Origin of the sequence: Microbacterium awajiense (assembly GCF_039536545.1) — a bacterium.
Taxonomy (GTDB): Bacteria; Actinomycetota; Actinomycetes; order Actinomycetales; family Microbacteriaceae; genus Microbacterium; species Microbacterium awajiense.
Window position 1 is genome coordinate 1,832,835 of record NZ_BAAAYU010000005.1, and the last position, 55,456, is coordinate 1,888,290.

The 55,456-nt window shown below is 70.0% G+C and carries 56 protein-coding genes and 1 tRNA gene (1 of these 57 running past the window's edge); 30 read left to right on the top strand and 27 right to left on the bottom strand.

Going from position 1 to position 55,456, the window contains the following annotated elements:
• Positions 1-32: 32 nt before the first annotated feature.
• Positions 33-692 carry a fasciclin domain-containing protein gene (locus ABD663_RS15220; protein ID WP_344740024.1) on the bottom strand — a complete coding sequence of 220 codons (660 nt, stop codon included), beginning with the start codon at positions 690-692 and terminating at the stop codon, positions 33-35.
• A gap of 114 nt (positions 693-806) precedes the next feature.
• Here ABD663_RS15220 and sigK point away from each other — a divergent pair, with 114 nt between their 5' ends.
• Together sigK and ABD663_RS15230 are read left to right on the top strand one after the other, a co-directional pair.
• On the top strand, positions 807-1,397 hold the full coding sequence (gene sigK, locus ABD663_RS15225; protein WP_344740026.1) for an ECF RNA polymerase sigma factor SigK: 591 nt from the start codon (positions 807-809) through the stop codon (positions 1,395-1,397).
• Positions 1,394-2,176 carry an anti-sigma factor gene (locus ABD663_RS15230; RefSeq protein ID WP_344740028.1) on the top strand — a complete coding sequence of 261 codons (783 nt, stop codon included), beginning with the start codon at positions 1,394-1,396 and terminating at the stop codon, positions 2,174-2,176. The genes sigK and ABD663_RS15230 overlap by 4 nt, the downstream gene beginning before the upstream one ends.
• Before the next feature lie 5 nt (positions 2,177-2,181).
• Here the strand turns inward: ABD663_RS15230 and ABD663_RS15235 are convergent, their stop codons facing one another.
• The gene (locus ABD663_RS15235; RefSeq protein ID WP_344740030.1) at positions 2,182-3,576 is read right to left on the bottom strand and encodes a serine/threonine-protein kinase; all 1,395 of its coding nucleotides are present in this window, start codon (positions 3,574-3,576) and stop codon (positions 2,182-2,184) included.
• 139 nt (positions 3,577-3,715) lie between these two features.
• On the opposite strand from ABD663_RS15235, the gene ABD663_RS15240 reads away from it, so the two are divergent.
• The 4 genes from ABD663_RS15240 (at position 3,716) to ABD663_RS15255 (ending at position 6,288) form a co-directional block, all read left to right on the top strand.
• Positions 3,716-4,111, top strand: a complete 396-nt coding sequence (locus ABD663_RS15240; protein ID WP_344740272.1) for a helix-turn-helix transcriptional regulator — start codon at positions 3,716-3,718, stop codon at positions 4,109-4,111.
• 10 nt (positions 4,112-4,121) lie between these two features.
• Entirely contained in the window at positions 4,122-4,529 is a 408-nt protein-coding gene (locus ABD663_RS15245; protein ID WP_344740032.1) for a VOC family protein, read from the top strand.
• A 63-nt stretch (positions 4,530-4,592) separates the two neighbouring features.
• On the top strand, positions 4,593-5,231 hold the full coding sequence (locus ABD663_RS15250; RefSeq protein ID WP_344740034.1) for a DNA-directed RNA polymerase subunit beta: 639 nt from the start codon (positions 4,593-4,595) through the stop codon (positions 5,229-5,231).
• 169 nt (positions 5,232-5,400) lie between these two features.
• Complete coding sequence (locus ABD663_RS15255; RefSeq protein WP_344740036.1) at positions 5,401-6,288, top strand: aminotransferase class IV; 888 nt, start codon at positions 5,401-5,403, stop codon at positions 6,286-6,288.
• Positions 6,289-6,303: 15 nt separating this feature from the next.
• On the opposite strand, the gene pstB is transcribed toward ABD663_RS15255, so the two are convergent.
• From pstB to ABD663_RS15290, 7 genes are all read right to left on the bottom strand, one after another.
• On the bottom strand, positions 6,304-7,083 hold the full coding sequence (gene pstB / locus ABD663_RS15260) for a phosphate ABC transporter ATP-binding protein PstB (RefSeq protein ID WP_344740038.1): 780 nt from the start codon (positions 7,081-7,083) through the stop codon (positions 6,304-6,306).
• A gap of 25 nt (positions 7,084-7,108) precedes the next feature.
• Positions 7,109-8,197: a phosphate ABC transporter permease PstA gene (pstA, locus tag ABD663_RS15265; protein WP_344740040.1), complete on the bottom strand. Its 1,089-nt coding sequence runs from the start codon at positions 8,195-8,197 to the stop codon at positions 7,109-7,111.
• Position 8,198: 1 nt separating this feature from the next.
• Complete coding sequence (gene pstC / locus ABD663_RS15270) at positions 8,199-9,185, bottom strand: phosphate ABC transporter permease subunit PstC (protein WP_344740042.1); 987 nt, start codon at positions 9,183-9,185, stop codon at positions 8,199-8,201.
• Between the two features lie 126 nt (positions 9,186-9,311).
• Positions 9,312-10,412: a phosphate ABC transporter substrate-binding protein PstS gene (locus ABD663_RS15275; protein WP_344740044.1), complete on the bottom strand. Its 1,101-nt coding sequence runs from the start codon at positions 10,410-10,412 to the stop codon at positions 9,312-9,314.
• A gap of 134 nt (positions 10,413-10,546) precedes the next feature.
• Positions 10,547-11,485 carry an NUDIX hydrolase gene (locus tag ABD663_RS15280; RefSeq protein ID WP_344740046.1) on the bottom strand — a complete coding sequence of 313 codons (939 nt, stop codon included), beginning with the start codon at positions 11,483-11,485 and terminating at the stop codon, positions 10,547-10,549.
• A complete protein-coding gene (locus tag ABD663_RS15285) occupies positions 11,482-13,647 on the bottom strand; it encodes an RNA degradosome polyphosphate kinase (protein WP_344740048.1) in 2,166 nt (721 codons plus the stop codon). Before ABD663_RS15285 ends, ABD663_RS15280 begins: the two co-directional genes overlap by 4 nt.
• A gap of 47 nt (positions 13,648-13,694) precedes the next feature.
• Entirely contained in the window at positions 13,695-14,393 is a 699-nt protein-coding gene (locus tag ABD663_RS15290) for a response regulator transcription factor (protein ID WP_344740050.1), read from the bottom strand.
• A gap of 107 nt (positions 14,394-14,500) precedes the next feature.
• Here ABD663_RS15290 and ABD663_RS15295 point away from each other — a divergent pair, with 107 nt between their 5' ends.
• The 4 genes from ABD663_RS15295 to ABD663_RS15310 all read left to right on the top strand — a co-directional run bounded on the left by ABD663_RS15295 (position 14,501) and on the right by ABD663_RS15310 (position 17,720).
• Entirely contained in the window at positions 14,501-14,791 is a 291-nt protein-coding gene (locus ABD663_RS15295; RefSeq protein WP_344740052.1) for a hypothetical protein, read from the top strand.
• A 135-nt stretch (positions 14,792-14,926) separates the two neighbouring features.
• On the top strand, positions 14,927-15,529 hold the full coding sequence (locus ABD663_RS15300) for a nitrobindin family protein (RefSeq protein ID WP_344740054.1): 603 nt from the start codon (positions 14,927-14,929) through the stop codon (positions 15,527-15,529).
• Positions 15,526-16,614 (top strand): CAF17-like 4Fe-4S cluster assembly/insertion protein YgfZ, encoded by a 1,089-nt coding sequence (gene ygfZ / locus ABD663_RS15305; protein ID WP_344740056.1) that lies wholly within the window; start codon positions 15,526-15,528, stop codon positions 16,612-16,614. Before ABD663_RS15300 ends, ygfZ begins: the two co-directional genes overlap by 4 nt.
• Before the next feature lie 2 nt (positions 16,615-16,616).
• Complete coding sequence (locus ABD663_RS15310; RefSeq protein WP_344740058.1) at positions 16,617-17,720, top strand: FUSC family protein; 1,104 nt, start codon at positions 16,617-16,619, stop codon at positions 17,718-17,720.
• Here ABD663_RS15310 and ABD663_RS15315 read toward each other — a convergent pair whose 3' ends face one another.
• Positions 17,721-18,545 carry a class I SAM-dependent methyltransferase gene (locus ABD663_RS15315; RefSeq protein ID WP_344740060.1) on the bottom strand — a complete coding sequence of 275 codons (825 nt, stop codon included), beginning with the start codon at positions 18,543-18,545 and terminating at the stop codon, positions 17,721-17,723. It abuts the gene before it with no gap.
• Between the two features lie 39 nt (positions 18,546-18,584).
• On the opposite strand from ABD663_RS15315, the gene ABD663_RS15320 reads away from it, so the two are divergent.
• A complete protein-coding gene (locus tag ABD663_RS15320) occupies positions 18,585-19,334 on the top strand; it encodes a phosphoglyceromutase (RefSeq protein WP_344740063.1) in 750 nt (249 codons plus the stop codon).
• Between the two features lie 66 nt (positions 19,335-19,400).
• Here the strand turns inward: ABD663_RS15320 and phoU are convergent, their stop codons facing one another.
• On the bottom strand, positions 19,401-20,078 hold the full coding sequence (gene phoU, locus ABD663_RS15325; RefSeq protein WP_344740065.1) for a phosphate signaling complex protein PhoU: 678 nt from the start codon (positions 20,076-20,078) through the stop codon (positions 19,401-19,403).
• Positions 20,079-20,242: 164 nt separating this feature from the next.
• Between phoU and ABD663_RS15330 the strand changes: the two genes are divergently transcribed.
• Together ABD663_RS15330 and ABD663_RS15335 are read left to right on the top strand one after the other, a co-directional pair.
• Positions 20,243-21,472 carry a sensor histidine kinase gene (locus ABD663_RS15330; RefSeq protein ID WP_344740067.1) on the top strand — a complete coding sequence of 410 codons (1,230 nt, stop codon included), beginning with the start codon at positions 20,243-20,245 and terminating at the stop codon, positions 21,470-21,472.
• A complete protein-coding gene (locus ABD663_RS15335) occupies positions 21,469-22,152 on the top strand; it encodes a response regulator (RefSeq protein WP_344740069.1) in 684 nt (227 codons plus the stop codon). Before ABD663_RS15330 ends, ABD663_RS15335 begins: the two co-directional genes overlap by 4 nt.
• A gap of 23 nt (positions 22,153-22,175) precedes the next feature.
• Here the strand turns inward: ABD663_RS15335 and ABD663_RS15340 are convergent, their stop codons facing one another.
• Positions 22,176-22,676, bottom strand: coding sequence for a DNA modification methylase (locus tag ABD663_RS15340; protein WP_344740071.1), 501 nt, complete (start codon positions 22,674-22,676; stop codon positions 22,176-22,178).
• A gap of 138 nt (positions 22,677-22,814) precedes the next feature.
• On the opposite strand from ABD663_RS15340, the gene ABD663_RS15345 reads away from it, so the two are divergent.
• Positions 22,815-23,297, top strand: coding sequence for a CarD family transcriptional regulator (locus tag ABD663_RS15345; protein WP_344740073.1), 483 nt, complete (start codon positions 22,815-22,817; stop codon positions 23,295-23,297).
• Positions 23,298-23,400: 103 nt separating this feature from the next.
• Positions 23,401-24,603 carry a 2-C-methyl-D-erythritol 4-phosphate cytidylyltransferase gene (gene ispD, locus ABD663_RS15350; protein ID WP_344740075.1) on the top strand — a complete coding sequence of 401 codons (1,203 nt, stop codon included), beginning with the start codon at positions 23,401-23,403 and terminating at the stop codon, positions 24,601-24,603.
• 48 nt (positions 24,604-24,651) lie between these two features.
• Here ispD and ABD663_RS15355 read toward each other — a convergent pair whose 3' ends face one another.
• Positions 24,652-25,566, bottom strand: coding sequence for a DMT family transporter (locus ABD663_RS15355; RefSeq protein ID WP_344740077.1), 915 nt, complete (start codon positions 25,564-25,566; stop codon positions 24,652-24,654).
• A gap of 34 nt (positions 25,567-25,600) precedes the next feature.
• Between ABD663_RS15355 and cysS the strand changes: the two genes are divergently transcribed.
• From cysS to ABD663_RS15370, 3 genes are read left to right on the top strand one after another with little or no spacing between them, the layout of a single operon-like run.
• Positions 25,601-27,022: a cysteine--tRNA ligase gene (gene cysS / locus ABD663_RS15360; protein ID WP_344740079.1), complete on the top strand. Its 1,422-nt coding sequence runs from the start codon at positions 25,601-25,603 to the stop codon at positions 27,020-27,022.
• Positions 27,019-28,020 carry a 23S rRNA (guanosine(2251)-2'-O)-methyltransferase RlmB gene (gene rlmB / locus ABD663_RS15365; protein ID WP_344740081.1) on the top strand — a complete coding sequence of 334 codons (1,002 nt, stop codon included), beginning with the start codon at positions 27,019-27,021 and terminating at the stop codon, positions 28,018-28,020. The genes cysS and rlmB overlap by 4 nt, the downstream gene beginning before the upstream one ends.
• 6 nt (positions 28,021-28,026) lie before the next feature.
• Complete coding sequence (locus tag ABD663_RS15370; RefSeq protein ID WP_344740083.1) at positions 28,027-28,668, top strand: NAD(P)-dependent oxidoreductase; 642 nt, start codon at positions 28,027-28,029, stop codon at positions 28,666-28,668.
• A gap of 32 nt (positions 28,669-28,700) precedes the next feature.
• Here ABD663_RS15370 and ABD663_RS15375 read toward each other — a convergent pair whose 3' ends face one another.
• Together ABD663_RS15375 and ABD663_RS15380 are read right to left on the bottom strand one after the other, a co-directional pair.
• Positions 28,701-30,020, bottom strand: coding sequence for a DUF4032 domain-containing protein (locus tag ABD663_RS15375; protein WP_344740085.1), 1,320 nt, complete (start codon positions 30,018-30,020; stop codon positions 28,701-28,703).
• 92 nt (positions 30,021-30,112) lie between these two features.
• Positions 30,113-31,213, bottom strand: coding sequence for an ABC transporter ATP-binding protein (locus ABD663_RS15380; RefSeq protein WP_344740087.1), 1,101 nt, complete (start codon positions 31,211-31,213; stop codon positions 30,113-30,115).
• 237 nt (positions 31,214-31,450) lie between these two features.
• On the opposite strand from ABD663_RS15380, the gene ABD663_RS15385 reads away from it, so the two are divergent.
• From ABD663_RS15385 to ABD663_RS15395, 3 genes are all read left to right on the top strand, one after another.
• Positions 31,451-32,416: a DsbA family protein gene (locus ABD663_RS15385; protein WP_344740089.1), complete on the top strand. Its 966-nt coding sequence runs from the start codon at positions 31,451-31,453 to the stop codon at positions 32,414-32,416.
• Between the two features lie 32 nt (positions 32,417-32,448).
• A tRNA-Thr gene (locus ABD663_RS15390) sits at positions 32,449-32,521 on the top strand.
• 33 nt (positions 32,522-32,554) lie between these two features.
• Complete coding sequence (locus ABD663_RS15395; RefSeq protein WP_344740091.1) at positions 32,555-33,487, top strand: DMT family transporter; 933 nt, start codon at positions 32,555-32,557, stop codon at positions 33,485-33,487.
• Between the two features lie 6 nt (positions 33,488-33,493).
• Here ABD663_RS15395 and ABD663_RS15400 read toward each other — a convergent pair whose 3' ends face one another.
• Entirely contained in the window at positions 33,494-34,039 is a 546-nt protein-coding gene (locus ABD663_RS15400; RefSeq protein ID WP_344740093.1) for a nitroreductase family protein, read from the bottom strand.
• Positions 34,036-34,443 (bottom strand): peptide-methionine (R)-S-oxide reductase MsrB, encoded by a 408-nt coding sequence (gene msrB, locus ABD663_RS15405; protein ID WP_344740095.1) that lies wholly within the window; start codon positions 34,441-34,443, stop codon positions 34,036-34,038. The genes ABD663_RS15400 and msrB overlap by 4 nt, the downstream gene beginning before the upstream one ends.
• A gap of 85 nt (positions 34,444-34,528) precedes the next feature.
• Here msrB and ABD663_RS15410 point away from each other — a divergent pair, with 85 nt between their 5' ends.
• From ABD663_RS15410 to groL, 5 genes are all read left to right on the top strand, one after another.
• Positions 34,529-35,521: a DUF2332 family protein gene (locus ABD663_RS15410; RefSeq protein WP_344740097.1), complete on the top strand. Its 993-nt coding sequence runs from the start codon at positions 34,529-34,531 to the stop codon at positions 35,519-35,521.
• Between the two features lie 9 nt (positions 35,522-35,530).
• The gene (locus ABD663_RS15415; RefSeq protein ID WP_344740099.1) at positions 35,531-35,782 is read left to right on the top strand and encodes a DUF3263 domain-containing protein; all 252 of its coding nucleotides are present in this window, start codon (positions 35,531-35,533) and stop codon (positions 35,780-35,782) included.
• A gap of 146 nt (positions 35,783-35,928) precedes the next feature.
• A complete protein-coding gene (locus ABD663_RS15420) occupies positions 35,929-36,414 on the top strand; it encodes a LytR C-terminal domain-containing protein (protein ID WP_344740101.1) in 486 nt (161 codons plus the stop codon).
• A gap of 127 nt (positions 36,415-36,541) precedes the next feature.
• A complete protein-coding gene (locus tag ABD663_RS15425) occupies positions 36,542-36,745 on the top strand; it encodes a cold-shock protein (RefSeq protein ID WP_344740103.1) in 204 nt (67 codons plus the stop codon).
• Between the two features lie 167 nt (positions 36,746-36,912).
• Entirely contained in the window at positions 36,913-38,532 is a 1,620-nt protein-coding gene (gene groL, locus ABD663_RS15430) for a chaperonin GroEL (RefSeq protein ID WP_344740105.1), read from the top strand.
• A 79-nt stretch (positions 38,533-38,611) separates the two neighbouring features.
• Here the strand turns inward: groL and ABD663_RS15435 are convergent, their stop codons facing one another.
• From ABD663_RS15435 to ABD663_RS15445, 3 genes are all read right to left on the bottom strand, one after another.
• Positions 38,612-38,899, bottom strand: coding sequence for a WXG100 family type VII secretion target (locus tag ABD663_RS15435; protein ID WP_344740109.1), 288 nt, complete (start codon positions 38,897-38,899; stop codon positions 38,612-38,614).
• A gap of 121 nt (positions 38,900-39,020) precedes the next feature.
• Positions 39,021-40,754: a sensor histidine kinase gene (locus ABD663_RS15440; RefSeq protein ID WP_344740274.1), complete on the bottom strand. Its 1,734-nt coding sequence runs from the start codon at positions 40,752-40,754 to the stop codon at positions 39,021-39,023.
• A 27-nt stretch (positions 40,755-40,781) separates the two neighbouring features.
• A complete protein-coding gene (locus tag ABD663_RS15445; protein WP_344740111.1) occupies positions 40,782-41,474 on the bottom strand; it encodes a response regulator transcription factor in 693 nt (230 codons plus the stop codon).
• A gap of 186 nt (positions 41,475-41,660) precedes the next feature.
• Here ABD663_RS15445 and ABD663_RS15450 point away from each other — a divergent pair, with 186 nt between their 5' ends.
• A complete protein-coding gene (locus ABD663_RS15450; RefSeq protein ID WP_344740113.1) occupies positions 41,661-45,374 on the top strand; it encodes a DUF3376 domain-containing protein in 3,714 nt (1,237 codons plus the stop codon).
• A gap of 20 nt (positions 45,375-45,394) precedes the next feature.
• Here the strand turns inward: ABD663_RS15450 and ABD663_RS15455 are convergent, their stop codons facing one another.
• Entirely contained in the window at positions 45,395-47,038 is a 1,644-nt protein-coding gene (locus tag ABD663_RS15455; RefSeq protein WP_344740115.1) for a DNA repair helicase XPB, read from the bottom strand.
• A gap of 75 nt (positions 47,039-47,113) precedes the next feature.
• Between ABD663_RS15455 and ABD663_RS15460 the strand changes: the two genes are divergently transcribed.
• Positions 47,114-47,419 (top strand): DivIVA domain-containing protein, encoded by a 306-nt coding sequence (locus tag ABD663_RS15460; protein ID WP_344740117.1) that lies wholly within the window; start codon positions 47,114-47,116, stop codon positions 47,417-47,419.
• Here ABD663_RS15460 and ABD663_RS15465 read toward each other — a convergent pair.
• Together ABD663_RS15465 and ABD663_RS15470 are read right to left on the bottom strand one after the other, a co-directional pair.
• Positions 47,416-49,134 (bottom strand): helicase-associated domain-containing protein, encoded by a 1,719-nt coding sequence (locus ABD663_RS15465; RefSeq protein WP_344740119.1) that lies wholly within the window; start codon positions 49,132-49,134, stop codon positions 47,416-47,418. The genes ABD663_RS15460 and ABD663_RS15465 overlap by 4 nt on opposite strands.
• Positions 49,135-49,401, bottom strand: coding sequence for a multidrug ABC transporter ATPase (locus ABD663_RS15470; RefSeq protein WP_344740121.1), 267 nt, complete (start codon positions 49,399-49,401; stop codon positions 49,135-49,137). It abuts the gene before it with no gap.
• A 108-nt stretch (positions 49,402-49,509) separates the two neighbouring features.
• Between ABD663_RS15470 and ABD663_RS15475 the strand changes: the two genes are divergently transcribed.
• Complete coding sequence (locus tag ABD663_RS15475; RefSeq protein WP_344740123.1) at positions 49,510-49,893, top strand: cold-shock protein; 384 nt, start codon at positions 49,510-49,512, stop codon at positions 49,891-49,893.
• Positions 49,877-50,536 carry a DUF3027 domain-containing protein gene (locus ABD663_RS15480; RefSeq protein WP_344740126.1) on the top strand — a complete coding sequence of 220 codons (660 nt, stop codon included), beginning with the start codon at positions 49,877-49,879 and terminating at the stop codon, positions 50,534-50,536. The genes ABD663_RS15475 and ABD663_RS15480 overlap by 17 nt, the downstream gene beginning before the upstream one ends.
• A 2-nt stretch (positions 50,537-50,538) precedes the next feature.
• On the opposite strand, the gene ABD663_RS15485 is transcribed toward ABD663_RS15480, so the two are convergent.
• The 4 genes in view from ABD663_RS15485 to ABD663_RS15500 are tightly spaced (at most 10 nt apart) and all read right to left on the bottom strand, a layout consistent with a single transcriptional unit that may run on beyond the window.
• Positions 50,539-52,812 (bottom strand): exo-beta-d-1,3/1,6-glucosidase, encoded by a 2,274-nt coding sequence (locus ABD663_RS15485; protein ID WP_344740128.1) that lies wholly within the window; start codon positions 52,810-52,812, stop codon positions 50,539-50,541.
• Entirely contained in the window at positions 52,809-53,858 is a 1,050-nt protein-coding gene (locus tag ABD663_RS15490) for an ABC transporter permease (protein WP_344740130.1), read from the bottom strand. Before ABD663_RS15490 ends, ABD663_RS15485 begins: the two co-directional genes overlap by 4 nt.
• 10 nt (positions 53,859-53,868) lie before the next feature.
• Positions 53,869-54,948 (bottom strand): ABC transporter permease, encoded by a 1,080-nt coding sequence (locus tag ABD663_RS15495; protein ID WP_344740132.1) that lies wholly within the window; start codon positions 54,946-54,948, stop codon positions 53,869-53,871.
• Positions 54,945-55,456, bottom strand: the 3' portion of a protein-coding gene (locus tag ABD663_RS15500; RefSeq protein WP_344740134.1) for an ABC transporter ATP-binding protein. The gene runs 298 nt beyond the window's last position; only the last 512 of its 810 coding nucleotides appear in the window; the start codon falls outside the window, past its right edge; it ends in the stop codon at positions 54,945-54,947. Before ABD663_RS15500 ends, ABD663_RS15495 begins: the two co-directional genes overlap by 4 nt.

Consider the following 55,456-nt stretch of genomic DNA (forward strand, 5'->3'; position numbering starts at 1 on the left):
GGCCGAGACCCCCGTTCGGCCGGACCCGTCTGTCACTCCGCCGGAGGCAGCAGCACACCGTCGATGAGGTAGACCGTGGCGTTGGCGGTCTGGACGCCGCCGCAGACAATGCCGGCCTCGTTGACCATCCACATCTCGCCCGAACCCGTGACCTCGAGGTCGGCGCCCTGCACGGTGGTGTGGGTGCCCGCGATGTCGTCGGGCGAGATCTGACCCGGGATCACGTGGTACGTGAGGATCGCGGTCAGCGTCTCGCTGTCTGTCTTGAGTGAGTCGATGACGGCGGGATCGACCGCGGCGAACGCGTCGTCCGTCGGCGCGAACACGGTGAACTCGCCGCCGTTGAGCGTGTCGACGAGGTCGACGTCGGGATTGAGTTCGCCGCTCACGGCCGAGACGAGCGTGGTGAGCAGCGGGTTGTTGGATGCGGCGACTGCGACCGGGTCGGCGGACATGCCCTCGATCGAGCCGGCGCCGTCGGGGACCGCCGCGGCGTACTCCTCGCAGCCGGGGCCGACCAGGCCGGCCATCGGGTCCATCTCCATGGGCTCCTCGGTCTCGGCGGGGGCCATCGTCTCTTCGGGCTCGGCCTCGGCGGAGCCGGTGGCGCCCATCGAACAGGCCGAGAGCGTGAAGACCGCCGCCAGAGCCAGAGCGCCGACAGAGAGCCGCTTGCGTGTGATGCGTGACATGAGTCCTCCTCGTGTGGGTCCGCCGTGTGCGGAGTCATGGGGGATTCGGAGGTGCGGCGCGATCGGATTGGATCGCGCAGCGGATCGCGCGCGCGAGTAGGGAATGATGGGGGAATGGTCATCGACGGTGTGGACGTGCCCGATGACGGCGCGCCTTCCGTCGACCGCGTGGGTGAATTGCTGCGCCGCGTCGCCGACGGCGACCAGACGGCTTTCGCGCGCGTCTACGACATGCTGTCGGCACGCGTCTTCGGTCTGATCCTGCGGGTGCTCGTCGATCGGTCGCAGAGTGAAGAGGTGCTGCAGGAGGTCTTCCTCGAAGTGTGGCAATCCGCTTCGCGGTTCGCTCCGAACAGAGGGCAAGGCAGATCCTGGATCCTCACGATCGCGCATCGCCGGGCGGTCGACCGTGTGCGCGCCTCGCAAGCGAGCACCGATCGTGACGTGAGGGCCGGGGTCCGCGAGCTCGGCGCCGGCCCCGACGGCGTCGCCGAGCAGGTGGAGTTGCGCATCGAGGGTGAGCGGGTGGCGACGGCACTGGCGACCCTGCCCGACCCGCAGCGCGAAGCCCTCACGCTGGCCTACTACGGCGGTTACAGTCAGAGCGAGATCGCGGCGCTGGTGGGAGCGCCGCTGGGGACGATCAAGACGAGGATGCGGGATGGACTTTCCCGACTTCGCACGCAGATGGGGGTGACGGCATGAACGAAGAGCAGTTCGCAGAGCTCTCGGCAGGGTACGCGCTGCACGCGCTGTCGCCCGAGGACCTCGCCGCCTTCGAGGCGGCTCGCGCCGAGCATCCCGAGTGGGAGCACCACGTCACGAGGGATGCCGCCACGGCCGCGTCGCTGGCCGACGGCATCGCCGAGGTGCCCTCGCCGCTGACACTGCGGTCGACCCTGCTCGCGAAGATCGCCGCGGATGCCGCCGCCGACGCCGCTCCCGAGGAGCAGCCGCCTTCCCGGCCCGAGTACGTCGAGCCGGCCCCGACGACCAACACGATCCAGACGGTGGAGCGGCGGAACTGGACGCGCGGGCTGCTCGCGCTGGCGGCATCCCTCGTCCTGCTCGTCGCGCTCGGCTACGGCGCGGTGGCGATCAACGACTACGTGAACCGGCCCGCCGCGGTCGTCGCGCTCTCCGAGATCGAAGCCGCCCCCGATGCGCAGGAGTCGACCGGCGAACTCGCCGATGGCGGCACGGTCACCGCGTACTGGTCCGAGTCGCTCGGCAAAGCCGTGATCACCACCAGCGCGCTGCCCGCTGTGGACGAGGGCGAGACCTACGAGATCTGGTTCGTGCGAGCAGATGCTCCGGTGTCCGCCGGGCTCTTCGAAGCCGCGACCGGCGACTCCACGACCGCGCTGCTGGACGGGCCCGTCGAGCCCGGTGATGTGATCGCGGTCACCGTCGAGCCGGCGGGCGGCTCGCCGACGGGGGCCCCTACGAGCGATCCGATCGTTGTGATCCCCACGGCGGCGTGAGCGGCTCAGCCGTTCCCGTTCCCGCTCCCGCTCCCGTTCCCGTTCCCGTTCCCGTTCCCGTTGCCCTTGCCGTTCCCGTTCCCGCCGCTGTTGTTGTTGCCGGGGCCCGAGTTGTCGCTTCCGCCGCCGTTGCCGTTTCCCGGTTCCGAGTCGGCGGAGCCGCTGCCGCTGTTGCCGGCGCCGACGACCGCCGCGGGTTGAGGGCCGGGGTCCGAGTCGGCTGTCGTCGTCGAATTCGGCGACGGGGTGGGCTCCGCCGGGACGGTCGTCTGCTCGACGACCCGTTCGGTCGGTAGCGACGAGGGCGCATCGCCCGCCCCGATTCCGAGCGCGATGAGGATCGCGGCGCCCGAGGCCGCGACGGCCGCACCCGCGCCGGCCCACAGCGCGCGGCGGCGCCGCGGTGCGCGGCGGCGATGCCGCGGCGCGCCCGCGCTCGTACCAGGTGCGGGCAGCGGCGGCATCGGCGGCAGCACGGCCGTGGACTCGGTGGCGTTGTGCGCGGCAGCCGGCGCGATGGCCGTGATCGCCGTCGGAGCCGCCTCGGGCGCGGACGCGGAGGCCAGGCCCGCCGCCGCGACCGCCACCTCGAGTGCCGTGGGACGGGCCTCGGGTGCGATCGCGGTCATGCGGCGGAGCACGTCCTGCCAACGCGGATCGAGGGTGTCCGGGATCTCGGGCGGTCGCGACATACGGGCGATGACGGTGCCGATGCCCTCCGCCTCGGCGAACGGTCGTGTTCCCGACAGGGCCTCGATCAGCACGATGCCCAGCGCGTAGACATCCGCGGCCGGTGCGGGGGTCGCGCCCTGGGCCTGCTCGGGGGCGACGTAGGCCGCCGTGCCCAGGCCGATCCCCGGGCTGGTCGCGCGGGTGGAGTCGAGCAGATGCGCGATGCCGAAATCGGCCACCTTGGGTCGCCAACGTTCGTGGGGCAGCGGCGAGGGCGTCAGCAGGATATTGGCGGGCTTGATGTCGCGGTGCACGACCCCCGCAGTGTGGGCGACGTGGAGGGCTTCGGCGACGTCACGTGCGATGGCGGCGGCTTCGGCCGAGCCGAGCGGTCCGCGGTCCATCAGCACGCGCAGCGTGATGCCGTCGACGAACTCCATCACGAGATAGCTCGGCTCGTCGGCGGCGACGTACGCGTCGTGGAGTGTCACGAGGCCGTGGTGGTTCAGCGCGGCCAGCAGCGTCGTCTCGGAGCGTGCACGCTCGACCGTGCCGAGTCCGTCGACGGTGGCGCGCAGCACCTTGATCGCGACGGTGCGCTGCAGCGCCGCATCCTGCGCGCGGAACACCTCGGCCATTCCGCCCGCGCCGATGCGCTCGTCGAGGCGGTAGCGCCCCGCGAGCACCTGGCCGGTCGAGATCTCGCCGGACATGCACAGGTCGGTCACGTGGCCGACGATACCTCCGGCATCGACGTCGACCGCAGGGCTTGACATCTGCGACCTGATGCGCCGCTACCGTGTTCACGTGTCCCCATCGCCGCAGTCGCCCCAGACGCTCGCCCACCTGCGACGAGCGCGCGATCTGATGGACCGCGACTACGCCGAACCCCTCGACGTGCCCACGATGGCCGCTCGGGCCCTCATGTCGCCCGCGCACTTCTCGCGCGAGTTCAAGGTCGCGTACGGCGAGACCCCCTACGCGTACCTCGTGACCCGGCGCGTCGAGCGGGCCATGGCACTCCTGCGCGCCGGATCGACGGTGACGGATGCCTGCACTGCCGTCGGAGCGACGTCGCTCGGCTCGTTCAGTTCGGCCTTTCGCCGGCTCGTCGGCGAGAGCCCGAGCGCGTACCGCCTCCGCCCGCACTCGGCTGCGGAGGCGATGCCGCCGTGCATCGCGAAGGTGCTCACCCGGCCGACCCGCTACGCGCCTCCGGTTCCGAGCAGGATCGGAGAAGACGCGGTGTCCGCACGAGCGTAGCGTGTCGCACATGACGAAGATCGCCCTGCGCTACTGCCCCATCACGGTTGACGACGTCGACGCGGCCGTCGCCTTCTATCGCGACGGACTCGGACTGGAATCGCGCGGCGACGTCGCCAACGAGGGCTTCCGGTGGGTGACGCTCGGCTTCCCCGGTCAGCCGGACCTCGAGATCGTGCTGTCGGCACCGGGCGCCGGACGATCGCCCGAAGACAGCGAGACGCTGCACCGTCTGCTCGCCAAGGGTGTGCTCCCCGGTCCGTTCGTGTTCCGCAGCGACGATCTGGATGCCACCTTCGAGCGGCTGCGCGCATCGGGTGCGGAAGTGCTCCAGGAGCCCATCGATCAGCCCTGGGGAGCGCGCGACTGCGCGTTCCGCGACCCCGCCGGCAACATGGTGCGCATCGACCAGGCGTGAGGGCACGGCATGTGCGCACCGTGGACGGCCGCACGCCCCGATGGGCCGGGTAGCCTGGACCGGGTGAGCGACAGCCCCCGAGAGTTCCACAAGCCGGTGCGTCGGCCTGCCGAACTGTTCGACCGCCGGTTCGCGACCGAGGACCCCGCCGAAGTGTCGCGTGTCGCGCACTCGACGGCGCAGGCCCTGCTGTCGCGTGTGCGCGCCGATCCCGACGGCGCCGTCGTCGACCGCCTGGTCGCGTTCACCGACAGCCACGGCATCGACGACATCGCCGAGCTGTGGTCGCGGTCGCCGGCACGTTCGCTGCCCGGCGCGATGTGGCGCCTGTACCTCGTGCAGCTCATGATCCACGACGACCCTCGCACCGCGGCTCTGCTCTACGACCGCGGTCGCGTCGAGCTGGCCTCGTCGGACGATGTGGTGGCGGGCGCACCGAACCCTGCGGGTCCGGACGAGCTCGTGCAGCTCGTGGACACGATCCTGCGCGGTCTGTTCGAGGGCGACTTCGCCGTGGCGCTGGACCGAGCGGCGGCATTCTGCCGAGTGCAGGCGTCCGGCGCCACGCATCTTGCCGACGACTACGAACCGACCGAGCCGGAGCGCTCGTCCGCGCTCACCACGCGCGCGTTGCGGCTGTCGGACTACGCGGCCGATCTCGCGGCCTGCGCGGGCCTGTGGCGGCGAGAAGCGCTCACGTAACTCGCTGCGCGGCCGTGACCCGTGCCGTGTGAAGTGCCGGGCCGCAGAACGCCTCTCGGCGCGAGGCCGCTCGCAGCGGCAGAAGATGGAGCCCGGGGTTACTGCGGCCCGGCCGTTCCAGTGTAACGGCGGCGCGACGGTGCGCATTCCCACCGCCTAGGCTCAGACCATGACCTGGCGCTTCGCCCTCGTGATCGACCCCGTCGCCGCCGACGATGAGCGCGGCGGATATCGCGATACCTTCACACCGATCGACCCGTCCGAGCCGGCGCTGAGCGTCGGCGAGTTGAGCACGCAGCGCGGTGACGGGATCTTCGAATCCATCGGCGTGGTCGACCGTCACCCGCAGGAGGTCGGCGCGCACCTCGAGCGCCTCGCGCACTCGGCCGCGTTGTGCGATCTGCCCGTCCCGAACCTCCGCCAGTGGCGTGAGGCTGTCGACGAAGTCGCCCTGCGCTGCCCGCCCGCGGGGGAGGGGGTCGTCAAACTCATCCTCAGCCGAGGTGTCGAGCACGGGCCCGCGCCGACGGCATGGGCGACGGCGGCCGAAGCGCCCGACAACAGCAGGGCGCGACGCGACGGGGTGAGCCTGGCGACCCTCGATCGCGGCTATGCGATGGACGTGCCCTCGCGCGCGCCGTGGCTGCTGCTCGGCGCCAAGACGCTCTCGTACGCCGTCAACATGGCGGCGATCCGCGAGGCTCGGCGCAGGGGTGCCGATGACGCGCTGTTCGTATCGGCCGACGGCTTCGTGCTCGAGGCGCCGACGGCGTCGCTGGTGCTGCGCGTGGGCGGACGCTTCCTCACGCCGGCGCCGACCGGCGGCATCCTGCACGGCACGACCCAGCTCAGCCTCTTCGAGCGCCTCGAAGCTCTCGGGCACGAGACCGGCTACGAGACGATGCCCGTGTCGCGCCTCGCTGAGGCGGACGCCGGATGGCTGCTCTCCAGCATTCGACTGGCCGCGCCCATACGGGCGGTCGACGCGGTGACCTATGACATCGACGCGGAGCTGACGGCCTCGATCAACGAGTACCTCCTCAGCCCGCGCGACTGAACGGATCGACCCGGCTCAGCCGAATCGGCCCGAGACGTAGTCCTCGGTCGCCTGCACCGACGGCGTCGTGAAGATCGCGGTGGTGTCGTCGTACTCGATGAGCTTTCCGGGCTTGCCGGTGCCCGCGATGTTGAAGAACGCGGTCTTGTCGCTCACGCGCGAGGCCTGCTGCATGTTGTGCGTCACGATGACGACGGTGTAGTCGTTCTTCAGTTCGCCGATCAGTTCCTCGATCGCGTAGGTCGAGATCGGGTCGAGTGCCGAGCAGGGCTCGTCCATGAGGATGACGTCGGGCGAGACGGCGATCGCGCGGGCGATGCACAGACGCTGCTGCTGGCCGCCCGACAGGCCCGAGCCGGGCTTGTCGAGGCGGTCTTTGACCTCGTTCCACAGATTCGCACCCTTGAGCGAGTTCTCCACGAGCGCGTCGGCGTCGGACTTCGAGATGCGCTTGTTGTTGAGCTTGACCCCCGCCAGCACGTTGTCGCGAATCGACATCGTCGGGAACGGGTTGGGGCGCTGGAACACCATGCCGACCTGACGCCGCACCAGCACGGGGTCGACGCCGGCCCCGTAGAGGTCGTCGCCGTCGAGCAGCACTTCGCCCTCGACGCGGGCCCCGGGAATCACCTCGTGCATGCGGTTCAAGGTGCGAAGGAAGGTCGACTTGCCGCAGCCGGACGGACCGATGAACGCCGTCACCGACCGAGGTGCGATGTCGAGCGAGACCCCCTCCACGGCGAGGAAGTCGCCGTAGTAGACGTTGAGGTTGTTGACTTCGATGCTCTTGGACACGTTGTTCTTTCTTCTGGCTGTCGGGTCAGCGACCGGTCTTGGGGGCGAAGTACTTCGCGACGGCGCGCGCGCCGAGGTTCAGCACCATGACGATGAGGATGAGCACGAGGGCGCCGGCCCACGCGCGTGCGAGCGACTCTTCGGGGCTCGTGCCCTGGCTCGCGTACTGGTTGTAGACGAAGACCGGCAGGGTCATCATGTTGCCGTTGAACAGGTTCCAGTTCAGGCTGGCGGTGAAGCCCGCCGTCAGCAGCAGGGGTGCGGTCTCGCCGATGACACGGGCGACGGCCAGCATGACGCCGGTGGTGATCCCCGCGATGGCGGTGGGCAGCACGACCTTGACGATCGTGAGCCACTTCGGCACACCGAGTGCGTACGAAGCCTCGCGCAGCTCGTTCGGAACCAGGCGCAGCATCTCCTCCGACGAGCGGACGACGACCGGGATCATCAGCACGCTCAACGCCACGGCGCCCATGATTCCCATCGAGATGCCCGGCCCGAAGAAGACGACGAACAGCGCGTAGGCGAACAGACCCGCGACGATCGAGGGGATGCCGGTCATGACGTCGACGAAGAACGTGATCGAGCGCGCGAGAGCCTTGCCGGCGCCGTACTCGACGAGGTAGATCGAGGTCATGAGGCCGATCGGCACCGAGATGATCGTCGCGGCGAGCGTGATCATGAGCGTGCCGACGATGGCGTGATAGGCGCCGCCGCCCTCGCCGACGACGTTGCGCATCGTGTACGTGAAGAACTCGATGTCGAAGCGGGCGATGCCGTTGACCAGCACGGTCCACAGCAGCGAGATGAGTGGCAGCAGCGCCAGGACGAACGCCGCGGACACGATCGCGGTGACGAATCGGTCGGTGCCTTTGCGAGGGCCCTCGACGATGCGTGAGACGACGTAGATGATCGCGGCGTACGCGAGGGCGCCGAGGAACACGGTGGCGGCGATGTTGAAGTTCTCGAGCGGCTGCCCGAGGTTGAGCACGCCGAAGATGATCGCGACGACGACGAACGCGCCGATCAGGATCACCCACGGGGCCCACTTGGGCAGACGGCCTGCCGTCAGCGAGGCCGACGGCGGGGCGGCGGTGAGCGTTGAGGAGGACATGTCAGTTGGCTCCAGAGAACTCGGCGCGTCGCGAGACGATCCAGCGGGCGAGGGCATTCACCCCGAAGGTGAGGACGAACAGCACCAGACCGGTGGCGATCAGCACGCTGACGCCGTCGCCGTACGCCTCGGGGAAGCGCAGCGCGATGTTCGCGGGGATCGTGGTCGGGTTGGTCGCGGTGAGCAGCTCGAAGGTGACCGCTCCCGAGACCGACAGCACCATCGTCACGGCCATGGTCTCGCCGAGCGCGCGGCCCAGACCGAGCATCGCCGCCGACACCATGCCGCCTCGGGCGAAGGGGAACACGGCCATCTTGATCATCTCCCAGCGCGTCGCGCCGAGGGCGAGGGCTGCCTCCTCGTGCAGCACCGGCGTCTGCAGGAAGACCTCGCGAGAGATGGCGGTCATGATGGGCAGGATCATCACCGCGAGCACGATGGCGGCGGTGAGGATCGTGCGGCCGGTGGCCGACACCTGCCCGCCGAACAGCGGGATCCAGCCGAGGTTCTCATTGAGCCAGACGTAGAACGGCTGCACCATTCCCGCGAGCACGATGCCGCCCCACAGTCCGAAGACCACCGAGGGTACGGCCGCCAGCAGGTCGATGATGTAGCCGAGCACCGCGGCGGCGCGCCGCGGTGCATAGTGCGAGATGAAGATGGCGATGCCGACCGCCAGTGGCGTGGCCATGATGAGTGCGAGGATCGACGACCAGATCGTGCCGAAGATCAACGGCCACACGTACTCGACGAAGGACGTGCCGCCCAGAATCGGATTCTCGGCGGGATCGCCCGTGAACGCGGGGAGGCTCTCTGCGAAGAGGAACACCGAAACGGCGACGAGGATCACGAGGATGGTGATGCCGGCACCGAGCGCGGTGCCCGAGAACCCGACATCGCCTGCTCGGCGGTGCCCCTTCAGCTTCTTCGGCTTGTCTTCCCCGACCGGGAGGGTGCCCCGATCGGGTTCGGTGCTCGTGGTCGCCATCCGTATGCCCTTCGTGTGAGACCGTTCGGCTCAGCGAAGATTCCGGCGTGGCCGGCCTCTTCGCTGAACCCGCCCTGCCCGATGCGATGGAAGCGCCGGGCAGGGCGAGTCAGTCAGTGTTCAGTTTCAGCCGATGAGCGCGATCGCCTCGTCCACCTGGGTGCGCAGGCTGTCCGAGATCGGTGCGGATCCGGCGTTCGCCGCCGAGGCATCCTGACCCTCGGGGCTGGCCATGTAGGTGAAGTAGGCCGACACGAGCTCGGCGGTGTTCGCGTCTTCGTACTCCTTGCACGCGATGAGGTAGCTCACCAGCGCGATCGGGTACACGCCCGCCTCGGTGGTCGTGTAGTCGACCTCGAGCGACAGGTCACCCGACGCGGGGTCGTACAGGAACGGCGACGAGTCGATGATCATCGCTGCGGCCTCGGCCGAGTAGGGGACGAACTCCTCGCCGACCTTGACCGACACGGTGCCCAGACCCTCGACCTGGGAGGCGTCGGCGTAGACGATCGTGCCGTTGCCGTTGCGGGTCGCGTCGACGACACCCGAGGTGCCCTGGGCCGACTCGCCGCTCTGGAGCGGCCACACGCCGTCGGGCTCGAACGACCACACGTCGGGAGCGGCCTCGGCGAGGTACAGCGTGAACGTGTCGGTGGTGCCCGAGTCATCGGCGCGGTGCACCGGCGAGATGGCGAGGTCGGGAAGCTCGACGTCGGGGTTGTCCGCCGCGATCGCCTCGTCGTTCCAGTTGGTGATCTCCTCGGCGAAGATGCCCGCGATCGTGTCGGCGGACATGTTCAGCGAGTCGATGCCCTCGAGATTGAAGGCGACCGCGATCGGCGAGATGTACAGCGGCAGCTGGACGATGCCGGCGGCGCCGTCCTCGGCGCACGCGCCGAAGGAGCCCGCGAGCTCCTCCTCGTTGAACGCGCGGTCCGAGCCGATGAAGTTGCTGGCGCCGGCGATGAAGTTCTCGCGGCCGGTGCCCGAGCCGGTGGGCTCGTAGTTGATCGTGACGTCGGGGTTGGCGCTCTGGAAGCCGGCGACCCAGGCCTCCTGGCCTGCGGCCTGCGACGACGCGCCGGTCGCGTCGAGCGTGCCGGACAGCGACGAGTCGACGGGCTCGTCGGTCGTGCCGCCGCCCTCGTTCGGAGCGGAGCAGGCGGCGAGCGTGAGGGCTGCGACGGCGGCGAGCGCGCCGGCCTGGGCGATACGGGAGATCTTCACTGTGTGAGTCCTTCGGGTTGTCATGGACAAGGAACCCGGTGCGGGGTTCGCACTGAACGTAGACAGCGACTCTTAAGAGACTGCGCTCGAATAGTGAACGGGAGGTGAACGGAAGGCGCGGGTTGGGATCGCTCTCAGAGCTTGGTCGCGTGCGTCTCGATCGCGACGATCCCCGAGCCCGGGTTGTCGGCCGACAGATGCGCCACAGAGAACTCCGCGGTCTCGAGCGCCGACGCGCTGCCGAGGTAGGAGCCGCGCAGCGTGCCCGTGGCCAGCGCGAGTTCCGTCAGGATCTCGGGCAGCACCGGACCGTGGCTGCACAGCACAGCGGCCTTGCCGGAGCGAACGCGCTGACCGATCACCGTGCGCGCATCGGACGCGCCCTCTTCCCAGGCGTCCTGTGAGATGAGCGTCGAACGCGTGACTTTGCGATCGAGCGCCTTGGCGAGGGGCGCGACCGTCTTGACGCACCGCGCCGCCGGGCTGGAGACGATGCGCCGCGTGCCGAACGCGACGAGCGGACCGACGAGCGCCTTCGCCTGCCTCTTGCCGCGCGCGGTGAGGGGGCGCTCGGTGTCGGCGCTGTTCCACTGCTCGCGGTCGACCGCCTTCGCGTGCCGGAGCGCGATGATCGGGAACGTGCGCAGCACGCCCTCGTCGACCAGTCGCAGGAAGTGCTCGAGGATCTCGACGTCGACGGGGTAGCTGAGGCGCTTGACCGCCTTGGCGACGGGCACCCACTCGATCGCGGCGATCTCGCCGTTGGGCACGAAGGCCGACGCCCGGATCGCCTCCTCGGTGGCCTCGGTGGCCCAGTAGTGAACGATCTTCGTGCGCTTGCTGGGCAGTGTGTAGCGCGAGACGCCGACCGGCACGCCGAGGGCCACCCGGATGCCGGTCTCTTCGTAGATCTCGCGCACGGCCGTTTCGGCGAGGGTCTCGCCGGGATCGACCTTGCCCTTGGGCAGCGTGACATCGCGGTAGCGGGTGCGGTGGATGAGCAGCACGTGCAGCTTGCCCTCGACGAGACGCCAGAGCACGCCGCCGGCCGCGTAGACGGCCGTTTCGCTCATCGCACCGCCCGGGCGCGGCGCCGCCGCTGGACGGTCGACATCCGCTTGTCCTGAAGGTCGATGAGCGGCCGGCCCTCGGCGTCGACCATGTGGCGCTCCCACAGCCCGTCGGGGCCGAGGTGCCACGAACTGGTGCCGTCGCTCATCGCCTGGTCGAACAGGCTCTCCATCTCCTTGAGATGGTTCGGTGCGGTCACGCGCACCAGCGCCTCGACACGGCGGTCGAGGTTGCGGTGCATCATGTCGGCGCTGCCGATGTAGACCTGCGGATCGCCGTCGTTGTGGAACGAGAAGATGCGCGAATGTTCGAGGTAGCGGCCCAGGATGCTGCGGACGGTGATGTTCTCGCTCATCCCCTCGACACCGGGCTTGAGGGAGCAGATGCCTCGCACCCACACCTCGACCTGCACACCCGATTGGCTGGCGCGGTAGAGCGCATCGATGATCTGCTCGTCGACGATGGAGTTGACCTTGATGCGGATGCGCGCAGGCTTGCCGTTCTCGGCGTTGCGGCGCTCCTTGTCGATCAGCCGCAGCAGCCCCTTGCGCAGGTGCAGCGGGGCGACGAGGAGGCGCTTGAACTTCTTCTCGATCGCGTAGCCGCTGAGCTCGTTGAACAGACGGGTGAGGTCGCGGCCGACCTGATCGTCGACGGTGAACAGGCCGAAGTCCTCGTAGATGCGGCTCGTCTTGGGGTTGTAGTTGCCGGTGCCGATGTGGCTGTAGCTGCGCAGCACGCCGTTCTCCTCGCGGATCACGTTGACCAGCTTGCAGTGGGTCTTGAGGCCGACCAGGCCGTACACCACGTGCACGCCCGCCTTCTCGAGCTTGCGCGCCCACACGATGTTGTTCGCCTCGTCGAACCGCGCCTTCACCTCGACGAGCGCGAGCACCTGCTTGCCGGCCTCGGCGGCATCGATCAGCGCCTGCACGATCGGGCTGTCGCCGGATGTGCGGTACAGCGTCTGCTTGATGGCGAGCACGTGCGGGTCCTTCGCAGCCTGCTCGAGGAACGCCTGCACGCTCGTCGCGAAGGACTCGTAGGGATGGTGCACCAGGACGTCGGCCTTGCGGATCGACGCGAAGATGTCGGGTCGCTCGTTGTTGTCGCCCGGCTGGAAGGCGGTGGCCGTCGTCGGCAGGTGCGGTTTGTAGTGCAGATCGGGGCGGTCGATGCGCGCGAGGTCGAAGAGTCCGCGCAGATCGAGGGTGCCGGGCAGTCGGTAGACCTCCTGCTCGGTGATGTCGAGTTCCTTCACGAGCAGCGACATGGTGACCTCGTCCATGTCCTCGGTGATCTCGAGGCGGATGGGCGGACCGAACCGCCGGCGCAGCAGCTCGGCCTCGAGCGCCTGGATGAGGTTCTCGGTCTCGTCCTCTTCGATGACGACGTCTTCGTTTCGGGTGAGGCGGAAGGCGTGGTGGTCGAGCACCTCCATGCCCGGGAAAAGGTCGTCGAGGTGGTTGGAGATGAGGTCTTCGAGGGGGAGGTACCGAACGGACTCGCCGTCGGAGGGGACTTCGACGAAGCGGGGGAGCATCGGTGGGACCTTGAGTCGCGCGAACTCCTGTCGGCCCGTGCGGGCGTTGCGGATGCGGATCGCGAGGTTGAGCGACAGGCCCGAGATGTAGGGGAACGGGTGTGCGGGATCGACCGCGAGCGGCATGAGCACCGGGAACACCTGCGTCTGGAAGTACTCGTAGAGCGCGTCGCGGTCCGCTTCGCTGAGCACGTCGTAATCGACCACGTGGATGCCCGCCTCGGCCAGCTGGGGCTGCACCATGGCGGTCCACGTCTCGGCGTGACGCAGCTGCAGTCTGTGGGCTTCCGCCGAGATGTCGGCGAGCACCTCGGCGGGGGAGCGGCCGACGTTGGTCGGCACGGCCAGACCCGTGACGATGCGGCGCTTGAGACCGGCGACGCGCACCATGAAGAACTCGTCGAGGTTGCTCGCGAAGATCGCCAGGAAGTTCGCACGCTCCAGTGCCGGCAGGTGCGGGTCCTCCGCGAGCTCGAGCACGCGCTGGTTGAAGGCGAGCCAGCTCAGCTCGCGGTCCAGGTACCGGTGCTCGGGCAACTCCGAGTCGACCGTCTCCTGCATGTCGAAGTCGTCGTCGTCGGCGTCGCCGAGGCCAGCATCGAGCACGTCCTGTTCGATCATCCCCACATCATTGCAGGATGAGGTGACGCGCGCGTGAACTCGACGTCTCAGGCGTCGGTGCGCTCCTTGGGCGCCGGCAGCTGATCGTCGTCGTACACGTTGAAGCGGTACCCGACGTTGCGCACGGTGCCGATCAGCTGCTCGAGGTCGCCGAGCTTCGCCCGCAGCCGCCGCACATGCACGTCGACGGTGCGCGTGCCGCCGAAGTAGTCGTATCCCCACACTTCGCTGAGCAGCTGCTCGCGCGTGAACACGCGCGAGGGGTGGGTGGCGAAGAAGTGCAGGAGCTGGAACTCCTTGTACGTCAGGTCGAGCGGCTTGCCGTGCACCTTGGCCGAGTACGACGACTCGTCGATCGTGATGCCCGAGGTCTGGATGCGGGTGGAGACCTGCTCCTTGGCCATCCGGCCGATCGCGAGCCGCACGCGTGCGTCCACCTCGGCCGGCCCCGCGCTGACCAGGATGACGTCGTCGATCCCCCAATCGGTCGAGACGGCCGTCAGACCGCCCTCGGTGACGATGAGGATCAGCGGCGCGTCGAGTCCGGTGGTGTTCAGGATCTTGCACAACGACTTCGCGCCCACCAGGTCGACGCGGGCATCCACGAAGATGACCTCGGCGCTGGGCGCGTTCACCAACTGGGCCGGCTCGGCGGGGATCTGCCGTACGCGGTGGCTCAGCAGCTCCAGAGCAGGCAGGGCGGGACCGCCTCCTTGCGCGGAGCTCAATACGAGAAGCTGTGCCAAAACAGGGCCCTCCCGGCGCGGGTGCGGCGCGCCGTGCCCATAAGTGTAGGGCGTGCCGCAATGCGGGTCGTCGTGCGCGGTGACCGCGGTTGGGGGATGATGGAGGCATGGCGACCCCCGAACTGGCACCCCGACGCACCGCGGGCGGTGTCGTGGCCGTGTGGGTGGTCGCCGCGCTGGCGGGCGTCGCCGTCGGCCTGTTCGTGCAGCCCGATGCCCGTCCGGCGTGGCTCTCGGTGGCACTGGGCGGATGCCTCGTGCTCGCCCTGGCGATCCAGCTCGCGTACGGCAGATCGCAGGGTTTCATCGGTCGCATGGCCGCCAGCGTCCTCGGTGCGCTGTTCGTGATGGGCGTCATCAGCCTCGGATACGGGCTCGCCGCGGTGGTTCCCGGCTAGAGTGGTCTCCATGGAACTCGTCGCACTCGAACTGTTCTTCGTGGGCCTGCTCGGACTCGCGTTCCTGGCGATCCTGTTCGTCTCCGGCGTCGTGGTCTGGAACCTGTACCGCGGCCAGCGCTGACAGGCGGCGTCGTGTTCGATCTGCCGACCGACCTCCCCGCCGATCTCGCGCCCCTCTCGTGGCTCGTCGGCGTGTGGGAGGGCACCGGGGTCATCGACTACGAGACACCCGACCGCGTCTTCGCCGGTGAGTTCACCCACCGCGTGAGCTTCAGTCACGACGGCGGCGGGTATCTCAATTACTCGGCGGATGCCTGGCTCAACGGCACCGAGGGGCCGGGTGCCCGGCTCGTCTCGGAAGTCGGCTACTGGCGGCTCTCGCGGCCCGCCGGCGATGCCGACGCCGGTCCGGGACTGCTGCCCGCGGCCGTCGACGGATCTGCGCGCACCGCCGACGACGTCGAGGAGATGCGCAACGCCGAGGGCGGATTCGACATCGAGGTGTCGATCGTCCATGCCGACGGCGTGAGCGAGCTGTACCTCGGTCAGATCCGGGGTCCTCGGATCGACATCGCCACCGACGCCGTCGTGCGCACCGCCGGCGCGAAGCCCTACACCGCTGCGACGCGCATGTATGGACTCGTCGACGGTCACCTGCTGTGGGCGTGGGACATCGCGGCGCTCGGGAGCGAGCTCGGCTCGCACGCCTCGGCCCGACTGGCGAGGGCCGAGTGAGCGCGCGGTCGCTCGTCGGCATCGACGGCGCGGTGATCGAGGACGGGGTGCTGCGCCATGCCGGCAACCCGCTCGTCGAGCAGCGCGCGCTCGCCGCGGGCACGGCGATCGCCGTGCTCGGTGACCGCGGTGTCGTGACCGTCACCGGCGACGACCGCCTGTCGTGGCTCGACTCGCTCACCTCGCAGGCGCTGGCCGCGCTGCCGCCCGACGTCGGCACCGAGCTTCTGGTCCTGGACCCCCAGGGTCGCATCGAACATGCGGCCTCCGTCGTCGACGACGGGACGACGACGTGGCTGATCGTCGACCGCGACGATGTCGAGCCGCTCGCAGGCTGGCTCACGAAGATGCGCTTCCGGCTGCGGGTCGACGTCGCCGTGCGCGACGATCTCGTGGTCGTGGGCGGCACGCCCGATGCGCTCGCCGTCGTCGGCGCCGCGGCGCCGCTGTGGGTCGATCCGTGGCCGTCCGTCACCGCAGGAGGCCACGCATACGGCCCCATCGAGGGGCACCCCGGCTCGGACCGTGCGTGGGCTGAAGCCGTCGTCGAGCTCGTCGAACTCGATCGCCTTGTCGCCGCGCAGGCATCGGGTCTCGCCCTCGCGGGGGTGGATGCCGCCGACGCCCTGCGTGTGGCCGCATGGCGGCCGCGGTGGTCGACCGAGGTCGATGACCGCGCGATCCCACACGAGGCCGACTGGCTGCGCACCGCCGTGCACCTGAGCAAGGGCTGCTATCGCGGCCAGGAGACCGTCGCGAAGGTGCACAACCTCGGTCATCCGCCACGACGGCTGATCGCGCTGCATCTCGACGGCAGCGAGAGCGTGCTGCCCGTCCGCGGTGCCGAGGTGCGCGCCGGCGAGACCGTGGTCGGGTCGGTGACGTCGACTGCCCTTCACTACGAGGACGGGCCGATCGCGCTCGCACTGGTGCGGCGCGGCGCGCCTGTCGAGGGTGAGGTGACCGTCGCGACCGAGGCCGGACCGGTCGCCGCAGCGCAGGAGGTCATCGTCCCGCCCGAAGCAGGTGCCACCGCGGGTGTGCCGCGCATGTCGCGACTCTCGCGCCGCCCGCGGGCGACCTGAGCATGGACGACGCGCCGACCACCACCTCGGTGGTGCGAACCGGGTGGCGCGCACGGATCGACCCGCGGCCGTCGCTGGTGCGCTTGCGCGACTCGACGAACGCGATCGTGCAGATCGTCGTCGCGGCCACGGGCGCCTATGCGTTCGCGGTGTACGTGCTCGGCCACCCCGCACCGCTGCTGGCCGCCACCGTCACGGTCTCGAGCCTCGGACTCGTGCGCGACGCCCGCCCGCGGCGCGTGCTCGAGACCGTGCTCGGAATGCTGCTGGGCATCGTGGTGGCGGAACTGCTGCTGCTCGTCGCCGGAAGTGGCTGGTGGCAGTTGGGGCTCGGTCTCGCGATCACTCTGGTTGTCGCGCGCTTCCTCTCTGCGCAGGCCGGCTTCGCGATCGCCGCCGCGATCCAGTCGCTCATCGTGATGGTGATCCCCGCCGGCGCCCCGTTCCTGCGGCTGGTCGATGGGGTCGTCGGCGGCGTGGCCGCACTGCTGGTCACCGCGCTGATCCCGCGCGATCCGCTGCGGGCGGCGCGCCGCGACGGACGCGCCGTGTTCGCAGCGACCCAGTCGGCGGCGGCCGCGATCGTGCAGGCGCTGCGACGCGGCGACCGCGTGCGCGCGGCGCGGGCCCTCGAGAAGGCGCGAGCCATCCAGCCCCTGCTCGAGGCCTGGCGCGAATCGCTCGACACCGGGCTCGCCGTCGCGCGCATCTCCCCGTTCCTCCAGCGTCGACGCACCGAGATCGAGCGCCATGAGCGGATGCGTCAGGCGATGGACTTCGCCACGCGCAACCTTCGGGTCGTGGCCCGCCGCGCCCAGTACCTCACGGACGACGGCGCCGCCCGACCGGTGCCGGCCGATGTGCTGGCCGAGTTGATGCGCGGCGCCGAGCTCGTCGGCGACAGCATGGACGACATCTCGCTCGAACCGGCCGCGCGCGCGCAGCTCGCGGCCGTGGCCGCCCACCTCGACCCGCGCACGATGCAGCCGGGTGCGAGCCTCGGCGAGCAGAACCTCGTCGCCTCCATGAGGCCGCTCGTCGTGGACCTGCTGACGGCCACCGGGATGCCCGCCGCCGACGCACGCGCGGCGGTACCGCGGATCTGATCAGCGTGGCGCGACAGCGCTCCACGGAACGGTGAGCTCGCCCAGACGCCACCGCGATCGCGCCGTCACGGGCACCCCGGCCCCGGCGAGGGCCTCGAGTGCGGCGCGCCAGCGCTGCGCGGGACCGAAAGCCGCCATCCCCGCGGCTCGGGCCCACTCGCGGTCGAGCGAAGAGAATAGATCGTGTACCCGCTCACCCGGCACGTTGCGGTGTATCAGCGCCTTCGGCAGCCGCTCGGCTGCGATCGAGGGCTCGTCGAGCTCGGCGAGACGCAACGACACCGTGAGCGCTCGCGGTGCGGCATCCGGCCCCACCTCGACCCAGGTCGCGACGCGGCCGATCTCGTCGCACGTGCCCTCGACGAGGATGCCGCCGGGTGCGAGGCGGGCAGCCATGCACGACCAAGCCGACGCGACCTCGGTCTCGTCGTATTGACGCAGCACGTTCATCGCGCGGATCACCGCCGGGCGGCGATCGTCGGGTGTCGGCACCTCGAATCCGCCCAGACCGAATGCCGTGCGCGCGTCGGCGCGGAACGGCGTGCGCCCGGCGCGGACGGAGCGCAGCTGGGCGCGCGCTCGCGAGACCCGGTCCGGATCGATCTCGAGGCCGAGGACGTCGACGTCGGCCCGCGCGCGGTGCAGCCGCTCCTCGAGTTCGAGTGTCGTCACCGCGCTCGCGCCGAATCCGAGATCGACCACATACGCATCGGCGGCGCGACGCAGCGCCGGATGCCGCGCGATCCACCGGTCCACGCGGCGCAGGCGGTTCGTGCCGGTCGTCCCACGTGTGGCCTGTCCGATGGGGGAGGGGCCGGGCGGCATGACCTCATGATGCCAGTGCGGGCTCGGTATCATGGCGCCATGAGCGCTCCCTACACCCTGATCCTGCTCCGTCACGGTCAGAGCGAATGGAACAAGTCCAATCAGTTCACCGGATGGGTCGACGTCCGACTGACCGAGCAGGGCAAGGGCGAGGCCGCGCGCGGCGGCGCCCTGATGGCCGAGGCCGGCCTGCTGCCCGACATCCTGCACACGTCGGTGCTGAGCCGCGCGATCCAGACTGCCGACATCGCCCTCGACGCCGCCGACCGCCTCTGGATTCCGGTGCGCCGCTCGTGGCGCCTGAACGAGCGCCACTACGGCGCGCTGCAGGGCAAGGACAAGGCGCAGACGCTCGAGGAGTTCGGCGAGGAGCAGTTCATGCTGTGGCGCCGCTCGTTCGACGTGCCGCCGCCCGACCTCGCCGACGACGACCAGTACAGCCAGGTGGGCGACCCGCGCTACGCCGACATCGACGGCGACGTGCCACGCACCGAGTCGTTGAAGCTGGTCATCGACCGGATGCTCCCCTACTGGGAGAGCGACATCATCCCCGACCTGCGCACCGGCAAGACCGTGCTCGTCACCGCGCACGGAAACTCGCTGCGCGGCCTCGTCAAGCATCTCGAGGGCATCAGCGACGCCGAGATCGCCGAGCTCAACATCCCTACCGGGATCCCGCTGGCCTACAAGCTCGGCGAGGACATGATGCCGCTCGGTCCGGGACAGTACCTCGACCCCGAGGCCGCCGCCGCCGGTGCCGCCGCCGTCGCGGCGCAGGGCAAGGGCTGACGCCCTCCACCGACACGAGAACGGCCCCCGCGATCGCGGGGGCCGTTCTCGTGTCGACGCGGGGGCTCAGGCCTCGGTGACGACGGAGATCGCGTCGGTCTCGGTCGTCCAGTCGCCGGTGGCGAGGTACGAGACCTTCTTGGCCACAGAGACGGCGTGGTCGGCGAAGCGCTCGTGGTAGCGGCTCGCGAGGGTCGCGTCGACGGTGGCGGATGCTTCGCCCTGCCAGCTGTCGCTGAGCACCTTCTCGAACACGCTGACGTGCAGGTCGTCGAGGGCGTCGTCGGTGTTGCGGATCTCATCGGACAGCGCGAGGTCCTGCGTGCGCAGCAGCTCGGTGAGCTTGCGTGCCACCTCCACGTCGAGTTCGCCCATCTTGGTGAACGTGGACTTCAGGCCCTTCGGGATCGCGCGCTCGGGGAAGCGCATGCGGGTGAGCTGGGCGATGTGCTCGGCGATGTCGCCCATGCGCTCCAGCGACGCGCTCATGCGCAGGGCGCTGACGACGATGCGCAGGTCGCGGGCGACCGGCTGCTGACGGGCGAGGATCTCGATCGCCAGCTCGTCGAGCGCGATCGCCTTGTCGTCGATGACGATATCGGCCTCGATGACCTCTTCGGCCAGTGCGACGTCGCTGGTTCCGAACGCGCGCGTGGCCTTGTCGATTGCAACTGTGACCAGTTCTGCGATCTCGACCAGGCGCGCCTGGACGTCCTCGAGCGACTGGTGGAAGACTTCGCGCATTCCGACACCTTTCCGGGTTCAGCGGGAACTCCCCGCACGCCTTCGCGATTGTCGTCAGCCAAGGTTAACGAACGGTGCCCCGAGGGTGAATAGTACCGATCCGGGTTCGGTGCGCCTCCCGATCCGCACGGATACAGCGATCAGCGCCACGTACGCTGGTCGCCATGGACACGACGCAGGCCGCCCTGCTCGGGATGCTGGCCGGCGCCGTCATCGCCGGATCGATCACCGCGGTGATCTTCCTCGCTGTGCGTGCACGCGAGCGCGCGAGCGAGCAGACATCCGTCGTGGTGCCCGCCGGTGTGCGGGAGGTCCTCCACGGCATGGACGACGCGGCGGTGGTGGTCGACACCTCGTCCACGGTGCTGGCTGCGTCCGCCGCCGCCACCCCGTTCCATCTCGTCGAGGGTGAGGTCCTCCCCGCGGATGAACTGCGCGCGATCGTGCGCACGGTGCGGACCACCGGGGCGGGTGTGACCGATACGCTGCGGCTGCGCCGCGGTGCGTCGCCCGCCGAACCGCGTCTCGTGGCGGTGCGCGCGACACGCATCTCACCGCGGCTGACGCTCGTCGTGCTGCGCGACATCACCGAGCGCGAGCGGGTCGAGCAGATGCGCCGCGACTTCGTCGCGAACACGAGCCACGAGCTGAAGACACCCGTCGGGGCGGTGACACTCCTCGCCGAGGCCATCGAGTCGGCCGCAGACGACCCCGAGCAGGTGCGCATCTTCTCCTCGCGTCTGACGGCAGAGGCATCCCGGCTCGCCCTGCTGACATCGCGCATCATGAACCTGTCCCGGCTGCAGGCCGCCGACGAACTGACCGACGAGCGTGACGTCGCCGTCGACGAGATCGTCGCCTCGGCGGTCGACGCCCATGCGATCCAGGCCGACTCGGCGGGCGTGACCATGGTGCGCGGCGGCAAGCGGGGCCTTTACGTGCGCGGCGACGCCCAGGTGCTCGGCGAGGCGATCGGCAACCTGCTCGCGAACGCGATCGCCTACTCTCCGGAGGGCTCGAACGTCGGTGTCGGCGTCAAGCTCAGCGAGGGCGTCGTCGAGATCGCCGTGACCGACCGCGGCATCGGTATTCCCGAGGGTGACCAGGAGCGTATCTTCGAACGTTTCTACCGCGCCGATCAGGCGCGCTCGCGCCGCACCGGCGGCACCGGTCTCGGACTGTCGATCGTCAAGCACGCCGTGCAGCGCCATGGCGGCGAAGTGACGTTGTGGTCGCGCCCGGGCAAGGGGTCGACGTTCACGATCCGACTGCCCGCGATCGCTCCTCCCGACGACGTCCCCAAGAAGCCCAAGCGACGCAAGAAGAAGGCCGCAGCAGCCGCGGCAGCGCCGGCGGCCCCCGCCGCGACGCCCGAGAACGGAGTGACCGCATGACCCGCGTACTCATCGTCGAGGACGAGCCCGACCTCGCCGAGCCGCTCGCCTACCTGCTGCGTCGCGAGGCGTACGAGGTCGAGATCGCCGAAGACGGACCGACGGCACTGACCGCGTTCCGTGAGCGCGGTGCCGACATCGTGCTGCTCGACCTGATGCTGCCCGGCATGCCCGGCACCGAGGTGTGCCGCCAGCTGCGCACCACGTCGGCCGTCCCGATCATCATGCTCACCGCGAAGGACTCCGAGGTGGACATCGTGGTGGGTCTCGAACTCGGCGCCGACGACTACGTCACCAAGCCCTACTCGTCGCGCGAGCTGCTCGCGCGGATGCGCGCGGTGCTGCGCCGTTTCGACCAGCCGGGAGCCGACCTCGAGGAGCATGTGCTCGAGGGCGGTCGTGTCGTGCTCGACATCGATCGGCACACCGTCACGGTCGCGGGCAGAGAGATCAGCATGCCGCTCAAGGAATTCGAGCTGCTCGAGGTGCTCATGCGCAACACGGGGAGGGTGCTGACGCGCGGTCAACTCATCGACCGGGTGTGGGGCAGCGACTACTTCGGCGACACCAAGACGCTCGACGTGCACATCAAGCGGATCCGCTCGCGGATCGAGGAGCACCCGAAGGAGCCGGAGATGCTCGTCACGGTGCGCGGTCTCGGCTACCGTTTCGAGGGCTGAGCCCACGAAACGGTGGGCTCGGCCTACGGCACGTACTCGGTGAGGTAGTCCAGGGTTCCGTCGAGCACCGGCACGTCGGCCAGCACGGTTTCGCCGTCGCCCGACTGGAACGACGTCGGAAGGTCGGAGCCCGGCTTGCTGTCGAGGCCCTCGACGAAGATCGGCTCCTCTCCGTCGATGCCGAGGCTGACCACAGTGCGGGCCGGAACGCGAACCGTGGCGGCGGCGACGCCCTCGCCGAACGAGATGTTCAGCGTCTCGGCGTCATCGGTGGCATTGACGATCGCGGCGAGGAAGTTGCCCTCGGTGCCCTCGTCGTTCGCGACGATCAGGGCGTTGCGCACCTGGAGCGGGCCGCTGCGGTCGGGCACGTTCACGCCGTCGGCGGGGGAGTAGGGGATCGTCGTCGCCTGAGTGGAGACCAGGGCGCAGCCGGACGTGCCCAGCACGAGGGCAGCGCCGACGACGACGGACGCGATGAGGCGGCGGGACTTCACGGATCCTCCCAGGACGGACGATGGCATCCCTTGCATTCTAGGGGGTCACCCCGTCCGCCGTGGGGAGGGGGCGGGTCGAGAGCCGGCGGGCGCGGAGGGGTGGGTGGCGAACCTTAGCGTATGTCGCCTGTGGTATCCTGGAGGTTGCCGAAAGGACATAACTCCATGCTTTTTGAGGTTGGCGAGACGGTTGTCTATCCGCACCACGGAGCGGCGACGATCATCGAGGTCAAAGACCGGATCATCAAGGGCGAGACGAAGAAGTATCTCAAGCTCAACGTCACCCAGGGAGACCTCATCATCGAGGTCCCGGCTGAGAACGTCGATCTTGTCGGCGTCCGCGACGTGATCGGCAAGGACGGTCTCGACAAGGTCTTCGAGGTGCTGCGTGCACCGTTCACCGAGGAACCGACCAACTGGTCGCGCCGTTACAAGGCGAACCTCGAGAAGCTCGCCTCGGGTGACGTGATCAAGGTCAGCGAGGTCGTGCGCGACCTGTGGCGCCGCGATCAGGATCGCGGCCTGTCGGCCGGTGAGAAGCGCATGCTGGCCAAGGCCAAGCAGATCCTCATCTCCGAGCTCGCGCTCGCCGAGAAGACCGATGAAGAGAAGGCCGGCGTGATCCTCGACGAGGTCCTGGCTTCTTGACCCCGGGGTGGGCGATGCCGCGCTGCGGCGTCGACACGCGGACATCTGAGTGAGCACCGTTCGGCCGCGCGGATCGAAACCTCGCAACCGATAGCGTGGACGGGTGAGCATCGCACCCGTTCCCGACGTCGCGATCATCGTGGTCGCCGCGGGTGGTGGTACACGCCTGGGCGCCGGAACGCCCAAGGCGTTCGTCGGGCTCGACGAGCACACCATCCTGCGTCACGCTCTGGCGCGCGTCTTCGAGGCGCCTGTGGCTCAGGTGATCGTGGTCGCGCCGGCGGGGCGCGAGGGCGATGCCCTGACCGACGCCCTCGAAGCAGCCGACGACCGCCGTGATCTGGTGACGGTCGTCGCGGGCGGGGACACGCGTCAGCAGTCAGTGGCTGCCGGCATCCGGGCTCTATGGGGCGATGTCGAGGTGGTCCTGGTCCACGACGCGGCGCGCGCCCTGACCCCCTCCGAGGTGTTCTCGCGGGTCATCGAGTCCGCGCGCAGCGCGGGTGCGGCGCTTCCCGTCGTTCCTGTGATCGACACGATCAAGCGCGTCGAGCAGGGCGAGGTGGTCGCGGCGCTCGACCGCAGCCGGCTGTCGGCCGCGCAGACTCCGCAGGGATTCCTGCGCGACATCCTCGAGCCGGCGTACGCGCAGGCCCGGGAGGACTTCACCGACGACGCGGCACTCGTCGGCGCCGCCGGCCATACCGTCGCCGTCGTCGCCGGCGACCCGCTCTCTTTCAAGATCACCACGCCCGCCGATCTCGACCGTGCGCGACGCATCGTGGCGGGGCATCCGCTTCCCGCCGTGGACGTGGGACTCGACCGTGCGCCGGCCGTGCCGCGGGTGGGTGTCGGCACGGACGTGCATGCGTTCGGCGGCGACGGCGCGCTGTGGCTGGCCGGCCTCGAATGGCCGGGCGAGCCGGCGCTGTCGGGCCACTCCGACGGAGACGCCGTCGCACATGCGATCGTCGACGCCCTGCTGTCGGCGGCGGGTCTGGGCGACATCGGAACCCACTTCGGCACCGACCATCCGGAGTACGCCGGTGCGCACGCCGATGTCTTCCTCGCGCGCACGCATGCGCTCCTCGGCGAGGCCGGGTGGCGCATCGGGAACGTCTCGGTCCAGTTCCAGGCCAACCGGCCCCGCTTCGCAGCCCGGCGCGCCGAGGCCGAGGCGGTGCTGTCGACCGCTCTCGGCGGAGCATCCGTCTCGCTCGCGGCGACGACCACCGATGGGCTGGGCTTCACCGGCGCGGGCGAGGGCGTTGCGGCGTTCGCGGTCGCGCTCGTTCTGCCCGCCTAGCATCGCCGCAGCGCGGGAGATCGCCACGACGCCGGATGGCTCGGACCGTCAGCCCTCGAGCGGCACCGGGTCGGGGTTGCGGGGTGCCCGCGCGGTCCACGCGAGCAGGACGAGACCGGCCGCGAGCACCGCGAGACCCGCCGTCGCGGAGGCGCTGAGCTGTTCGCCCAGGACGAAGATGCCCAGGATGCTCGCTGTCAGGGGTTCGGCCAGCGTCAGCGTCGCCGCCGTGGCGGCGGTGAGCCGCTCGAGACCCCAGGTGAACAGCGTGTAGGCCAGGGCGATGGTCGCCAGGCCCAGCCAGAGCGCCATCGCGAGTCCGCGCGGCTCGGCCATCCAGGCGAGGTCGACGAACGGCAGGGCGATGAGCCCGATCGCACCCGAGCCGGCACCCATCGCCCCGGCCACGGTGAACGGGTCCCACCCGGCATCCATCAGTCGACGTTGTGCGTTGGCGAACACCGCGAACGATGCGCCTGCGCCGATCGAACCGACCAGACCCAGCGGGTCGGCCCCTCCGTCGAGACCGCCGCCGGCGCTCAGCAGCACGACGCCGGCGGTCGCGAGGACGGTGGCCGCGATCCACCCCGCTGTCGGCAGACGTCGCGTGAGCGCCCACTCGAGCAGACCGGCGAGCACCGGGGCCGAGCCGAGGGCGATCACGGTGCCGACGGCGACGCCGTTGCGCTCGGTGCCGAGGAAGAACAGAGGCTGGTACGCGGCCAGGCAGATGCCCGTGAGCGCCATCAGTCCGACCGCGCGGCCGGTGAGCTTCGGATTGGGCGTGTGCGCAGTGCGGCGCCGAGCGAGGGCGAAGCCGATCGCGGCCAGTGCGGTGCCGCCGATGACCAAGCGCGCGACACCGACCGACAGCGGCGTGGTGCCGTCGGGGCCGAGGGCCTGGGCGGTGCCGGTGGTGCCGAACAGCACCGCCGCGGCGACGACGGCGAACACGGACAGCACGTCACGAGCCTAGGGCCGCCGGTAGGCTGGTGCGGTGACGGTGAGCATCTACGACACGCGCGAGCAGGCGCTGCGACCGTTCATCCCCGCGGATCCGTCCCACGTCACGATCTACGTCTGCGGGCCGACGGTGCAGTCGGGCCCCCACATCGGCCACCTGCGTGGAGCGCTGAGCTTCGACATCCTGCGCCGCTGGCTCGCCCACAGGTTCGGCCGGGTCACGTTCGTGCGCAACGTCACCGACATCGACGACAAGGTGCTCGCCAACGCCACCGACCACGAGCCGTGGTGGGCGCTCGCCTATCGGATGGAGCTCGCATTCACCCGGGCGTACAGTGCGATCGGCATCCTCCCGCCCACCTACGAGCCGCGGGCGACGGCGTCGATACCGCAGATGGTCCAGCTCATCGAGCGCCTCGTCGCCGCCGGGCACGCCTATGCGGCGGACGCCGGTTCGGATGCCGCGGGCGACGTGTACTTCGACGTGCGGTCATGGCCGGCCTACGGCGAACTGACACGTCAGTCCCTCGATGCCATGGAGCCTGCCGCCGACGCCGATCCGCGGGGCAAGCGTGATCCGCGGGACTTCGCGTTGTGGAAGGGCTCCAAGCCGGACGAGCCCGAGTCTGCCCGGTGGGACTCGCCGTGGGGACCCGGTCGGCCCGGGTGGCACATCGAGTGCTCGGCGATGTCGCGCCGCTACCTGGGCGCGCAGTTCGACATCCACGGTGGCGGGCTGGACCTGCGCTTCCCCCACCACGAGAACGAGCTCGCCCAGTCGACCGCGGCAGGCGACGGCTTCGCCCGGTATTGGGTCCACAACGGACTGGTCACCGTCGGCGACCAGAAGATGTCCAAGTCTCTGGACAACTTCGTGCTCGCCGACGATCTGCTGCGCGAGCGCGACCCGCTGGTCGTCCGCTACGCGCTCGCAGCAGCCCACTACCGCTCGAGCCTCGACATCACCGCGTCGAGCTTCGACGAGGCCGAGGCGGCGCTCGACCGCATCCGCTCCTTCCAGGAGCGGGCGCTGCGGATGCTGCGCGATGTCAGTGACGACCTGCGGGTCGACCGCGGTGTGCCCGAACGCTTCGCTGCGGCGCTCGACGACGACCTCGGCGTGCCTCAGGCCCTCGCCGTGCTGCACGAGACCGTGCGCGAGGGCAACACGGCACTGGATGCCGGCGATCGCGAGCGGGCGCTCGCGGCCTTCGCCGACGTCGCCGTGATGTCCGGAATACTGGGCATCGACCCGCTCGACCCCGCCTGGCGGGGCGGCGGGTCGGGTGCCGACGCCGTCGCGCTCGACGCGCTGGTGTCGGTCATGATCGACCAGCGCGCAGCCGCCCGCGCCGCGAAGGACTGGGCTGCCGCCGACCGGATCCGCGACGCGATCGCCGCGGCGGGCATCACGCTCGAGGACGGCGCCGACGGAACGCATTGGAGCATCGAATGAGCAAGCCAGGGCGCCCGGGCGCGAGCCGGGGCAAGAAGAAGGGCCCCACCAAGGGCAGCGGCGGACAGGGCCGCAAGTCGCTCGAGGGCAAGGGGCCGACGCCCAAGGCCGAGGATCGCGCCTGGCACGTCGCCGGCAAGCGCAAGGCCGCGCAGGAGCGCTACGCGGCCGCGGGCGGCAAGGGCCGCCCGGGTGGCCGCCCGTCGGGGTCGAACTCCGGCCGTTCGGGCAAAGGCAAGGCCTCCGACGACACCGAGACGGTGACGGGGCGCAACAGCGTGCTCGAGGCGCTGCGTGCGCGGATCCCGGCCGTCGCGCTCTACGTCGCGCAGCGCGTCGAGATGGATGACCGCGTCAAGGAGATGCTGTCGATCGCGACCCATCGTGAGATCCCCGTGCTGGAGGTCACCCGCCCGGAGCTCGACCGCATGGCCGGCTTCGACGGAGTGCACCAGGGCGTCGCGCTCAAGGTCCCGCCGTACGAGTACGCGCACCCGCAGGATCTGCTCGAGGACATCATCGAGACGGGGGAGACGCCGCTGCTGGTCGCGCTCGACGGCGTCACCGACCCGCGCAACCTCGGCGCGATCATCCGCTCGACGGCCGCGTTCGGCGGTCAGGGCGTCATCGTGCCGCAGCGCCGATCGGCGGGAGTCACCTCGGCGGCGTGGAAGACGAGTGCCGGCGCAGCCGCCCGCGTGCCGGTCGCCCTTGCGCCCAACCTCACCACGACACTGAAGGAATTCAAGAAGCAGGGTCTGTTCGTGCTCGGCCTGGACGGCGATGGCGACGTGTCGCTGCCGGCGCTGGAGCTCGCCGATCGTCCCGTCGTGGTCGTCGTCGGATCCGAGGGCAAGGGGCTGTCGCGCCTGGTGACCGAGACGTGCGACCAGGTCGTGTCGATCCCGATCTCTGCCTCGACCGAGTCGCTCAACGCCGGCATCGCCGCATCGGTCGCCCTGTATCAGATCGCCGCACTCCGGGCCGAAAGGAACTGACACCACATGGCACGCATCGCCGTCATCGGAGGGTCGGGCTATGCCGGCCGCCACATCGTCGCCGAGGCCACTGCGCGGGGGCACACCGTGCTCGCCGTGGCCCGCCGGATCCCGAGCGACCGTCACCAGGGCGCGTACTACGTCGAGGGGACGCTGCTGGACGTGCCCGATCTGGTGGCACAGCTCGTCGGCGTCGACGTCGTCGTCATCGCGGTTCCGGCGCGCGGCGAGATGGTCGGACTCGTGCGGCCGAACGTCGAAGCGCTCGTCGAGGAGCTTCCCGCCCAGGTTCGGATCGGCGTCGTCGGCGGTGTGGGAGGCAGCCTCGTCGCGCCCGGCGGCGCGCGCGTCGTCGACCAGTCGTCGTTCACCGAGGAGCACAAGCCCGAGGCGCTCGAAGCCATCGGCATCCTCGAGGACCTGCAGGCCCACGACTACGGGCACGACTGGTTCTACGTCCACCCCGCAGGCGGCTTCGGTTCGTTCAACCCGGGCGAGCGCACCGGACGCTATCGCGACGGCGGCGACGTGATCGTCGTCGACGACGAGGGGGAGTCCTACATCTCGGGCGACGACCTCGCCGTCGCGATCATCGACGAGATCGAACAGCCCAAGCACCATCGCGAGCGGTTCACCGTCGGGTACTGATCCGGCGAGGCAGGCCCGCCGGGCGGAGTCGGTCAGACGAGGTCGCGCCAGTCGATGCTGTCGTCGAGGTCGTCGGCCTGGTCTGCGTACGGGATGCTGCCGGTCGTGATCACCGGGAGCGACACCGTGTCGGTCGGCGGGCCCATGAGCGTCGCCTCGTCGCGGCGATGACGCAGCACGTCGTCGATGTATCCGGTCAGCGCCTCGGCGAGGGGAACGGACTTGCCGCACGCCTGCGACATGTACCACCGGTGTTCGAGCACCTGGTGGTACACCTCGGCCGGTTCGAGCTTGGCGCGCAGGTCCCACGGGATCGACTTGACGACCGGTTCGAAGACGCGCGTCAGCCATTCGTGGGCGATCATCTCTTCGTCGTCGCCCAGTCGTGACACGCGGGCGCGGAATTCATCGAGGTCGTTGAGCAGCCGCCTGGCCTGGTTCTCCTCGACGTCGAGACCGGTCAGTCGCAGCAGTCGGCGCTGGTGATGACCCGCGTCGACCACCTTCGGCTGGATGGACACGCGTGTGCCGTCGGCCGTCGTGTCGATCGACATCTCGTCGATGTCGAAGCCGAGCTCGTTGAGCCGCTGCACCCGCTCGGTGATGCGCCAGGTCTCGTCCACGCCGAAGCTCTCGCTCTCGGTGAGCGCAGCCCACAGCGACCGGTAGGAGCTCACGATGCCGTCGGCGATCGCGATGGCGTCCACACCGCCCTCGAGTCGCCCGCCGGCCTCCAGATCCATGATCTCGCCCGCGATGTTCGTGCGGGCCACCTCGAGGTCGTGCTCGCGTTGGCCCCGGCTGAGTCCACCTTCGTGCAGCTCGCCGGTCTCGGCGTCGACGAGGTAGGCGGCGAAGGCACCGGCATCCCGTCGGAACAGGGTGTTCGACAGCGACACGTCGCCCCAGAAGAACCCGACGTTGTGCAGGCGCACCAGCAGCGCAGCGAGGGCGTCGACCAGGCGCGTCGCGGTGTCGGGGCGGAGGATCTGCGTGAACAGCGCGCGATACGGGAGCGAGAACTTCAGGTGCGCGGTGACGAGGGCGGCGGGCAGCGGCCTGCCCGCGGCATCCGTGCGCCCGGCGATGACGGCGACGCGCTCGACGCACGGCACGTCGAGACGGTGCAGATTTCCGAGCATGTCGTACTCGCGCCGTGCCATCTCGGCGGTCGTCTCCTTGACGGCGATCACACGGCCGGACAGACTCGCGAAGCGCACCAGGTGGCGCGAGATGCCCTTGGGCAGGTAGACGATCGCGCTCGACGGCCACTCGGCGAGCGTCGTCGACCACGGCAGCGACAGCAGCTGCGGATCCACCGAACTGGCGGTGATGTTCAGGGCGTCGGGCACGCCGTCCCCCTTCCGACCGGGCGGGGCCGCGTCAATGGGAAACGACGCGGCGCGGGAAGATCCGAGACCTCCCCGCGCCGCGTCGGTGGATGCTACGCCGAGGCGATGGCGTGGTCGGTGAGACGCTCGCCGCTCTCGATGTCGAACACGTGCAGGTGGTGCGGCACCGGCGCGAGAACGACGGTCTCGCCGGCGTTCGGGTGGTTGCGGCCGTCGACGCGCGCGACGATGTCGGTGCGCTTGCCGTGGATGTCGGCGTGGCCGTACAGGTAGCCGTCGGCGCCGAGCTCCTCGACGAGATCGACGACCACCGGCAGGCCCTTGCCGTCCTCGGGGGCGACGATGATGTCCTCGGGGCGGACGCCGACCGTGACCTCGCTGCCGCGGGCACGCTCGCGCGCGTCGTCCAGGCTCACCACGGCGTTGCCGAACTGGGCGCCGCCCTCGGTGAGGGGCACGGGGAACAGGTTCATCGCGGGCGAGCCGATGAAGCCGGCGACGAACACGTTGTTCGGCTTCTCGTACAGGTCGCGGGGCGTGCCGACCTGCTGGAGCAGGCCGTCCTTGAGCACGGCGATCCGGTCGCCCATCGTGAGGGCCTCGGTCTGGTCGTGCGTCACGTAGACGGTGGTGACGCCCAGGCGGCGCTGCAGCGATGCGATCTGGGTGCGGGTCTGCACGCGCAGCTTGGCGTCGAGGTTCGACAGCGGCTCGTCCATGAGGAACACCTGAGGCTGACGCACGATCGCACGGCCCATGGCGACGCGCTGACGCTGACCACCCGAGAGGGCCTTCGGCTTGCGCGTCAGGTACTCCTCCAGGTCGAGCAGCTTGGCGGCCTCGAGCACGCGCGCGGCGCGCTCGTCCTTGCCGACACCGGCGATCTTCAGCGCGAAGCCCATGTTCTCGGCGACCGTCATGTGGGGGTACAGCGCGTAGTTCTGGAACACCATCGCGATGTCGCGATCCTTCGGCGGGACGTCGGTGACGTCGCGGTCGCCGATGAGGATGCGGCCCGAGTTGACCTCTTCGAGGCCTGCGAGCATGCGCAGCGAGGTGGACTTTCCGCAGCCGGAGGGGCCGACCAGCACGAGGAACTCGCCGTCGGCGACCTCGAGGTTGAGCTTGTCCACAGCCGGGCGGGTTCCCCCGGGGTACAAGCGGGTTGCGTTGTCGAATGTGACGGACGCCATGTCTTCTTCTCCTTCACCGGCAGGTACGTGCCGGACGATCCGTAGTGAGGATGAGCGGGTTCTTCCCGCACGCCCACCGTCGGGCGCTCCTCGATTATGGCACGTCCTGTATGGCACACCGGGTATGGGGTCTGCGTCTGGGCATTTCCCAGACAGCGTGGCTAGCATCGACGGGGCCGCCTTCCCGAGCGGCTCGCCGGATCCCCGGCCCCAGATATTCTTCCGCCGAGAGGTTCCATGTCGAGCGACGAGACACCGAGCGCGCAGCCCCCGCGCGAGCGGCGCGATGCCGTCCGCGAGAAGGCGCAGCAGGTGCGCGCCCAGCAGTCGCGGGCCCGCACCGTCCGTATCACCGCGATGGTCGTCGGCGCGGTCGCCGTCGTCGCGGTCGCAGCCGTCGCGATCACCTGGACGGTCGCCTCGACCGCCGCGAAGCCTCTTCTGAACCCGGTGAACGCGACCGGTGACGGCTTCGTCGTCACCGAGGTCAGCGGAGTGGGGCTCGTCGAGCCCGCCGGCAGCACCCCGGCCGGCGATGAGTCGCCGACGCCGACCCCGAGCACCTCGTCGACGTCGACCCCCGACGCGTCGCCGACGCCGAGCGCGACTCCCGGGTCGACCGTCGACATCCGCGTCTACGTCGACTACCTGTCGACCGGCTCGCGCGACTTCCAGCTCGCCAACGTGCAGCAGCTGTCCAAGTGGGTGCGCCAGGGCGCCGCAGAACTGACGTACTACCCGGTGTCGATGCTGACGGCGAAGTCCAACGGCACCAAGTACTCGCTGCGCGCCGCCGGGGCCGCCGCGTGCGTCGCCACGCACTCGCCCGACAGCTTCTTCTCGTTCAACCACGCGCTGCTGACCCAGCAGCCCGAGGTCGACTCCGACGGCTACTCCGACATCGAGCTCGCCGACCTGGCGATCGCCAGCGGTTCGGAGCGCCCCAAGTTCGTCCGCTCGTGCATCGAGGACCAGGCGTTCGTGGGCTGGGCTCGCAACGCCACCCAGCGGGCGCTGGACGAACTGCCCGACACCGACGACCTCGCGCTGACCGCCACCCCGACCGTGCTCGTCAACGGAACCCCGTACGTGGGCGCCCTCGACGACCCGAAGGAGTTCGCGCAGTTCGTTCTCACGGTGGCGAGCGACGCCTACTTCCAGGCCACGCCGACGCCGACCCCCACCCCGACCCCGACGCCGTGACCGGCGCGGGCCGCGGATAGACTGGGCCCTCTGCCGACTTGGCGCAATTGGTAGCGCACCGTACTTGTAATACGGGGGTTACGGGTTCGAGTCCCGTAGTCGGCTCGTGAAGCACGCCACCGGCCGAGCCGGCCGCTCGTGAGGTTCGGCTGGGCGCTCATCGGTGCCGTCGTGGTCGGGATCCTGACCGCGCTCCAGGCGCGCGTCAACGGACAACTCGGGCTGCGCCTCGACTCGGGTCTGGTGGCCGCCGTGATCTCTTTCGGCTCGGGGCTCGTGATCCTCATCGTGCTGTCGGCGGCGCTTCCGGCGGGGCGGCGCGGCTACGCGTCGCTCGTCACCGGGGTGCGGCGGCGCAGCATCCCGTGGTGGATGCTCGCGGGCGGGTTCGCCGGTGCGCTCACCGTCGCCACCCAGGGGCTGGCGGTCGGACTCATCGGCGTGTCGCTGTTCACCGTCGGCGTGGTCGCAGGGCAGACGGTGAACGGTCTCCTGCTCGATCGGGTCGGCTACGGGCCTGCGGGAGTGGTCGCGGTCACGGTGCCGAGGCTGATCGGCGGCGCTCTCGCGCTGGTGGCGGTGGCGCTCGCCCTCGTCGGCGACACCGTGCAGTCGGTGCCGCTGTGGATGCTCGTGCTGCCGTTCCTGGCCGGCGCCGGCATCGCGTGGCAGCAGGCGACGAACGGGCGGCTGCGCCAGCGGGTCGGCAGCCCCCTCACCGCGACGCTGGTGAACTTCATCGGCGGCACGGTCGTGCTGGGTGTCGCAGCGACGATCGCGGTCGCCGTCGCCGGGCCGCCGGCATCCTTCCCCACGGAGGCGTGGCTGTACAGCGGCGGCGCGATCGGCGTCGCGTACATCTTCCTGTCGGCCGCGCTCGTGCAGTACACGGGCGTGCTGCTGTTCGGTCTCGGGGCCGTGGTCGGGCAGCTGGGTGGTTCGGTCGCCCTCGATGCGCTGTGGCCCGCACCGGCGGGGCCGGGGCTCGCACAGGAGGCGGCGATGGTCGCCGTGGCTCTGCTGTCGGTCGTGGTCGCCGTCGCGCCGTGGCGCCGTCGTCCCCGCGCCTAGACGCACCTACCGCTTTGCGGCGGGCATGCCGGAGACGAACTCGGCCGCGTCGACGGTGCGCACGCGCTCGGGGCGTCCGCGCTCGGGCTTGCCGCCGACGTAGAGCCAGCCCATCAGCGACTCGTTCTTCTTCAGCCCGTGGGCCTTGGCGACGGCCTTCGCACGCGTGTAGTGCCCGGTGCGCCAGAACACGCCCCACCCGGCTTCGTCGAGCAGCAGGCTCAGCATGTGGGCGACGCCCGATGCGACAGCCTCCTGCTCCCAGGCGGGCACCTTCGAGCTCTTCCGGTGACTGACCACGACGGCGATCAGCAGCGGTGCGCGCAGCGGCTTCGTCGATGCGCCCTTGTGCCCCTCGGACTTGTTGATCGCCCGGCCGAGACGCTCGCGGTCGGCTCCGCGCAACTCGATCAGCCGCCAGGGCCGCAGCGACGAATGGTCTGCCACGCGTCCGGCCGCCGCGACGAACTGCAGCAGCTCGTCGTGGGTCGGCGCCTGGTCGGTCACCTTCGAGATCGATCGGCGCCGCCGCGCCGCGTCCAGCGCACTCACGCTGCGTCGTTCGGGGTGAACTCGAGCGAGATCGAGTTCATGCAGTAGCGATCGCCCGTCGGAGTGCCGAATCCGTCGGGGAACACATGCCCGAGGTGCGATCCGCACCCCGCGCAGCGCACCTCGGTGCGCAGCATCCCGTGGCTGCGGTCCTCGATCAGCTCGACCGCCTCGGGTCGGATCGACTCGTAGAAGCTGGGCCAGCCGCAGTGGGAATCGAACTTGGTGCCGCTCTGGAACAGCTCAGCACCGCAGGCCGCACACGTGTACAGCCCGGCGCGATCCTCGTCGAGCAGTTCGCCGGTCCACGGGCGCTCGGTGCCCGCCTCGCGCAGCACCGCGTACTGGGCGGCGCTCAGCTCGTCGCGCCACTGCTCATCGCTCTTGTCGACGGCGTAGGTCATGGGTCCTCCTCGGTCACTCCCATTCAACCGCAGGGGTGCGCGATGAGTTCCCGACCGCCTGGGCGTTCGCCGGGAGAATGGAGGCGTGAGCGCCGATGACGTGACCGACCGCTATGCGCGGTTCGCGCGCGACGAGGCCCCCGGACGGTCGGCGCTGTACGCGGACTGGGCCGCCGGCGTCGCCGCAGATCCGAGCCTCGCGGCGATCCTCGCGCGCCTCCCGCAGACCCGGCGCCAGCCGCCGCTCGTCTTCGCGGTGACGCGGATGCTCGGCGCACCCGAAGCCGACTACGACGTGTGGGCGCAGTGGGTGCGCGCCCACGCCGACGAGGTCGTCGCTGAGACATCGACGCGGATGCTGCAGACCAACGAGCCGCAGCGGTGCGCCGCGCTGCTTCCGGCCCTCGCGCGCCTCGACGGGCCGATCGCGCTGCTCGAGCTCGGTGCCGCGGCGGGGCTGTGTCTGCATCCGGATCGCTACTCCTATCGCTACGAGCGCGGTCGCGAGATCATCGCGGTGGATCCGTCCTCCGGGACGTCACCCGTCGTGCTGCGATGTCGACTGACGGGCGAGCCCGCACTGCGCCTGCCCGACATCGTGTGGCGGACGGGCATCGACCTTCACCCGCTGGATGCCCGAGACGTCGGCGACCGCGCGTTCCTCGAGGCGCTCGTCTGGCCCGGCGAGACCGGGCGCGTCGAGCGGATCCGTGCCGCGCTGGACATCGCGGCATCCCACTCGACGCCGCTCGTGCGTGGCGACGCGACCGACCCCGAGACGCTGCGGGCGGTCGCGGCGCTGGCGCCATCCGGCGTGCGCCTGGTGGTGACGACGCCGGGCATGCTGCCGCACGTGCCGCGTGCGGGTCGCGAGAGGCTGATCGCCACGCTCGACGACCTCGACGCCACGTGGGTGACGATCGATCCGCCGACGCTGTACGACGCGTGGGATCCGCCCGTCGTCGCCGCCGAATGGGGCGGCTTCGCGCTCGGGATCGACCGGATGCCGGTAGCCGCCGTCGACCCGCTCGGCGCATCCGTGGAGTGGCGCGCGGGCGATCCGCCCGGCCGGGACTAGCGTCGAAGCGTGCCCCTCAGCGATCGCGACCGCGCCCTCCTCGACTTCGAGGCGGAATGGCGACGCCACGCGGGTGCCAAAGAGGAGGCGATCCGGTCTGAGCTCGACCTCGCCCCCGCCCGCTACTACCAGCTGCTGGGGCGGCTCATCGACACCGCCGACGCCCAGGCCTACGACCCGATGCTGGTCAAGCGCCTGCGCCGCATGCGCGAAGCGCGGCGGCTGGCGCGCGCAGACCGCGCGGCCGGAGACGCCGGCTGAGTGCGACCGCGGACGCCGCGTCGTCGTCCGCGAAAACCGGCGGGTAACATCGGGGGGTGCCGAAATCGACCTTCCCCCGGGATCGCTTCGACGACCTCCCGGTGGATTCGGGCCGAGTCGGCGCACATCGCGCAGAGAACCCTCGCATGCACGGCTGGGTCGTGCTGCTGTGGGCCGCGCTGGCCACCGTCGTCCTCGTCGTCGTCGGCATCTTCGGCACACTGCTGGTCTCGGGACGGATCGAACTGTTTCCGCAGCCGGCGCCGACCGCGACGCCCGCTCCCGAGGTGACGCCGGTCGTCGACACCTCGTACGGGGTGCTCATCCTCAACGCCACCCCCGAGGTCGGGCTCGCGACACAGACCAAGGATGTCGTCGTCGCCGCGGGGTGGTCGGCGGATTCGGTGCTCGCCGGCGAGGCCGGATCGGACGACTTCCCGCAGACGACGGTCTATTACCTCGACCCCGCCGACGAGTCGGCCGCCGCGGGCCTGGCCGGGGTCATCGGGGGCGCACTCATCGAGCAGAGCGACGTCTACCAGCCCGCCGGAGACCCCGACGGCACGCAGTTGACGATCGTCATCGGCCTGGACCGCACCGAGGCGGGCGCGACGCCGAGCCCCACGGAGTGATCGCGGGGCGCTGTGTTTCGCGCCGGTAAAACTTTCGATGCGGCCGTGTCAACACTTCTGATCGCCGCCTCGTCGGTGCGTGCACGCTCCCTAGCATGGGCCTGTCCCACAGCTACAGGAGATTCGCATGACCCAGGGCACCGTCAAGTGGTTCAACGCCGAGAAGGGGTACGGCTTCATCACGGTGGGGGATGGGCAGGACGTGTTCGTGCACTATTCCAACATCGACATGACCGGGTTCCGGGTTCTCGAAGAGGGCCAGACCGTCGAGTTCACGGTCGGCAGCGGGCAGAAGGGCCCGCAGGCCGAGTCGGTGCGCATCGTCGCCTGACGCCGTCGCAGTCGTGAGCGGGATGCCGGGTGGCATCCCGTTTCGGCATGCGACCGTATCCGCGGCCGCGGCTTGCACTCGATAGGGGCGAGTGCCAGAATGATTTAGCACTCTCGTTTGTTGAGTGCTAAATCCGAAAGCCCCCGTCCGGGAGGGACGACACACTTATGGCAAAGATCATCGCTTTCGACGAGGAGGCCCGCCGCGGCCTCGAGCGTGGCCTCAACACGCTGGCCGACGCCGTCAAGGTGACCCTCGGCCCGCGCGGTCGAAACGTCGTGCTCGAGAAGAAGTGGGGCGCCCCCACGATCACGAACGACGGCGTCTCGATCGCCAAGGAGATCGAGCTGGACGACCCCTACGAGAAGATCGGCGCCGAGCTGGTCAAGGAGGTCGCCAAGAAGACCGACGACGTCGCCGGTGACGGCACCACCACCGCGACCGTGCTCGCCCAGGCGCTCGTGCGCGAAGGCCTGCGCAACGTCGCGGCCGGCGCTGACCCGATCAGCCTCAAGCGCGGCATCGAGAAGGCCGTCGCGGCGCTCACCGAGTCGCTGCTGGACTCGGCCAAGGAGGTCGAGTCGAAGGAGCAGATCGCTGCGACCGCTTCGATTTCGGCGGCCGACAACGAGATCGGCGAGCTCATCGCCGAGGCGATCGACAAGGTCGGCAAGGAGGGCGTGGTCACCGTCGAGGAGTCGCAGACCTTCGGCACCGAGCTCGAGCTCACCGAGGGCATGCGGTTCGACAAGGGCTACATCAACCCCTACTTCGTCACCGACCCCGAGCGTCAGGAAGCGGTCTTCGAGGACCCCTACATCCTGATCGCCAACCAGAAGATCTCGAACATCAAGGATCTTCTCCCCGTCGTCGACAAGGTGATCCAGGAGGGCAAGGAGCTCCTGATCATCGCCGAGGACGTCGAGGGTGAGGCTCTGGCCACCCTGGTGCTCAACAAGATCCGCGGCATCTTCAAGTCGGCCGCTGTCAAGGCGCCCGGCTTCGGAGACCGCCGCAAGGCCCAGCTGCAGGACATCGCGATCCTCACGGGCGGCCAGGTCATCACCGAAGAGGTGGGCCTCAAGCTCGAGAACACCACGATCGACCTGCTCGGTCGCGCCCGCAAGGTGATCATCACCAAGGACGAGACCACCATCGTCGAGGGTGCCGGTGACGCGTCGCTGATCGAGGGTCGCGTGACCCAGATCCGTCGTGAGATCGACAACACCGACAGCGACTACGACCGCGAGAAGCTCCAGGAGCGCCTCGCCAAGCTCGCCGGCGGCGTCGCCGTCATCAAGGCGGGTGCGGCGACCGAGGTCGAGCTCAAGGAGCGCAAGCACCGCATCGAGGACGCCGTCCGCAACGCGAAGGCGGCCGTCGAGGAGGGCATCGTCCCCGGCGGTGGCGTCGCGCTCATCCAGGCCGGCCGCACCGCCTTCGAGGGTCTGACCCTCACGGGCGACGAGGCCACCGGTGCGAACATCGTCAAGGTCGCTATCGAGGCCCCGCTCAAGCAGATCGCGCTGAACGCCGGTCTCGAGCCCGGCGTGGTCGCCAACAAGGTCGCCGACCTTCCGGCCGGCCACGGCCTGAACGCGGCCACCGGCGAGTACGGTGACCTGTTCGCGCAGGGCATCATCGACCCGGCGAAGGTCACCCGCTCGGCGCTGCAGAACGCCGCCTCGATCGCGGGTCTGTTCCTCACGACCGAGGCTGTTGTCGCCGACAAGCCCGAGAAGGTTCCGGCCGCTCCGGCCGACCCGACCGGCGGCATGGACTTCTGACGCGAGAGCGGATCTACGTCCGAACCAACGATGAAGGGCCCCTCCCTGAAGGAGGGGCCCTTCATCGTTCCTCAGAGGATCAGCGGAACAGACTCGTCGTCGCCGTCTCGGCGTCGGCGTAGTGGCGGGCCGCGGACGACAGTGCGGCGTTGATGCCGGCCAGCGAGTCCTCGACCTGCCGCTGGGTGGCCCGCCACTGGTCGATCACCGACTGGAAGGCGATCGACGCCGATCCCGTCCAGGTGCCCTGCAGGTTGGTCAGTTGCACCAGCATCGCGTTCGTCTCGGCCTGCACGCGGTCGATGGTGCCGCGGATCGCGACGGTGGAGGCGGCGACGGCGTCGCTGTCCACAGAGAAAACGGCCATGGGGCTCCTTTCGATCCAGCCGGGGAGGCTGCATCCCCGAACCTAGGTCGGATGCGTCGGTCGCCGTCGGCTCGGCGCGCGCATGTGGAGAGCGTGCGGCGCCGCGGCGCCTGGGGAGGAGTCAGTGCTCTTCGTCGAGGACGATCTTGTCGATGGGCTGGGTGCGGATGGACAACTGCTCCTGGCGCGATCGCACCTGCGCGAGCGGGATCGAGATGCGGAACGTCGCCCCGCCGCCGGGGGTGTCGGTGACCGCGACCGCGCCGTGCAGCGCTTCGACGATCGATGCGACGATCGACAGCCCGAGTCCGGTGCCGCCCGTCTCGCGGGTACGCGAGGAGTCGGCGCGCCAGAACCGCTGGAAGATCTTGTCCTTGATCTGATCGGGGATGCCCTCGCCGTGGTCGATGACCTCGATCCACCCCATCGCCGACGTGGGATCGACGCCGACGCGCAATTCGATCGGCGAGTCCTCGGGGGAGAACCGACGCGCGTTGCCCAGCAGATTGGCGACCACCTGCCGGATGCGGTTCTCGTCGCCCAGGACGATGGGCTCGGTCGGCGTCTCGACGTCGTGCTCCTCGTCGACGGCGCCGGCGGGCGGCGTGACGTCGGAGGCGACGGGAGCCGGGCGGGGGCGACGCCGCAGGCGCGACAGCGTGGCTCCGGCACGGGCGATCGCCGACGTCGTCGGTGGTCGGGGCACGGGCTCGGTGTCGTGCGTCGTGTCGTCTTCGGGCGGATCGGGCTCGCGGGCGGTCGTGTCGATCACGGTGACCGAGCGGTGCGGCGAGGGGGCGCGCATGTCGAGCGCGGCATCCCGGGCGATCGGTCGCAGATCGACCGGGGCGAAGGCGACGTCACGGCGTTCGTCGAGGCGCGCGAGCGCGAGCAGGTCCTCCACGAGGACGCCCATCCGCACCGCTTCCTTCTCGATGCGCTCCATGGCCTGTGCGACGTCGTCTTCGCCTGCGATCGCGCCCATCCGATACAGCTCGGCATAGCCGCGCACGGTCACCAGCGGCGTGCGCAGCTCGTGGCTCGCGTCGCCGATGAACCGGCGCATCTGGCGTACGGTGGCGTCGCGCTGCGAGATCGCGGCGTCCACGCGCCCGAGCATGGTGTTGATCGCCGTCTTGAGACGGCCCACTTCGGTGGTGGGCTCGATGTCGGTCATGCGTTGGCTGAAATCGCCTCCCGCGATGGCCATGGCCGTGGTCTCGACCTGGCCCAGGCTGCGGAACGCCAGCGTCACCAGCCATCGGGTGAGGAGGGCTCCGGCCACGATGGTGATGACCGCGATGATGCTGTAGATGCCGAGGTAGGTCGCGATCGTGCGGTTGACCGATGCCAGCGGCACGGCGACCACCTGGGTGTAGAGGTTGCTCGTGCGCGCCAGCTCCTGAACGGTGGCGGCGGCGCGATACTCGGTCTCGCCGTCGACCGACGAGAGGCTGAACGGGCTGCCGAGGGTGATCGCCTTGTCGAGGGGAATGCGGTCGGGGAAGTCGGGCTCGGGGCCGCCACGGCCGCCGTCGACGGCGATCAGGTCGCCGTCGACGCCTTCGTAGATGGCGACGAAGTAGTCGGTCGGGGGAGGTTTGGCCGTGGGCACCGCGATGAGCATGCCGTCTTCGACCGTGAGATCGAGCAAGGGGGCGACGACGTCGGATGTCGCCAACTGCTCCACTTGGCTGTCGACGTTCGCGGCGAGTGCATTGCGCAGGAACGCGGTCGTGCCGATGCCGGCAGCGAGCAGTCCGACCGCCAGGACCGCCACCGACACGCCGGTCACCTTGGCGCGCAGGCTGATGCTGCGCCACCAGCCGGTCACCGCATCGGTCTTGCGCGCCAGAGCCACCCCTTCGGTCGGTCCGCGAATCTACGCGGACTTGCCGGCTTTGAGCATGTAGCCGAAGCCCCGCTTGGTCTGGATCAGCGGTTCGGACGAGTGCGGGTCGATCTTGCGGCGCAGATACGAGATATAGCTCTCGACGATGCCGGCGTCGCCGTTGAAGTCGTATTCCCACACGTGGTCGAGGATCTGCGCCTTCGACAGCACCCGGTTCGGGTTCAGCATGAGGTAGCGCAGCAGCTTGAACTCGGTGGGGCTGAGGTCGATCGAGACGTCGCCGACGAGGACGTCGTGCGTGTCCTGATCCATGCTGAGCTCGCCGGCTCGGATCACCGACTCCTCGTCGACGTGCATGGTGCGGCGCAGGATCGCCTGGATGCGCGCGACGATCTCGTCGAGTGAGAAGGGCTTGGTGACGTAATCGTCGCCGCCGGCGTTGAGCCCGGTGATCTTGTCCTCGGTCTCGTCCTTGGCGGTGAGGAACAGGATGGGCGCGGTGTATCCGGCGCCGCGCAGACGTTTGGTGACGCTGAAGCCGTTCATGTCCGGAAGCATCACGTCGAGCACGATGAGGTCGGGTTCCTCTTCGAGGACGGCCGAGATCGTCTGCGCGCCGTTGGAGACGGCCTTGACCTGATAGCCCGCGAATCGCAGGCTCGTGATCAGCAGGTCGCGGATGTTCGGCTCGTCGTCGACGACGAGGATGCGCGGTGCGGTCATGGGGCCATTATTGCGTCGACGGCCTGTCAATGCGCGCAAAGCGCGCCCGCAGGCGCGTCGATGCGCCTGCGCGCGGGTCGCCCGGCGGTCGATCGAAACCCCGGGAGCCGATGCGGTTCGGGCCGACCGCGCGCTAGCGTGGCCGCAGACGCGCAGGGCGCTGAATCGAATGCCGGGGGTGGGTCCGTGTCGTTCCAGACGGGTGACGAACGCCGGCCGCGTCGCGTCGACGACGCGGTGCCCGAGCCGATGGTGCTCCCCGATCGGCCGCGCATGGACATCGGCGCCGAACCGCCACCGGAGGAGTTCGTCGCGTACATGCCGATCGAGCACGGCATCGCGAAGGATGTGCCGCCGATCGATCGCGCGGTCGTCGCGCTGGGTCCGTCGCGCCGGCTCGCGGACTTGGAGGACGAGGGGTGGCGGCCTGCGCACCGCCGCGCGCTGAGGCTCGCCCTCGCGATGCGCGGCGGCGTGAGCCTCGCCGTATGGATCGGCGGCGCCGTCGCCGAGATCGATGTGCTGCGCAGCATCCGGATCATGCGCGATCCGCAGGGTGACGAGGTCGTCGTCGTGCTGCGGTGCGACGACGAGCCGCTGACACCCGGACTGACCGCACGCGTCGAGACGTACGCTCAGCTGCTCGCCGGCCGCGGGGCCGACCGCGTCGATGTCGACATCCTCGCCGGGGCGAGCGCCGGCGGGCTCAACTCGGTGATCTACGCGGCCGCGCAGCGAGCCGGTCGCCCCATCGACGACCTCAAGGACACGTGGCGCGACGTCGGCGGCCTCGCCGAGCTGATGCATCCGCCGGGGTTCGCGCGCGTCACATCGCTGCTGCGCGGCGACGGCTACTTCTGGCCGAGCGTGCGTGATGCCCTGGTGCGACTGCACACGGCCGAGCGGTTCCATCCCGATCTCGTCCCTCGTCACATCTCGGTCGACTTGTCGGCGACGCTCATCGACAGCGAGGATGCGCTCGACCCCGACACCCGCGAGGGGCGGGGCGACTTCCACTTCGCGAGCCTCGACGACGGCGGACAGGTCGCTTCCGATGGTGACGCCGAGCCGCACGGCGACGCGCTCGCGGCCGTGACCGCATCGGCCGCCGTCGGCAACCGCATCCCCTCCCGCGATCCCGACAGCACGACGCCGAGCGCGCACACCCTCGACGACCTCGACCGTCTCGCCTATGCGGCCCGAACGACGTCGTCGTTCCCTGGCGCGTTCGAGCCGGCGACGATCTACTCGTCGGTCGGCGGTGCCGAGCTCGCCGCGACACCTCGCCCGAACATGCGGTTCGCGTTCGGGGCGCACCGTGAGACCGACGACACGCCGTATCGGGTCATCGACGGGGGTGTCTTCGACAACATCCCCATCACCCGTGCCCTGGGAGCGGTGAAGACGCGCGCATCGACGACGGCGAGCGAGCGGATGCTGCTGTACCTCGACCCGTCGCCCGCTCTGGACCCGGGTGTCGGCGTCGTGTACGAGGAGGGGAGGGCTCGGCTGTCGAACGCGGTGCTGGGCGCCGTGTCGCGGCGTTTCCGGCACGAGACGGAGGGCGGCGAGCTCGAGGAGCTCGATCGGTTCGTGCAGGACGTCGGATTGGCGACCGGTCGGTGGGAGTCGTTCGCGACGCTCTCGCGGGCGCCGTGGGATGCCGCCGCGCGAGCCGAACGCATCTCGGCGTACACCCGCTATCGCTACTCCAGCGACGTCAATCTGCTGGTGGAGACCCTGTCGTTCCCCGCTCGCGCGCAGCTGGGCTGGGAGTCGGCGTCGCGGGGTGCATGGCGCGGGATCGAGCGGGATGCCGCCGACGCACTGCGCGGGCAGGCGCTGTTCGCCTACAACCGGCGCAGCTGGGGGGTCGCCGCAGAGGGCTCGTCGTCGGTCGTCCGGGGTCCGCAGGGTCTGCTGGACGCGGCGCAGTGCGTCCTGTCGGCGGTGCAGTGGCTCGAACAGGCGACCCACTACGCCGAAGAGCCGAAATGGAGTCAGGACCAGCAGCGGGATCAACAGGCGGCGCGTGCGCTCGCCTACGGCGTCATCGGCGTGGCCACCGGCATGCGCGATGAGGCGCTGGCGCGGGTGCTCGACGCGGTGGCGGCATCCGGCTCGAGCAGGGACTCGGCGGGCCTGGCGGATCTCGTGGTCGACACGTGGCTGGAACCGCTCGACGACACCAGCCTGATCGACCGGGCCTGGGTGCGGCTGGACCGCGCATGGCGTTCGCTCGCTCCGTCGTATGCGCGCATGCGCACGCAGGTGGAGACCACCGACCCGGCGCTCATCGCGGACGCGGAGCAGCGGTGGTCCGAGCGCGCGGGGTCCGGCAGCGATCCCGGACTCCTCGCCGTCCTCTGGCGCGAGTGCCCCTGGCGCGGCCTGGTCGAAGCCGACCTCGGTCCGGAGGATGCCGTCGGAGCGGCGGATCTGCCGCCGCTGTTCGCGGCGACCGGCATGCCTCCTGTCGTGACCCACGCGACGTACACCCGGATCGACGGCCATTCCGGGGCCGGCGCGCTCGCCGCCGCGTCCGGCCTCGAAGAGGTCGTCGCGGCGCTGCGCGAGAAGGACCGCACCCGCCGCGTGGCGACCGCGCTCGATGACCCCCATCTCACCCTGCGGCGAGCCCGCGAGCACCTGCACTCGGGTGCGGAGATCGTGCCTGCGCCGGTCAAGCTCGCCGGCACCCGGCTCGCGAATTTCTCAGGTTTCCTGAGTTCCTCGTGGCGCGAGAACGACTGGTGGTGGGGAAGGCTCGACGCCGCGGCGGGTCTGGACCGAGCGCTGGGCGGCGCCTCCGGTGCGCAGGTGCAGTCCGCGATCGTGTCGGACTTGCGGGCGGAGCACGAGGCCGCAGCGGAGACGGGCGCCCCCCGCCTCGACGGCGGGCTCGATGAGATCGGCTCGTTGGATCCCGACTACATCGCGGGTCTGGCCGGCCGTGGGGTGCGCGTGCTGTCGCGTGCGCTGCCGACTCCGGACTCCGCGCTCGGCACGGCCGTCGTGCGCGTCGTCGCCTGGCTGCTGCGCCCCGTGACCGTGCTGGTCCCCGCAGCGGTCGATCCGCCGCGGATCGCCTTCGTGGGCGGGATGCTGCTCATCCTGGCGACCGCGCTGTCGTGGCCGACAGCGGCGTTTCCCACGTCCGGTGCCGTCGTGTGGCCGCACGACGCGGTGATCCTCATCGCGGCGGTGGTCGCCCTCGCCCTCGCCGCGCGCGGCATCTCGTCGGCCACGACGCGATGGCGGCGCGTGATGTCTGCCGATGAGGATCCGCCCGATCTGCGGAGCTGGCGGGCGAGCGCCCTGCGGTCGGCCGGAGTCGTCTTCGCCGGCAGCGCCGTCGCGGTGATCCCGCTCGCCGTCGCGGTGAGGATGGGAGCGTGGCTTCCCGCGGGCGTGTGGGCACTCGCCGTCGTCCTCGGGGGATACCTGGTCGGCCGCGCCGCTCTGCGCGTCGGCGCCGGATCGGGCGGAACACGCGCGGTCCGCTGGGCGCCCACGATCGCCGCCGGTCTGATGCTGCTGGGCGGTGTCGTGGTCGGCATCGCCGGGCTCGCCGGTGCCCCGTGGGCCGCGGTGCCCGCCGCCGGCGGTGTCGGATGGAGTGCGGGGTGGGTCGCCGGCGCCGGTGCCGCGATCGGCGTCGCGCTGCTGTGGGGCTGGCAGCGCGCGTGGTTCACCGTGCTCGCGGCGCTCGCCGCGGTCGGGCTGGGTGCGGCATCCGCGCTGCTGGTCGCATGGCTCGCAGGCCCGCCCGCTCTCGCGTGGATCGCGGGCATCGTCGTGTGGGGCAACGTGCTGTGGCTCGCCCCCGAGACGGGGTGGGGCGCCAAGGCCCTCGACGACACGCCGCGCGTCAGGTCGGCGGGGACGACGCGACCTTGACGCGGACCGGATCAACGCCGCTACGCGGCATTGATCCGGTCCGCGTCAACGATCGTGTAGGCGTAGCCCTGCTCGGCGAGGAAGCGCTGGCGGTTCTGCGCGAAGTCCTGGTCGACGGTGTCGCGCGCGATGAGCGTGTAGAAGCTGGCGGTGCGGCCCGACTCCTTCGGGCGCAGTAGGCGGCCGAGGCGCTGAGCCTCCTCCTGCCGGGATCCGAACGATCCCGACACCTGGATCGCGACGGATGCCTCGGGCAGATCGATCGAGAAGTTCGCCACCTTCGAGACCACGAGCACGGTGATCGATCCCTCACGGAACGCCTGATACAGCTCCTCGCGTTCGTCGACGGGGGTCGCGCCCGTGATCTTCGGGGCGTTCAGCGCCTCGGCGAGCACGTCGATCTGGTCGAGGTACTGCCCGATGATGAGGATGCGCTCGCCCTCGTGGCGATCGACGAGGTCGCGCACCACGCCGATCTTGGCCGGCGCGGTCGCCGCGAGCCGATAGCGCTCGTCGTCGGCGGCCGCCGCGTACTCGAGCCGGTCGCCTGTGGGCAGGTCGATGCGCACCTCGTAGCAGACCGCGGGTGAGATGAAGCCCTGGGCCTCGATCTCCTTCCACGGCGCGTCGAACCGCTTGGGTCCGATCAGGCTGAACACGTCACCTTCTCGGCCGTCCTCGCGTACGAGCGTTGCGGTCAGGCCCAGACGTCGACGCGCCTGCAGATCGGCGGTGAGTTTGAAGACGGGCGCCGGCAGCAGATGCACCTCGTCGTACACGATGAGCCCCCAGTCGAGGGCGTCGAGCAGCGCGAGGTGCGCGTACTGGCCCTTCCGCTTGGCCGTGAGGATCTGGTACGTCGCGATCGTGACCGGCTTGACCTCCTTGGACTGGCCCGAGTACTCACCGATCTCTTCGGCGGTCAGCGACGTGCGCTTGAGCAGCTCGTCGCGCCACTGCCGGGCGCTGACCGTGTTGGTCACGAGGATGAGCGTGGTCGTCTTCGTCTCGGCCATCGCCCCCGCGCCGACGAGGGTCTTGCCGGCGCCGCAGGGGAGAACCACGACCCCCGACCCGCCTTCGGTGAAGGTGTCGACCGCCTGGCGCTGATAGGGGCGCAACCCCCAGCCGTTCTCGGCGAGGTCGATCGGATGCGGGGTGCCCGGCGTGTAGCCGGCGAGGTCTTCGGCCGGCCACCCGATCTTGAGCAGCTCCTGCTTGATCTGGCCACGTGCCCACGCATCGACGACGTACGCGTCGGGGGCGGGGTGGCCGATCAGCAGCGGCTGGATCCGCTTGTTCTTGGTGACCTCGGCGAGCACCGCGGCATCCGTCGACCGCAGCAGCAGCGTGCCCTCGTCGTCGCGCTCGATCACGAGGCGCCCGTAGCGCCCCACGGTCTCGGCGATGTCGATCGACACCGACGGGGGCACGGGGAAGCGGGTCCATCGCTCGAGGGTCGCCAGCATGTCCTCGGCGTCGTGGCCGGCCGCGCGCGCGTTCCACAGGCCGAGTCGGGTGATGCGGTACGTGTGGATGTGTTCGGGCGCGCGCTCGAGTTCGGCGAAGATCGCGAGCTCGTGGCGGGCCGATTCCGCGTCGGGGTGCGCCACTTCCAGCAGCACCGTGCGGTCGCTCTGGACGATGAGGGGGCCGTCAGCCATAACGGGCAAGTCTACCGCCGACCCCGCTGTGGACGGGCGGCAGAGCCTGCGCACCGGCTCGGATAGTCTCATGCGGTGCGCAGTGGTGACATCCGTCTCAAGCAGTTCGGCGAAGGCCCGACCGGCTTGTTCCGTTTCTTCTCCGAGAGGTTCCAAGCCGACGAGGTCGACGAGTTCCTCGAGCAGTGCGCGCGATCTCTCGAAGCGGGCGAGCGCGGCTTCGCGAACGCGCCGCTGCGCGGCGACGACATCGTCGTCAAGCAGTTCCGCTACACGCGCGTCGGCCGCGGGTACGACCCCGACGAGGTCGACGACTACCTCGACGAGATCGTGGTCGCGCTGCGCGAGTACGAGATGCCGACCGAAGCCGCCGAGGCCTAGGCCGACTGAACGCGGATGATGCTGCTGACCGGCAGCGTCCGCTCGATGTCGGCGCCGCGGTCGCGGCCGCGCAGGCGGCCCCCGCCGAGCCCCGACGCCTCGAGGGTGAACGAGCGCTCCGTGCCGTCAGGCATCCGCACGACCACGATGATCACCGCCTTCGCACGCACCGCCTGATCGAGCTCGCGCTCGAGCCAGGCATCCTCTCCGTCGACGCCGTGGCCGGCGCGCCATGCCGCGATGAGGGCGCCGTATGCGCCGGGCGAGTCGGTGGCGGGGTCATCGGCATCGGCGACGCGGCGATGCAGCGCCTCGGGCTCGCCGGCGCCGTTGTGGGCGACGACGGGGTAGCGCGCGTCGGCCAGACTCCAGTACACGGCATCGCGGGCGACGCGAGTCGTCAGCACATCGCCGTCGACGAGCAGCCCGAGCGCGCGCAGCGCCTGATCGACCTCGATGGCGCGCAGCAGGTCACGGTCGGAGCTGGACACACGGGTGCGGCCGGTGGCCGCATCCGTCGTCACCTCGACCAGACCGTGTCGCGCCGCCGTCGTCTGGATGAGGTAGTCGAGAGGCTGGGGGATGCCGGTCAGCGAGAGACGGCCGAGGAAGGCGCGGATCGATTCCGCCGTCTCGCCCTCGGTGACCCCCGAAGCCAGCGAGTCGGCCGTGAATCGGTAGGTGGATGCCTGGGCGCGGGATTCGCGCCGTGCGATCCGGCGAAGCCGCAGGTCGAGCGCGGGGGCGAGCGGGCCGGGTGCGATCGCGCTGAGGTCGGCCTGCAGGTAGAGCCGGTCGATCTCGGCGGGGAGCATCCGCGACAGGGATGCGGTGTCTGCGTCGGAGCCGAGACGCAACGGCGTCGCCCATTCGGGCTCTTCGTCGTCGGTGTCGCCCGACAGCCCCCAGCGGTGCGCGAGACGCTGCAGTGCCTCAGCCGTGTCCGGCCACGCCGGATCGAGCGGGTACGCGGCGCGCCACAGAGCGATCGCCAGGTACCCGCCGTCGGGCGTGCGCAGACCGGCGGGGAGGACCGAGCGGATGCCGCAGACCACCACCGCCCACCGATCGGGCGTGGACAGCTCGAGCCAGTCGTCGGCAGCGGGGGTGACGAGCCACTCATGTGCCCCGGCGCGGGCGAGACCGGCGGCGAGGGCGGCGGCGAGCTGGTCGTCCAGCTCATCACCGTCGGCGACGGCTCCGCCCTCGATGAGGCGCTTGCGGTCCGCCGCCGAGACCGATCCGACACCGGTGCGCGCGAGGGGTGCGGCGAGAGTCTCGAGCAGCACATCGGTGAGCGAACCGGATGCCGCGAACACCCGCTCTGCGGCCGCGGCGGCGGCCTTCGGGTCTGCGGTGCGCGGGGCGGTCGACGTGTCGACCCGCTCGAACGCCTGCGGGTCGGCCCCGCGCAGTGCGTCGACGACAGCGCTCACGGCGGTGTACGGGGTGCCGTCGTCGCGGACGAGCGCGCTTGCGCGCAGCCGATCGACGGTGCGGGCATCGCCGCCGCCGAGGAGGGCCGCCAGCTCGGTCCGGGAGCGGCGGCGCAGCGCCCGTTCGATCGATGTCGGGTCGAGCAGACCTTCCGCCGCGTCGAAGAAGTCCTGCCAGGGCACCGTGCGCGCCACGGACCGGGCGCTCAGGGTCGCCGCGAGCGCGTCGTCGTCGCGAGCGGCAAGCCACGACGCGAGGACGCGTTCGTCGGAGATCACTCAGTCGCCTCGGTTGGCCCGAGACCTGCGCACGAAGCTCATCACGAGCACCGTCAGAAGCAACGCGAAGGCGAGGATCGGCGCGATGTAGATGGTGACGCCGACGGCGGGCCACAGGCCCGCGGACATGTCGGCGCCTGCCGAGGACGCGATCATGATCGCGAAGAAGGACACCACCGACAGCACCAGCAGACCCAGTGACATGAACGCCAGGATGCGATCGATCCGGCGAATCGGAACGTCGGTGCCATCGGACGGAGTGCTCATCCGCACCAGCCTAACCGGTGCCCGTGGTGCCGTAGGCTGGAGGGTGGGGTCCACGGACCCCGTTCTTTCGCTCCCGCCCGATCGGGCATGGTTTTCAGTGAGGTTCGGATGCCCACCGGCAAGGTCAGATTCTTCGATGAGGAGAAGGGCTTCGGGTTCATCTCGGGCGAAGACGGCCAGGACGTCTTCCTGCATGCGAGTGCCCTGCCCGCAGGCGCGGCCGCGCCCAAGGCCGGCACGCGCGTCGAGTTCGGCATCGCCGACGGTCGGCGCGGTCCGCAGGCCCTCTCGGTACGCGTGCTCGATGCCCCCGTCAGCATGGCGAAGCGCTCGCGCAAGCCCACCGATGACATGGCGGTGATCATCAACGACCTGGTGAATCTGCTCGACGGCGTCGGAAACGGCTTGCGCAACGGCCGCTACCCCAGCGGGCGTGAGGGCAAGACGATCGCCGCGCTGCTGCGCAAGGTGGCCGATGACCTCGACGTCTGAGCCCGTCGACGCTGCGCCCGAGTCCGCCGGTGCCGCCGTCGAGGTCGATCCGGCGCTGCTGGAAGCGCACGACCTGGCCCTCGCCGCGCTGAAGGAGATCACGCCCGATGAGACGATCGGCGTGGCTGCCGGATACCGCGCCGAGGCGGAGGGTGTCGTTTCGCTGCGCTTCGAGAACCGGCTGGGCGGCTACCCGGGCTGGTATTGGACGGTGAGTGTCGCGCGGGTCGAAGACGCCGAGCCGACCGTGCTCGAGGCCGAGCTGCTGCCCGGTGACGGTGCGCTGCTCGCCCCCGACTGGGTGCCGTGGGCCGAACGGCTCGCCGAGTATCAGGCCGCTCAGGCGGCGGCGGCCGAAGCCGCCGCGGCCGAGCAGACCGAGGGCGACTCGGACGACGGGGCGGACGAGTTCGACGACGTCAACGACCTGGATGCCTCGGACTTCGACGCAGACGGATCGCCGATCCTGCACGCGGGCGACGTCGACGGCGTCGACATCGACGAGCTGGACGAGGACGCTGACGATTCGGACGAGGACGACTCCGACGAGGACGAATCCGACGAGGACGAATCCGACGAGGACGACTCGGACGAGGACGAGGACGCCGACGACTCCGACGAGGACGACTCCGACGAGGACTGAGGTCAGCTCTCGGCGCGACCGGCCTCCGCGACGGCGAACGACGCCGTCAGCAGGACCGCGTCGCGCGACGACGGGCCGATGAGCAGCTCGAACTCCCCGGGCTCGACCACGCGCCGTCCTGCAGCATCCACGATCGTGCAATCGGCGACCGCGATGTCGACCTCGACTCGCCGCACCTCGCCGGGAGCGAGATCCACGATGCGGAAAGCCTTCAGCTCCTTGTCGGCCCAACTCACCGACGTGACGACGTCGCGGACGTACGCCTGCACGACCTCTCGCGCTGGCCTCGAGCCGGTGTTCGCGACCGTCACGCGGGCACGGATCATCTCGCCGTCGGGATCGACCTCGGCGTCGGAGTACTCCACGGTCGTATAGCCCATGCCCTCCCCGAACGCGAAAGCCGGGCTCTGCGTCAGATCGGCGTAGCGGTCGCCGTGCTGGCCGCGGATCTGGTTGTAGTACGTCGGCTGCTGTCCGGCATGCCGCGCGAACGAGATCGGCAGCCGACCCGTCGGCTCGATCCGACCCAGCAGCAGGTCGGCGATCGCTCGCCCGCCCTGCATCCCGGGGCTCGCAGCCCACAGCACGGCGGCGGCCGCGTCGACCGACGGCGGCAGCACGAGCGGCTTCGAGGCGAGCAGCACCACGACGAACGGCGTGCCGGTCGCGGCGACGGCGTCGAGAAGGGCGATCTGTGCGCCCATCAGTTCGAGGGTCGCCGTGGAGCGTCCCTCGCCGACGAGCTCGATGCGGTCGCCGACGACGACGATGGCGACATCGCTGCAGCGGGCCAGGTCGACGGCATCCTCGATCAGGGCTTCGTCGACGGGACTGGGATGGACGACCGGCGGGCGAGGCTGGCCGTCGGGGAAGTACGCGCCCTCGGGGTCGGGCTCCAGCGTGAGGATGTCGGCGCCGCGGGCGTATCCGACCTGCCACGAATCCGGCACCTGGGTGCGCAGTCCATCGAGGACGGTCGTGATCATCTCGCGCGGCTGTCCTTCGGGGATCCAGTCGGCCTGGCCTGACGAGCCTGCCCAGTCGCCCAACTGCGTCTGGGCGTCGTCGGCGAGCGGGCCGAGGACGGCGACCCGGCGCGGCGGGGTCTGGGTCTCGCTGAGCAGCGGCAGCGTGCCGTCGTTGCGCAGCAGCACGAGCGATCGACGTGCCGCCTCGAGGTTGAGTTCGGCGTGCACGGCGCTGCCGACGCTGCCCTCGATGCGGGCTCGGTCGGGGTGACGAGGGTTCTCGAACAGGCCGAACTCGAACTTCAGCAGCAGGATGCGGGTGACCGCGCGGTCGAGGTCGCTCTCGGTGAGCAGTCCCTGCTCGATGGCGTCGAGTGCGCCCTGGAAGAAGCCGGGCGTGGTCATCACCATGTCGTTGCCGGCCTTCACCGCCGCGGCGGCGGCGTGCGCGAGGTCGGGCTGCACCCTCTGCTCCCACACCATGCGGCCGACGTTGTCCCAGTCGGTGATCAGGGTCCCTCGGTACCCCCACTCGCCGCGCAGCACGTCGTTGAGCAGCCAGTCGTTGATGGTGATCGGCACGCCGTCGATGGACTGATAGCCGAGCATGAAGGTGCGGCAGCCCTCGCGCGCCACCCGCTCGAAGGGAGGCAGGAACCAGGAGCGCAGCTTGCGCGGCGAAAGGTCGGCCTCACTGGCATCCCGCCCGCCCTGGGTTTCGCTGTAGCCGGCGAAGTGCTTCGCGGTCGCGAGGATCGCGGTCTCGTCGTCGAAGCCGCTGCCCTGATATCCGCGCACCATCGCCGAGGCGAGCTCGCCGATGAGGAAGGGGTCCTCTCCGAAGGTCTCGTCGATCCGGCCCCACCGCAGGTCGCGCGCGATGCACAGCACCGGCGAGAACGTCCAGTGGATGCCCGTCGCCGACACCTCTTCGGCGGTGGCGCGGGCCACACGCTCGAGCAGGTCGGCGTCCCACGACGCGGCCATGCCCAGCTGTGTGGGGAAGATGGTCGCACCCGAGAAGAACGAGTGTCCGTGGATGCAGTCCTCACCGACCAGCAGCGGAATACGCAGCCGCGTCTGCGCGACGAGCTCGTGGGCGCGCACCAGGCGCTGCGGCGAGGCGTGCAGGATCGAGCCCACATGCTGGTGCAGCACCTGCTCCTCGAGGTCGGCGCGCGCATCCAGCTGCAGCATCTGGCCCACCTTCTCGGCGACGGTCATGCGTGCCAGCAGGTCGGCGATGCGGTCTGCGACGGCAGCCGCGGGGTCGAGGTATGTCAGGGCGGCGGTGCCGGCGGCGGTCATGCGGTCTCCTCGGTGGTCGTCGCGGTCCGGACGGTCGTGACGGTGTCGTTGACGTTCATGCCCTTCTTCTTCATGGCGCGCGCCCGCTCGCCCGCGGAGCGGAGGCGGGGGTTGACGTACTCGTCGATCCCGAAGTTGATCAGCGAGAGCGCAACGCCGATCGCGGCGATGCACAGGCCCGGGGGCAGGAACCACCACCACTGGCCCTGACGGAAGGCTCCCTGCGCGCCCGCCCAGTTGAGGATCGTGCCCCAGTTGTAGGTCGTGACCGGGATGATGCCGATGTACGACAGCGTCGTGAGGGCGATGATCGCAGCGGTCACGGTTCCCACGAAGCTCGCCGCGATGAGTGCCATGAGGTTGGGCAGCATCTCGACCGTGATGATCCGGCGCAGGGGCTCACCGTTGGCGCGCGCGGCCTGGACGAAGTCGCGGTTGCGCAGCGACATCGTCTGCGCGCGCAGTACGCGGGCGCCCCATGCCCACCCGATGAGTCCGAGCACCAGCGCGATGACCCACAACGGTGGATCCTCGAACATCGTCGCCACGATGATGATGAGCGGGATGCCTGGAAGAACGAGGAACACATTGGTCAGAGCCGACAGGCCCTCACTGCGCCAGCCTCGCAGGTAGCCGGAGAGAACCCCGATGACGATGGCGATAACGGTGGCGATGATCGCCGCCAGGAAACCGACGACGATCACTCCTCGCGTGCCGTGGATGACCTGACTGAGCACATCCTCTCCGATGTGCGTCGTGCCGAGCCAGTGGGCGGCCGACGGAGGCTGGAAGCGCGCGGTGTTGTCGACCTTCGTCGGTGAGTACGGAGCGAGGACGTCGGCGAAGATCGCGATGAGCACGAAGAAGGCGAGGATCGACAGGCCCGTGATCGACTTCGGGTTGCGGAACATCGCGAAAGCCGACGCGAGCTTCGCGCCGAAGCCCGGTGGGCGCCGGGGTGCGTGCCCTGCGACGGGAGCATCCAGGGTGGAGGTGCCCGGCGCGCTCGCCGCGAGCCTGGTCGTATCGGTTTCCGTGTCGGTCATGGTGTCCATGTCAGGCCTCCGTCTGACGGGTGCGCGGGTCGAGGAACGCATAGGCGATATCGGCCAGCAGGTTGGCGACGAGCACCGAGATCGTGATCACGAGGAACACTCCCTGCATGAGCGCGTAGTCCTTCGCGTTGGTGGCATCCAGCAGCAGCTTGCCCACGCCGGGATAGCTGAAGACGACCTCCATGACGATCGTGCCGCCGACGATGAATCCGAGCGCGAGCGCGAAGCTCTGGATCTGGGGCAGCACGGCGTTGCGCGCCGCGTATCGCCAGAGCACACGCTGGTTGGGCATCCCCTTGGCCTGCGCGACCATGACGTAGTCCTCGTCGAGCACGGTGAGCATCATGTTGCGCATTCCGAGCATCCAGCCGCCGAGCGAGGCGAGGATGATCGTCGCTGCAGGCAGGAAGCCGTGGTGGACCACGTCGCCGACGAACTCCCACGACCACGCGGGACTCACTCCGACGCCGTACGCCTTGCCGATCGGGAACCAGCCGAGCGTCACCGAGAACACGGAGATGGCGACCAGTCCCAGCCAGAAGTACGGGATGGTGCTGAGGAACGTCGTGATGGGGATGAGGGCGTCGAGCCTGCTGCCGCGCCGCCAGCCGACGATCGCGCCGCCGATCGTGCCGATCGCGAACGCGACGAGCGTCGCGAATCCGACCAGCGCCACCGTCCAGATCAGCGATTGACCGACGACCTCGGTCACGGGCCGCATGCCGTGCAGGAGCGAGATACCCAGGTCGCCCCGCAGCAGCAGACCCCAATAGTCGAGGTACTGCTGCCACAGCGACCGATCGGTGTCGAGACCCAGCAGTGCGCGCAGCGCCTCGGCAGCCTCGGGAGTGACGTTGCGATTGCGGGCGAGGTACGCGGTGACCGCATCGCCCTTCATCATTCGCGGGAGGAAGAAGTTGATCGTGATCGCGGCCCAGAGGGTGAACAGATAGAACGCGGCGCGACCGCCGAGGAAGCGCCATGGGATGCGTGAGCGGCCCTTGACGGCGTTGGTCGCGGTCGTGCCTGCTGCGATCGCGTCGAAGTCGTCGCTTTCGAGCTGTGGAGCCATGGTGCTCATTTCTCACCTCCGAGAATGCCTGCTGCGCGGGCGAAATGAGTGTCGGGATCTGGGGATGCCGCACGCAGCTCACGGGTGTAGGGATTCTGCGGACGGAGGATCACGTCGTCGGCCGGACCGCGCTCGACCACACGTCCTTGGTTGAGGACGAGGATTTCGTCGCTGAAGTGACGAGCGGTGGCCAGATCGTGCGTGATGTAGAGCACGCCCAATCCCTCCTCACGTTGCAGATCGGCAAGCAGGTTCAGCACGCCGAGGCGGATCGACACGTCGAGCATCGAGACAGGTTCGTCCGCGACCAGGAGCCGAGGGCGGGATGCCAGAGCCCGTGCGATCGCGACTCGCTGGCGCTGTCCGCCCGAGAGTTCGTGCGGCCGCCGGTCGATGACCGCGTCAGCGTCGAGCCGCACGCGGGTGAGCAGGCGTCGCACTTCGTGATCGAGGCGGTCGTTCGGGACGACCTCGTGCAGGTGGAGCGGTCGCTGGATCGCATAGCGGATCGAGTGGT

Excerpts from the sequence above, each read along its gene's own strand:
- ABD663_RS15470 (WP_344740121.1), bottom strand. The coding sequence starts at position 49,401 with ATGAGCACTCCGTCCGATGGCACCGACGTTCCGATTCGCCGGATCGAT.
- ABD663_RS15385 (WP_344740089.1), top strand. The coding sequence starts at position 31,451 with ATGTCGAGCGACGAGACACCGAGCGCGCAGCCCCCGCGCGAGCGGCGC.
- ABD663_RS15230 (WP_344740028.1), top strand. The coding sequence starts at position 1,394 with ATGAACGAAGAGCAGTTCGCAGAGCTCTCGGCAGGGTACGCGCTGCAC.
- ABD663_RS15340 (WP_344740071.1), bottom strand. The coding sequence starts at position 22,676 with ATGCCATCGTCCGTCCTGGGAGGATCCGTGAAGTCCCGCCGCCTCATC.
- ABD663_RS15330 (WP_344740067.1), top strand. The coding sequence starts at position 20,243 with ATGGACACGACGCAGGCCGCCCTGCTCGGGATGCTGGCCGGCGCCGTC.
- ABD663_RS15485 (WP_344740128.1), bottom strand. The coding sequence starts at position 52,812 with ATGACCGCCGCCGGCACCGCCGCCCTGACATACCTCGACCCCGCGGCT.
- msrB (WP_344740095.1), bottom strand. The coding sequence starts at position 34,443 with ATGACCTACGCCGTCGACAAGAGCGATGAGCAGTGGCGCGACGAGCTG.
- ABD663_RS15455 (WP_344740115.1), bottom strand. The coding sequence starts at position 47,038 with ATGGCTGACGGCCCCCTCATCGTCCAGAGCGACCGCACGGTGCTGCTG.
- ABD663_RS15280 (WP_344740046.1), bottom strand. The coding sequence starts at position 11,485 with ATGAGCGAAACGGCCGTCTACGCGGCCGGCGGCGTGCTCTGGCGTCTC.
- groL (WP_344740105.1), top strand. The coding sequence starts at position 36,913 with ATGGCAAAGATCATCGCTTTCGACGAGGAGGCCCGCCGCGGCCTCGAG.
- ABD663_RS15445 (WP_344740111.1), bottom strand. The coding sequence starts at position 41,474 with ATGACCGCACCGCGCATCCTCGTCGTCGACGACGAGCCGAACATCCGC.
- ABD663_RS15435 (WP_344740109.1), bottom strand. The coding sequence starts at position 38,899 with ATGGCCGTTTTCTCTGTGGACAGCGACGCCGTCGCCGCCTCCACCGTC.
- pstA (WP_344740040.1), bottom strand. The coding sequence starts at position 8,197 with ATGTCCTCCTCAACGCTCACCGCCGCCCCGCCGTCGGCCTCGCTGACG.
- phoU (WP_344740065.1), bottom strand. The coding sequence starts at position 20,078 with ATGCGCGAAGTCTTCCACCAGTCGCTCGAGGACGTCCAGGCGCGCCTG.
- ABD663_RS15315 (WP_344740060.1), bottom strand. The coding sequence starts at position 18,545 with ATGCCGCCCGGCCCCTCCCCCATCGGACAGGCCACACGTGGGACGACC.
- ABD663_RS15380 (WP_344740087.1), bottom strand. The coding sequence starts at position 31,213 with ATGGCGTCCGTCACATTCGACAACGCAACCCGCTTGTACCCCGGGGGA.
- ABD663_RS15255 (WP_344740036.1), top strand. The coding sequence starts at position 5,401 with ATGACCTGGCGCTTCGCCCTCGTGATCGACCCCGTCGCCGCCGACGAT.
- ABD663_RS15220 (WP_344740024.1), bottom strand. The coding sequence starts at position 692 with ATGTCACGCATCACACGCAAGCGGCTCTCTGTCGGCGCTCTGGCTCTG.
- ABD663_RS15475 (WP_344740123.1), top strand. The coding sequence starts at position 49,510 with ATGCCCACCGGCAAGGTCAGATTCTTCGATGAGGAGAAGGGCTTCGGG.
- ABD663_RS15310 (WP_344740058.1), top strand. The coding sequence starts at position 16,617 with ATGGACGACGCGCCGACCACCACCTCGGTGGTGCGAACCGGGTGGCGC.
- ABD663_RS15420 (WP_344740101.1), top strand. The coding sequence starts at position 35,929 with ATGCACGGCTGGGTCGTGCTGCTGTGGGCCGCGCTGGCCACCGTCGTC.
- pstC (WP_344740042.1), bottom strand. The coding sequence starts at position 9,185 with ATGGCGACCACGAGCACCGAACCCGATCGGGGCACCCTCCCGGTCGGG.
- ABD663_RS15345 (WP_344740073.1), top strand. The coding sequence starts at position 22,815 with ATGCTTTTTGAGGTTGGCGAGACGGTTGTCTATCCGCACCACGGAGCG.
- sigK (WP_344740026.1), top strand. The coding sequence starts at position 807 with ATGGTCATCGACGGTGTGGACGTGCCCGATGACGGCGCGCCTTCCGTC.
- ABD663_RS15490 (WP_344740130.1), bottom strand. The coding sequence starts at position 53,858 with ATGACCGACACGGAAACCGATACGACCAGGCTCGCGGCGAGCGCGCCG.
- ABD663_RS15240 (WP_344740272.1), top strand. The coding sequence starts at position 3,716 with ATGGACCGCGACTACGCCGAACCCCTCGACGTGCCCACGATGGCCGCT.
- ABD663_RS15285 (WP_344740048.1), bottom strand. The coding sequence starts at position 13,647 with ATGATCGAACAGGACGTGCTCGATGCTGGCCTCGGCGACGCCGACGAC.
- ABD663_RS15495 (WP_344740132.1), bottom strand. The coding sequence starts at position 54,948 with ATGAGCACCATGGCTCCACAGCTCGAAAGCGACGACTTCGACGCGATC.
- ABD663_RS15370 (WP_344740083.1), top strand. The coding sequence starts at position 28,027 with ATGGCACGCATCGCCGTCATCGGAGGGTCGGGCTATGCCGGCCGCCAC.
- ABD663_RS15320 (WP_344740063.1), top strand. The coding sequence starts at position 18,585 with ATGAGCGCTCCCTACACCCTGATCCTGCTCCGTCACGGTCAGAGCGAA.
- ABD663_RS15295 (WP_344740052.1), top strand. The coding sequence starts at position 14,501 with ATGGCGACCCCCGAACTGGCACCCCGACGCACCGCGGGCGGTGTCGTG.
- rlmB (WP_344740081.1), top strand. The coding sequence starts at position 27,019 with ATGAGCAAGCCAGGGCGCCCGGGCGCGAGCCGGGGCAAGAAGAAGGGC.
- ABD663_RS15335 (WP_344740069.1), top strand. The coding sequence starts at position 21,469 with ATGACCCGCGTACTCATCGTCGAGGACGAGCCCGACCTCGCCGAGCCG.
- ABD663_RS15480 (WP_344740126.1), top strand. The coding sequence starts at position 49,877 with ATGACCTCGACGTCTGAGCCCGTCGACGCTGCGCCCGAGTCCGCCGGT.
- ABD663_RS15425 (WP_344740103.1), top strand. The coding sequence starts at position 36,542 with ATGACCCAGGGCACCGTCAAGTGGTTCAACGCCGAGAAGGGGTACGGC.
- ABD663_RS15245 (WP_344740032.1), top strand. The coding sequence starts at position 4,122 with ATGACGAAGATCGCCCTGCGCTACTGCCCCATCACGGTTGACGACGTC.